A 57671-nucleotide genomic window follows, 5' to 3' on the forward strand; every position below is an offset into this window, starting at 1 on the left:
CACCCCGCCCCATGACGACCCCAACGAGCCCGCCCCACATAGGACACGGTCTAAGTGGGGGTGCAGGAAGGGCTGTTGCAAGGTTAGTTGATCTTGCATAGTTGCTGGTCGGGGGGTCGTGACCGGAATGGCCGAAGCTCCGTTGTGGATCGATGACCTCGCAAGTCCTCGATCCACAACGGAGCTTCGGTGATTGCCGAGTCTGCTAACTGAAGTGCCTGAAGGGTCGGTTGGGGGCGGTGTGTTACGACGACAGGGTGCGGGCCGCTGTCAGGAGGTGGGCTGCTTCTTGCGGGGGGATGAGGAGGGCCGGGCCCAGGAGGGAGAGGGTTTCGTGTTCTGCGGGGGTGTAGGGGCCGTCCGCCAGGGCGATCGCCGCGGCCTGGAGGAGGATGCGGCCCCGGCCGGGGGGTGTGAGGAGGGGGGCCAGGGGGGTGAGGGTGGCGTGGAGTTCCGTCGCCAGGGGGGCCGTCGGGGAGGCTGCCGGGGGGTGGGGCGTTCCGGGCCGGGCGGGGAGGCGGCCGGTGTCCAGGTCCAGCGCCGCCAGCAGGGTCAGCAGCTGCTCCTCCGAGCAGCTCTCGTACCCGGCGCCGCGCACCGCCGACAGCGCGGTCTCGCGGACCGCGGGGGAGGCGGCGCCGCCCGCGTGGAGCACGGCCAGGGCGACCGTGTGCACGGCCTCGCGCAGGAGGGCGGAGAGGCGGGCGGTGGTGGGGGTGTCCAGGCACTCCGGGGCGAAGTGCCGCTCGCAGGCGGCGCATTCGACCACCGGGCCCGCGCCGCCGCGCGCCGGCAGCGGCACGCCCAGCACCGTCAGGCGCCGGCTTCCCGCCCGCAGCCGGTAGTCGCGGTCGCCGCCGCAGCCGGGGCAGTGGAACTCCCCGGTGCGCAGCGTGCTCCAGACGGTGCGCACGCCCACGGCGCGACGCAGCCCGCGCACCGGGCGCACTCGGTGTCCCCAGGAGTGCCTCACGTCGCCACCTCCGTAACGCTGCCGCAACACTGCCGCATTGAGACGTGATGTTAGCCACATCGGGCGCAAACGTCAGCCCTCCCGCGGACCGGCCGCAAACACCGGTGGGGGTACGGGCGTCGGACCCGTACCCCCACCTGCGGTGTTCAACTCCCGGGCGGGAGTTACCGCTTGGCCCGGTTCACCGCCGAGACGACCGCCTTCAGCGACGCCCGCGTGGTGTTCGCGTCGATGCCGATGCCCCACAGCACCCGCCCGTCGACCGCCACCTCGATGTACGAGGCCGCCTGCGCCCGCGCGCCCTCGCTGAGGGTGTGCTCCTGGTAGTCCAGCAGCCGCGCGTCGATGCCGACGCCCGCCAGCGCGTCGAAGAACGCCGAGATGGGGCCGTTGCCCGTACCGGTCAGCACCGTGTCCGCGCCGTCCACGACCGCCGCCACGGTGAGCGCGTCACCCCCGTCGCGGGTGGTCTCCGACTGCGCGGAGCGCAGCGCGATACGGCCCCAGGGCCTGGCCGCGTCCGGCAGGTACTCGTCGCGGAAGACGTCCCAGATCTCCGCCGGGGTGACCTCGCCGCCCTCGTGGTCGGTGCGCGCCTGGATGATCTTCGAGAACTCGATCTGCATCCGGCGCGGCAGGTCCAGGCTGTGCTCGTTCTTCAGCACGTAGGCGATACCGCCCTTGCCGGACTGGGAGTTGACCCGGATGACCGCCTCGTAGGAGCGGCCCACGTCCCTGGGGTCGATGGGCAGGTAGGGCACCGCCCACTCCAGCTCGTCGACCGTGACACCGCGCTCCCGGGCCCGTACCGCCATCGCCTCGAAGCCCTTCTTGACGGCGTCCTGGTGGGAGCCGGAGAAGGCGGTGTAGACGAGGTCGCCGGCGTAGGGGTGGCGGGGGTGGACCTCCATGCGCGTGCAGTACTCGTAGGCGCGGCGCACCTCGTCGATCTGCGAGAAGTCGATCTGCGGGTCGACGCCCTGGGAGAAGAGGTTCATCCCCAGCGTCACCAGGTCCACGTTGCCCGTACGCTCGCCCTGCCCGAACAGGCAGCCCTCCACCCGGTCCGCCCCCGCCATCACGGCCAGCTCGGCGGCCGCCACCGCCGTGCCCCGGTCGTTGTGCGGGTGCGCGGACAGGCAGACGAACTCCCGGCGGGAGAGGTTGCGCGACATCCACTCGAAGCGGTCGGCGTGCGTGGAGGGCGTGGAGCGCTCCACCGTGGCCGGCAGGTTGAGGATGATCTCGCGGCCCGCCTCGGGCTGCCAGACGTCCATCACGCCCTCGCAGACCTCCAGCGCGAAGTCCAGCTCGGTGTCCGTGAAGATCTCCGGGCTGTACTGGTAGCCGAAGACCGTCTCCGGGCCCAGGATCTTCTCCGCGTACTCCACGACCAGCCGGGTGCCGTCCACCGCGATCTGCCGCACCGCCTCGCGCGAGCCGCGGAAGACCACCTCGCGCCAGACCGGCGCGGTCGCGTTGTACAGGTGCACCGTCGCGCGGTGCGCGCCCTTCAGCGACTGCACGGTGCGCTCGATCAGCTCCTCGCGCGCCTGCGTCAGCACCGAGATCGTCACGTCCTCGGGGACCGCGCCCTCCTCGATGATCGAGCGCACGAAGTCGAAGTCGGTCTGCCCGGAGGAGGGGAAGCCGACCTCGATCTCCTTGTAGCCCATCCGCACCAGCAGGTCGAACATCTCGCGCTTGCGGGCCGGCGACATGGGGTCGATCAGCGCCTGGTTGCCGTCGCGCAGATCGGTGGACAGCCAGCGCGGCGCCCGGGTGATACGGGCCTCGGGCCAGGTGCGGTCGGGGATCGACACCGCCTCGTAGGGGCGGTACTTGTGGATCGGCATCGCCGAGGGCCGCTGGCGGACGGAGGCGGCCGTGACGGGAGTGGGCTTGCTCATGGGCTTTCCTCTGCGGGTGGCTTCATGAGACCGACGAACAGCAGCACTCGACTCCGCGGGGAGGGGGTCGGTCTTACGACAGCGGACCCTCGCCGCGGCGGCTAAGGAGGAGCAGCGCCACGCACATGGTGCCGCCAGCCTAGCTGAGGGTGCCGGGTTGCGGTCATCCGTATCAGTATGCGAAATGGCACAGGCGGGGTACGGGACGCAAGTCCCGACCACTCGAATTCGGGAACCTCCGGGCTTTTCCGTGACACGCCGCACGCCGGATGCCAGATTGCGGCCTATGGATATGACGACCTCCGACCCCGTACGCCCCGTTTTCTGCGGCATCGTTCCCCCGCACATCCTGGACCGGGTGGCACGCAGCGACGACCCCGCCCTGGCCGGCCCGGCCCGCCGCACCCTGGAGCGCGACGCGCTGGAGCGCACCCGCCGCCGCCTCACCACCGTGCGCACCCTCGCCGCGCCCAAAGCCCCGCCGCGCCCCGACACCAAGCCCCACCGCACCGTCCACGACGCCGGACACGCCACCGAACTGCCCGGCCGCGAGGTCCGCACCGAGGGCGCCGAGGCTGTCCGCGACGCCACCGCCAACCGCGCCTACGACGGCCTCGGCGCCACCTTCGAGCTGCTCCTGAGCGCCTTCGGCCACGTCTCCGTCGACGGCGCCGGACTGCCCCTGCACGCCACCGTCCACTACGGCCGCGACTACAACAACGCCTTCTGGGACGGCGGCCAGATGGTCTTCGGCGACGGGGACGGCGAGCTGTTCCTCGACTTCACCACCTCCGTCGAGATCATCGGCCACGAACTCGCCCACGGCCTCACCCAGTTCACCGCCAACCTGGAGTACTTCGGCCAGTCCGGCGCGCTCAACGAGTCCGTCTCCGACGTCTTCGGCTCCCTCGTCAAGCAGTACACCCTCGGCCAGACCGCCCAGGACGCCGACTGGCTGATCGGCTCCGGCCTCCTCGCCCCCCGCGTCCAGGGCACCGCCCTGCGCTCCATGAAGGCGCCCGGCAGCGCCTACGACGACGACGTCCTGGGCAGCGACCCGCAGCCCGCCACGATGGACGGCTACGTCCGCACCTCCGAGGACAACGGCGGCGTCCACATCAACTCCGGCATCCCCAACCACGCCTTCCACCTCCTCGCCGTCGAGCTGGGCGGCCACGCCTGGGAGCGCGCCGGGCAGCTCTGGTACGACGTGCTCACCGGCGGCGAACTGCGCCCCTCCGCCGACTTCACCGAGTTCGCCCGCCTCACCGCCGCCGCCGCACTGGCGCGCTACGGGGAGGGCGAGGAGCACACCGCCGTCCGCGAGGCGTGGTCGCGGGTGGGCGTCGCGGTGGACGAGGAGACGGGGGCCGAGGTGCCCAAGCAGGGCGGCGGAGCCGAGCAGGAGGTACGGGCCGCCGCCACGGGTGAGACCGGGCGCGGCAAGGGGTAGACGGACGCCATGCGGATATCCGTCACCCGTACCGGAGGATTCGGCGGCATCCGCCGCCACGCCAGCCTGGACACGGCCGGCCGCCCCGACGCGGCCGGCCTCCAGGCACTCGCCCGCCGGGCGCTCGACGCCGGCGATGCCCGCCCGGCCCCGGGCGTGCCCGACGGCTTCCACTACGAACTGACCGTGGACGGCCGCACCGTCCACTGCGCCGACCCCGGCCTCACCGACGAGCAGCGGGCACTCATCACGGCCGTACTGCGGGAGGGAGCGTGAGGCCGGGGGCGGGCAACGCCCCTACCCCCGGCCGACGTTGATGCGTAGACGCGCTCAGAAACCCAGCTTGCGCAACTGCTTGGGGTCGCGCTGCCAGTCCTTGGCCACCTTCACGTGCAGGTCGAGATAGACCGGGGTACCGAGCAGCGCCTCGATCTGCTTGCGCGCCTTGGTGCCGATCTCACGCAGCCGCGCGCCCTTCGGGCCGATGATGATGCCCTTCTGGCTGGGCCGTTCGATGTACAGGAACGCGTGGATGTCCAGCAGCGGCCGGTCCGCGGGACGGTCCGCGCGCGGCTCCATCTCCTCCACCACCACCGCGATGGAGTGCGGCAGCTCGTCGCGTACGCCCTCCAGCGCGGCCTCCCGGATCAGCTCGGCGACCATCACCTGCTCCGGCTCGTCCGTCAGATCGCCGTCCGGATACAGCTCCGGGCCCTCCGGAAGCATCGGGATCAGCAGATCCGCCAGCAGGGAGACCTGGCGGTCCTCCACCGCGGAGACCGGCACGATCTCGTCCCACTCGAAGCCCAGGTCCTTGGCCATCCGGTCCACGGCCAGCAACTGCTGGGAGATCGTCTTCGGGTCCGCCAGGTCCGTCTTGGTGACGACGGCGACCTTCGGAGTGCGCTTGAGGGAGGCCAGCTCATTGGCGATGAAACGGTCGCCCGGCCCCACCTTCTCGTTCGCCGGAAGGCAGAAGCCGATCACGTCCACCTCGGCCCAGGTGGAGCGGACCACGTCGTTGAGCCGCTCGCCCAGGAGAGTGCGGGGCTTGTGGTAGCCGGGGGTGTCCACGAGGATCAGCTGCGCCTCGGGGCGGTGGACGATACCGCGGACCGTGTGGCGGGTCGTCTGGGGGCGGTTGGAGGTGATGGCCACCTTCTGGCCCACGAGAGCGTTCGTCAGGGTGGACTTGCCGGCGTTGGGGCGACCCACGAAGCAGGCGAAGCCCGCGCGGTGGGGGTCGTGGTTCTTCTCTGGGGTGCGGACGCTCATGCGGCTCATTGTCCCCGATCGCGGCCCGCGCGCGTATCGGGGGCCGGATTCCACCAGCGCCCGCAAGCCGTCAGCCCGCCGTCAGACGCTCCCGCAGAGTGCCGTCCGGGGCCGCCAGGAGAAGCGGGGTGGCGGCGTCGCCCAGGTCCCGTACCGCCGCGTGGTCCGCCGGGGCGGGGGAGGGCGCCACCGTGACCAGGGCCGCCGCCTCCAGAGACGTGGCACCCGAGGCCGCCGCCATCGCCACCGCCGTCTGCAGCGCCGTCAGGCGCAGAGAGGGAAGGACGACCGGAACCGCCACGTAGGTGCGGCCCGTCTCGTCGCGGACCGCCGCACCCTCGGAGGCGCCGCTGCGGGCACGGGCACTGCGGGCCAACGTGATGATCTTCTGGTCCTCGGGAGCCGACGGGGCACTCTCACTCATGGGCGCGAGCATACGGCGCGCCCCGCCAGGCAGCCGGAGCGGGTCGGGACTACACCGCACACGGCCCGCCCCGCCCCTCAGTCCTCCCCGTCCGCCTCCCGCGGCACCCGCACCGGCTCCACCAGCACCGTGACGATCTTGTTGCGCCGCCCCGCCGCCGACTCCGCCGTCAGCCGCAGCGCCGTCAGACCCGGATCAGAACCGTCATGGGACACATCCACCTCCGCCGTCGCACCCGCGATCGGCACCCGCCCCAGGGACTTCGCCAGCAGACCGCCGACCGTCTCCACGTCCTCGTCGTCCAGCTCCAGGTCGTACAACTCACCCAGATCACCGATATCCAGCCGCGCCGTCACCCGGTAGCGCTCCTCGCCCAACGGCTCCACCGGAGGCAGCTCCCGGTCGTACTCGTCGGTGATCTCACCGACGATCTCCTCCAGGATGTCCTCGATCGTCACGATGCCCGCCGTCGAGCCGTACTCGTCGATCACCACCGCCACATGGTTGCGCCGCACCTGCATCTCACGCAGCATGTCGCCCGCGTTCTTGGTGTCCGGCACGAAGAACGCCGGACGCATCACCGTCGACACCGGCTCCGACTCCGAATCGCGGTTGACGTGCGTACGACGCGCCAGATCCTTCACGTACACCACACCCACCACATCGTCCTCACTCTCCCCCGTGACGGGGATCCGCGAGAAACCCGAACGCAGCGCCAGCGTCAGCGCCTGCCGGATCGTCTTGTAACGCTCGATGGCCACCACGTCCGTACGCGGCACCATCACCTCCCGCACCAGCGTGTCGCCCAACTCGAAGACGGAATGCACCATCCGCGCCTCCTCGTCCTCGATCAGCGACTCCTTCTCCGCGAAGTCCACCATCGCCCGCAGCTCCTGCTCCGAGGCGAAGGGACCCATCCGGTAGCCCTTCCCCGGCGTGAGCGCGTTACCGACAAGGATCAGCAACCGCGGAATCGGCCCCATGACCCGCGCCAGCGGCAGCAGCACGTACGCCGCCGCCGTCGTCACCCCCACCGGACGCTGCCGCCCGATCGTCCGCGGCGAGACACCGATCGCCACGAAGGAGACCAGCACCATCACCCCGATCGCCAGCGCCAACGCCTGCGCCGTACCACTCACATGGTCCAGGCAGAGGTACGTCACCAGCGCCGCCGCCCCCATCTCGCAGCCGATCCGCACCAGCAGCGCCACGTTGAGATAACGCACCGGATCCTCGGCGAGCGCCGTCAGCTTCGCACTGCCCCGCCGCCCGGCCCGCACCGCCTCCTCCGCCGAGACCCGCGTGGTACGCACCAGACCCGCCTCCGCACAGGCGGCCAGCCACGCGATCACGGTCAACAGCACCGCCAACGCGATGAGTTCCCCGGTCATCGCGGCGTCAGTGCGTGGTCGGGGCCGGGGAGGGCCCCGCCACGCCGCGCTCCTCGCGCCAGCCGTCGACGATCGCCTTCTGCAGGCCGAACATCTCGACCTTCTCCTCCGGCTCCTCATGGTCGTAACCCAGCAGGTGCAACACCCCGTGCACCGTGAGGAGTTGCAGCTCCTCGTCCATGGAGTGCGCCGTCTGCGCCTCCTCCCCCTGCCGCTTGGCGACCTCCGGACACAGCACGATGTCACCGAGAAGACCCTGCGGGGAGTCGTCCTCGTCCTTGGCCGGCGGACGCAACTCGTCCATGGGGAAGGACATCACGTCAGTGGGACCGGGCAGGTCCATCCACTGCACGTGCAACTGCTCCATCGCCGCCGCGTCGACCACGATGACACTCAGCTCGGAAAGAGGGTGGATACGCATCCAGGACAGCGCGTAGCGGGCGATGTCGAGAATCGCCTGCTCGTCGACATCCGTGCCGGACTCGTTGTTCACGTCGATGGACATGGTGCTACTTCTTGCCGTTCTGTCGCTGGACCTGCTGCTGCCCCTGCTGCCCCTGCTGGCCGTCGTGCGCCTCGTACGCCTCCACAATGCGCCCGACGAGATGGTGACGCACGACGTCCTTGCTGGTCAGCTGGGAGAAGTGGATATCCTCCACCCCCTCCAGAATGCCCTGCACCTGCCGCAGCCCGGACTTCGTCCCCCCAGGCAGATCGACCTGGGTGACATCACCGGTGACAACAATCTTGGAATTGAACCCGAGCCGGGTCAGGAACATCTTCATCTGCTCGGGATTGGTGTTCTGCGCCTCGTCGAGAATGATGAAGGCCTCGTTGAGGGTGTTGTGCGTCAGCAGGTAGTCCTGCGTGACGTACAGCGAGTCCTCAGCGGCCACCTGGATGCAGACGGCCTCCTCGCGCCCGGCGGGCTGGATGTCGTCGATGAAGCGCATCGGCCGACCACCGCCGCCCGCCGCGTGGTACGTCTCCCGCTTACGCGCGAGGCGGAAGGGCTCCATGCCCTCGGGGAGGCGGATGTCGAGTGTGAAGGCGTCGTGGCGGTGGTGCACCTCCCGCCCTCCCGCCAGGCCAGGTGCCCGTCCTTCCGCCGCACGGCGGCGACGGTACGCCACACCGCCCAGCGACTGGACCAGGGCCACCACGTCGTCCGCCAGGATCGTGGAGGTCGTTGTGTACTGGATGCGGCAGGTGCGGTCGGACTGGGTGACCGGGCCGCCGTCGGAGTCCAGCAGACCCTGGAGGAGCGCCAGGCGTACCGCAGGAGTGTTGTAGAGGTAGTCCTCCGGTACGAACTTGGAGTGCGATCGCGATCCGAGGAGATCCAAGCCGCGTAGTACGCGGGTGACGGGATTCTCCAGCGTGATGACGTCGCCGGGCTTCCGCACCCGGTTGAGGGTGTAGTCGGGCCCGTTCTTCTGACGGACCCGTACGCCGGGGAGAGCCGCCTCCAGAGCCTCGGCCAACTCGGGGTCCGCAGTGGAGAAACCGGGGGTCGTGCTGCCGGTGAGACAGCCGTCGCCCAGCAGGAGGCCCAGGGCGTACGCGTCCATGGGGACGGGTCGTTCGGGAAACTCCACCGGCGCCGTCAGCAACGGCAGTTCGTACCGCCGCGCGTGCGCCGCCCGCAGGTTCCCGATCATCTCCTGCGTCTCCATCACCCGCCACGGCTTCCCCCGCCGCTTGTCGGAGGCCGTGCGGACGGTCCACAGGTGCTCACCGCAGCACAGGGTCCAGGAGCCGTCCTGGGCGCTGACCCGGTAGATGTCCTTCTCGCCCTGCGGATAGACGCCCAGCACCGGGGTCGGCTCACCGTTGGAGCCGATGACCAGATCGCCCACCTGGAGGTCGCCGATGGGCCGCCAGCCCTCGGGGGTGAGGACCGTCATCCATACCGGTTGGCTCCGGCCCCTCATATAAGCCAGCGGCGCCACCTCGATCGTCCCCGCTGCCATCAGCCTCGGGATTGAGTCCGGGTCCAGCATGTCGTGCAGGGCGTCGTAGAGCGGGCGCAGGTAGGGGTCGATCTTGTCGAAGAGGGTGCCGGGGAGGAAGCCCAGGCGTTCGCCTGCTTCGACGGCGGGGCGGGTCAGGATGATGCGGTTGACCTGTTTGGACTGCAGGGCCTGGACGGCCTTGGCCATCGCGAGGTAGGTCTTGCCGGTGCCGGCGGGGCCGATGCCGAAGACGATGGTGTTCTTGTCGATGGCGTCGACGTACTTCTTCTGGTTCAGCGTCTTGGGGCGGATCGTGCGGCCCCGGCTGGACAGGATGTTCTGGGTGAGGACCTCGGAGGGCGAGGAGTGGCCGCCGGCCTCGCCGTCGTCGCTCTTGCGCAGCATGGCGAGGGTGCGCTCCACGGCGTCCTCCGTCATGGGCTGGCCGGTGCGCAGCACCAGCAGGATCTCGTCGAAGAGGCGCTGGAGGAGGGCGACCTCGGCTTCCTCGCCGACGGCGGTGACCTGGTTGCCCCGGACGTGGATGTCGGTGTGGGGGAAGGCCTTCTCGATGGCGGTCAGCAGTGAGTCGCCGGAGCCGAGCACGGTGACCATCGGGTGCTTCGCCGGGATGGTGATCTGTGCGCGGGCCGCGCCCTGCTGTTCGGGGTGCCCGCTGGTGGGTGTCTGTGTCATGGGCGGGCCGCAGGGCCTCGGAGTCCCTTTTCCTCGACGGTGGGTGGACGACTGCTGGTGAGGGACATCGTAGTGGGCGGGGGGCGGGCGGGCGCGAGCGAGTTTCGGGGTCCGGCAGGTGCGGGGGTACGGGTGTACGCGGCGCGGGTGGCCGGGCGCGGGCCCGTACTCCTCCGGGAGTAGCGGGCGGTGCGCACCCCCGGTGGGAGTAGTGCGTACCTCGGTCCGGGGGGCGACGAGAAGGCGCTCGGGGGGCGGGAGTCTGGGTGACGAGAGCCCGAGAAGGACGAGGAGAGGGGTGGCCCATGGCGGCCGTGGAGAGCAGCAGCAGGCGGCGGGGGAGGTTCGTGCCCTGGACGCTGCTGGCGATGTGGGTGGCGGTGATCGCGCTTGCGGGGCCGTTCGCCGGGAAGCTGGCGGGTGCGGAGCAGGACCGGGCGGTGGACTATCTGCCGGCGAGTGCGGACTCCACTCAGGTGGCGAAGGTCCAGGACCGGTTGCCGGGGGGTGAGGCGACGGAGCTGGTGGTGGTCTACCACCGTGACGGGGGTCTGACGGCGGCGGACAGGGAGCGGGCGGCGGCGCAGATGGAGGAGGTCGCCGCCGCGTACGAGCTGACCGCGAAGCCGCGGGCGGTGCCGTCGAAGGCGGGGGACACGCTCATGTACCCGCTGGCCTCCACGGAGCCCGGTCAGGACGAGGAGGCCCGCGACAAGCTGGTGGAGGACGTGCGTGCGACCGTCGAAGGGGGCGGGGGGCTGGAGGCGGAGGTCGGTGGGAGCGGCGGGCTGCAGGCCGATATGAGCGAGGTCTTCGCCTCCTTGGACGGTCCGCTGCTCTACACCACCGTCGCGGTGGTCGCGGTGCTGCTCATCGTCATCTACCGCAGTCCGGTGCTCTGGCTGGTCCCGCTGGTGACCGCGGGTGTCGCCAACGCCCTTGCGATGGCGGTCACGTACGGGCTGCACGAGTGGTTCGGGACCACGGTCACCGGTCAGAGCACGGGTGTGATGAACATCCTCGTCTTCGGCGCGGGTACGGACTACGCGCTGCTGCTCGTCTCGCGCTACCGCGAGGAGTTGCGCCGTATCGAGCGCCCGCAGGAGGCGATGCGGGCGGCGCTGCGCGGCTGCGGGCCGGCGGTGGTGGCCTCCTCGCTCACGGTGGCGGCCGGGCTGCTGTGCCTGCTCGCGGCCGATCTCAACTCCACTCGCGGGATGGGTCCGCAGGGCACGGTGGGGGTGCTGAGTGCGCTGCTGGCGATGATGACGCTGCTGCCGGCGCTGCTGGTGCTGCTGGGGCGGCGGGTGTTCTGGCCGCTGGTTCCTGCCTTCGGCTCGGAGCCGAAGCAGGGGCGTTCGCTCTTCTCGGCGATGGGTGCCTCGGCCGGGCGCCGGCCGCTGACCGTGCTGGTGGTGGGGGCGCTGGTGCTGGGTGCGCTGGCGCTGGGGGCCACCCAGTTGAAGGGCGATCTCAAGAACGAGGACTCCTTCACGGCGAAGCCCGAGTCGATCGTGGCGAGCGAGACCCTGGCCGCGGCCTTCCCCGACCGGGGCAGCCGTCCGGTGGAGGTGGTCGTGCCCAGTGGGCAGGCCGGGCAGGTGCTGGAGCGGGTGCGGGCCGTGGGCGGCGTCGCGGAGGCCGGGCGCGGGCGCAGTGGCGGTGGCTGGACGGAGTTGGCGGTGACGGTGGAGGCGCTGCCCGGCAGTGCGGGGGAGACGGCCGTGATCGAGGAGCTGCGCGGGGTGGTCGCCGACGGCTATGTGGGTGGGGCGAGCGCCCAGCAGCTGGATCTGGCGGACACCAGTTCCCGTGACCGGCTGCTGGTGATCCCGCTGGTGCTGGTGTCGGTGCTGCTGATCCTGGTGGTGCTGCTGCGCAGCCTGGTGGCGCCGTTGATCCTGGTGGCGGCGGTGGTGGCGGTCTGGGGTGCTGCGCTGGGTATCGGCGGGCTGGTCTTCGGTCCGGTCTTCGGTTTCGCGGGTGACGATCCGACGTTGCCGCTGCTGTCGTTCGTCTTCCTGGTGGCGCTGGGTGTGGACTACGGCATCTTCCTGATGCACCGGATGCGGGAGGAGTGCCTGGCCGGTCAGGAGCCGGCTCAGGCGGCGCTGACCGCGTTGCGGACGACGGGCGGGGTGATTGCCTCGGCGGGGGTGGTGCTGGCGGCGACCTTCTCGGTGCTGATCAACATGCCGCTGGTGTCGCTGGTGGCGATGGGCTTCGTGATCGCGGTCGGGGTGCTGCTGGACACCTTCCTGGTCCGTACGTACCTGGTCACCTCGGCGAGTGTGGCCCTGGGCCGCAGGATGTGGTGGCCGGGGGCGCTGTCGAAGGCGCCGGCGCCGGTCCCGGCCGCGGGCGAGCGCGATCCCGTGGGGGTGTGAGTCCTTCGCGGTGAACTGCCGCCGCTTCCCCGGGTGTTCGGGGGAGTGGCGGCGGAGCCCGTGGGCCGGGGGCTTGCGCGGTCGTGGACGATGGAGGGCGTGTTGACTGTCAGAGTGCGTCCCGGGCGCCGCCGCGCGCGGCCGTCGCGCCGGGACTGGATGTTCTCCGCGCTGGTCGGTGCGGTGACGGGTGGGCTGGCCTTCGTACCCGACGGGCAGGCCCACTTCCCCGGGGTGTTCGGTTGGACGCTGCTGGTGGTGATGGCGGCGGCGACGGCCTGGCGCCGGTGCTTCCCGTTCGGTGTGCTGGCGGTGGTCCTCGTCTGCGAGGCGCCGTACCACGCGATGGACAACGTCCACACGGCTCCGACGGCCGTGACGATCGTGTCCATGTACTCCCTCGCGGTCGCGGGCCCCCGTAGGCGCACTCTGATCGTGATCCCCACGGTGCTGGCCGCGACGGTGGTGCTGATGCTGACCGTCAACCCCGACCGGGGTGTGGACCTGATCCGCACCTCGGGCTGGATCCTGGCCTGCGCCCTCACCGGCGAGGCGGTACGGGCCCACCGCGGCTACATCGGCGCCATCGTGGAGCGGGCCGAGCGCGCGGAGCGCACCCGCGAGGAGACCGCCGCGCGCCGGGTGGCGGAGGAGCGGCTGCGCATCGCCCGCGATCTGCACGACCTCCTCGCCCACAGCATCACCCTCATCGGCGTGCAGACCTCCGCCGCCGCGCACGTGCTGACCGCCGATCCCGGGCACCTCAACCGGGAGGTGCTGGCCGAGGCCCTCGACGGTATCGCGGACACCTGCCGGGAGGCGCGCGGGGAGCTGAAGCGCACTTTGCAGGTGCTGCGCGCCGACGAGGGCAGCGGGCCGCCGCCCGGCATCGCGGGCCTGGACGACCTGGGCCGCGCGGCCCGCAGCGCCGGGGCGCGGGTGGAGCTGACGGTCGACGCCGCCGGGCCGGTCCCGCCGGCGGTGGGCGCGGCCGCGTACCGGATCGTGCAGCAGGCGCTGACCAACGCGGTGCAGCACGGGGGGAGTTGTGTCGGAGTCGCGGTCACGGTGCGGCTGGAGAAGGCGGCCGGGACGCTGGCCGAGGGACCGGCCGAGGGACCGGCCGAGGGACCGGTCGAGGCGCCGGAGGCGGCGGTGCGGGCGCTGCGGGTGGAGGTCGTGGACGACGGCGCGGCCGCCCCGCCCGACCCCGCGCACACCCCCGGCTTCGGCCTGGTCGGCATGCGTGAGCGGGCCCGCAGTGTGGGCGGCACGCTGGACGCCGGCCCGCGCCCCGACGCCCCCGGTTTCGCGGTACGGGCCCTCCTGCCCTGCCAGGCGGCTCCCGGCTGAGCACCCCGCCCGCCCTCCTGCCCGTACGACTACCCCTCCCGGAAGGCCCCCCGATGACGACCCCGCCCACGCCGCAGCCCCCCATCCGCGTGGTCCTGGCCGACGACCAGACCCTCGTGCGCTCCGCCTTCGCGATGCTCATCGGCGCCACCCCCGGCATGGACGTCGTCGGGGAGGCGGCCAACGGCCGCGAGGCGGTCGAGCTGGCCCGCAGCGCGCGGGCGGACCTGGTGGTGATGGATGTGCGCATGCCCGTCCTGGACGGCATCGAGGCCACCCGGCTGATCGCCGCCGACGAGGACCTGGCGGGCGTGAAGGTGCTGGTCCTGACCACCTACGACACCGACGAGCACATCATCGAGGCACTGCGCGCCGGCGCTTCGGGCTTCCTGGTGAAGGACACCCGCCCCGCCGAGCTGCTGGAGGCGATCCGCATCGTCGCCGCCGGGGAGGCGCTCTTGTCGCCGGGGCCGACCGCGCGGCTGATCGAGCGGGTGGTGAAGCTGCCGGGCAGCCGCGCGGTGGAGAGCGCCCCGGAGGCGCTGGGCGGGCTGTCGCCGCGCGAGGGCGAGGTGCTGGGGCTGGTCGCGCGGGGGCTGAACAACACCGAGATCGCCGAGGCGCTGGGCCTCTCGCCGCTCACGGCCAAGACCCATGTGAGCCGGATCATGGGCAAGTTGAACCTGCGCGACCGCGCCCAGCTGGTCGTCGTCGCCTACGAGTCGGGGCTGATCACGCCGGGTACGGGCCGCCCTGACCCGCACTGACCAGTGAGGCAGACCACGCGGGGGCGGTCCGCGGATGGGGGACAATGGGGCCATGACCCTGTTCCGCGACGACGCCATCGTGCTGCGTACCCAGAAGCTGGGTGAGGCGGACCGGATCATCACCCTCCTCACCCGCGGCCACGGCCGGGTGCGGGCGGTGGCGCGCGGGGTGCGGCGCACCAAGTCGAAGTTCGGCGCCCGCCTGGAGCCCTTCTCCCACGTCGACGTGCAGTTCTTCGCGCGGGGCGCGGAGCTGGTCGGCCGGGGACTGCCGATGTGCACGCAGACGGAGATCATCGCCCCGTACGGCAGCGCGATAGTCGCCGACTACGCCCGCTACACCGCCGGCACCGCGATCCTGGAGACCGCCGAGCGCTTCACCGACCACGAGGGCGAGCCGGCCGTCCAGCAGTACCTCCTCGCCGTCGGCGCCCTGCGCACCCTGGCCGCCGGTGAGCACGCCCCCGGCCTGGTCCTGGACGCCTTCCTGCTGCGCTCCCTCGCCGTCAACGGCTACGCCGCCTCCTTCGCCGACTGCGCCAGGTGCGGCCTGGGCGGGCCCAACCGCTTCTTCTCCGTCGCCGCCGGAGGAGTGGTGTGCGTCGACTGCCGGGTGCCCGGTAGCGTCGTACCCTCTCCGGAGGCCGTCGCCCTGCTGGGCGCGCTGCTCACCGGCGACTGGGCGCGCGCGGACGCCGCCGAGCCGCGGCACGTGCGGGAGGGCAGCGGCCTCGTCGCGGCGTACCTGCACTGGCACCTGGAGCGCGGACTGCGCTCGCTGCGGTACGTGGAGAAGTGACCGCGCCCCGTCACCGGCGAGCGGTGCGGTAGCAACAACCAGTAAGGATCGGAGAGTTACACACATGGCACGACGAGGGATTCTGGGACGCCCCCGCCGCGAGTACCGGGCGCCGGAGCCGCACCCCTCGGGCGCGCGGCCCCCCAAGCTCCCCGGCGAGCTGGTGCCCGGCCATGTGGCGATCGTGATGGACGGCAACGGCCGCTGGGCCAAGGAGCGCGGGCTGCCGCGCACGGAGGGCCACAAGGTCGGCGAGGGCGTCGTGCTGGACGTGGTCAAGGGCTGCCTGGAGCTGGGCGTGAAGGACCTCTCCCTCTACGCCTTCTCCACCGAGAACTGGAAGCGCTCCCCGGAGGAGGTCCGCTTCCTGATGAACTTCAACCGCGACGTCATCCACCGCCGCCGCGACGAGCTGGACGCGCTGGGCGTACGCATCCGCTGGTCGGGCCGGATGCCCAAGTTGTGGAAGAGCGTCGTCAAGGAGCTGCAGACCGCCGAGGAGCAGACGAAGGGCAACGACGCCCTCACCCTCTACATGTGCGTCAACTACGGCGGCCGCGCGGAGATCGCCGACGCGGCGGCGGCGCTGGCGGCCGACGTGGCGGCGGGCCGGCTGGACCCGGGGAAGGTCAACGAGAAGACCCTGACCCGCTACCTCTACCACCCCGACATGCCGGACGTGGACCTCTTCATCCGCCCCTCCGGCGAGCGCCGCACCTCCAACTTCCTGCTCTGGCAGTCGGCTTACGCGGAGCTGGTCTTCCAGGACATCCTCTGGCCGGACTTCGACCGCCGCGACCTGTGGAACGCGTGCACGGAGTACGCCTCCCGCGACCGCCGCTTCGGCGGGGCGCTGCCCAACGAGATGCCGGAGCAGCCCTCGCACCGGGCCTGACAGGGGCCGCGGGGCGCCGCCCGCGCGACCGGCCGGCGGTCACCCGGACGCACCGCTCGCCGCGCGGGCCCCGAGCGGCCCGCACGACACTGGCGGTGAGGCGTGCCCGTGCGCCCGTGCCGAGCAGAGGAACGAGCCCGTGTCCCACCACCTCAACACGCCCGAGGCCGCGAAGAACGGCCAGTTGTACATCGACGACTTCTTCGTCTTCGACGGCGAGCGCGGCACCACGCTTGTCATGACGGTCAACTCCAACGTCACCGGCGTGTACCAGAAGCCGGGCTTCCACCCCGAGGCCCGCTACGAGTTCAAGATCCACCTCGATGGCGCCGAGCAGGAGTCGCTGACCTACCGGATCGCGTTCGGCGAGGCGGACGCGGACGGCGGCCAATCGATGCGGCTGTCCGTCCTGACCGGCGCGGACGCCCGCGACGACGCCGCCGAGGGCACCCTCCTCCTGGAGGGGCGCACCGACGGGACCGCCACCTCCCCGGCGGGCAGCCGGCTGTGGGCGGGCCGCGTGCAGGACGTGTTCTACGCCGACGGGACGGTGCTGGGGCCGGTCGCCAAGGCGCTGGCCACCGGCACGGCCGTCGACCTGTCCGGCTGGGACCCGGCCAAGGCGAAGAACGGCTTCCAGGGCACCTCGGTGGAAGCGATCGTGCTGGAGCTGCCCCGGGAGGACGCCCTCGCCGAGGGCACCGCCATCGGCACCTGGTGCGCGACCAAGCTGGCCACCGACGAGGGCGGTTGGCGCCAGGTCAACCGGGGCGGCCATCCGATGATGTGGCCCCTGCTGTGGCCGACGGACCTGGACTTCACCAACCCGGCCAACACCCGCCGGCCCGCCGAGGACCTCCCGCAGGACGGTGGGCAGCTGGCCGCCCGGATCGCCGCCGTCGTGAAGGCCAACGGCAGCCAGCCCGACCCCGAGGCGTACGCGCAGCTGGTCGTGCACCGCCTCTACCCCGACATCCTCACCTACACCGTCGGCACCCCCGCGAGCTACGGCTTCGCCGCGTTCAACGGCCGCGCCCTCGCCGACAACGTGCCCGAGGCCATGGCCTGCCTGCTCACCGGCACGGCGATCAACACCGGACTCAGGCCCGAGGCCACCGCCGCCCAGCGCAGGGCGGACTTCCCGTACTTCGTACCGGCGTAGCGCCCCCGGCGGCACTGACACTGCCCCCCTGCTTCGGCAGGGGGGCAGTGTCAGTGCGCCAGGCCGGCCTTCCCGCGCGGACGGGCTACGCCGCCGCCGCGCACTCCGCGCAGGTGCCGAAGACCTCCACCGTGTGCGCCACGTCCACGAAGCCGTGCTGCGCCGCGATCGCGTCCGCCCAGGTCTCCACCGCCGGGCCGTCGACCTCCACCGCCTTGCCGCAGCGGCGGCAGACCAGGTGGTGGTGGTGCTCGCCCGTCGAGCAGCGGCGGTAGACCGACTCGCCCTCGCTGGTGCGCAGCACGTCCACCTCGCCGGACTCCGCCAGGGACTGCAGGGTGCGGTAGACCGTCGTCAGGCCCACGGACTCGCCGCGGTGCTTGAGCATGTCGTGCAGATCCTGCGCGCTGCGGAACTCGTCCACCTCGTCGAGCGCCGCCGCCACGGCGGTCCGCTGCCGGGTGGACCTGCCGCGTACCGGGGAATCTGCGGGGGTCACGCGCGCCTCCTGGCCGTTGCGGTCGATGCTGTGTCCGAACGGTCATTCTGCCAGGCGCCCCCCGGGCCGTCACCGCCCGCCACCCGCAGCCGCCGCCGGGCCAGTGGCGCCGCCAGCGCGGTGACCAGCGCGAAGAGCGCGATCGTGATCAGCACGATGGTCGCGCCGGGCGGCACGTTCACGTAGTACGAGGTGATCGTGCCGGAGAGCGTGGCGAGGACACCGAAGACCATCGCCAGCGCCAGCGTGGTGGCGAAACCGCGGGTGGCCTGCTGGGCCGCCGCCACCGGGATCACCATCAGCGCGCTCACCAGCAGCAGCCCCACGACCCGCATGGAGACCGTCACGGTCACCGCGGCGGTGACGGCCAGCAGCAGGTTCAGCGCCCGCACCGGCAGCCCGGTGACCTTGGCGAACTCCTCGTCCTGGCAGATCGCGAAGAGCTGCCGGCGCAGCCCCAGCGCCACCAGCAGCACCAGGGCGGAGAGCCAGACGACGGTCTGCACGTCGGCGGTGCTGACGGTGGTGAGCGAGCCGAAGAGGTACGACAGCAGGTTGGCGGTCGAGCCGCCCGGCGCCAGGTTGATGATCATGACGCCGCCGGCCATGCCGCCGTAGAAGAGCATGGCCAGCGCGATGTCGCCGCGCGTCTTGCCGTAGGAGCGGATCAGCTCCATCACCACCGCGCCGACGCAGGCGACGAGGACCGCCATCCACACCGGGCTGGTGTTGAGCAGGAAGCCCAGTGCCACACCCGTCATGGCGACGTGCCCCAGGCCGTCGCCCATGATCGCCTGGCGGCGGGCGACGAGGTAGATGCCCACCGCCGGCGCCGAGACGCCGATGAGGAGGGCGGCGAGCAGGGCGCGCTGCATGAACGCGGGCTCCAGGAAGTTCATCTCAGCAGTCCCGTGGTCCAGTCGGTGTCGGTGCCGCCCGGCTCGGCGGCGGGGTGGGGGTGGCAGGCGGGGTCGTGGACGAGGCCGGCGGAGTCCTCGCGGCCGTAGACCTGCGCGACGCGGCCGTCGGCCAGCTGCACCGAGCGGTCGATCAGCGGCGCCAGCGGGCCCAGCTCGTGCAGCACCAGCAGGACGGCCGTCCCCGCCGCGACCTGCTCGCGCAGCACCTCGGCCAGCACGCGCTGGCTGGCCAGGTCCACCCCGGCCAGCGGCTCGTCCATGATGAGCAGGTCGGGCTCGCCGGCCAGCGCGCGGGCGATGAGCACCCGCTGGTACTGCCCGCCCGAGAGCCCCTCGACGGAGTCGCCGGCCCGGTCGGCCATCCCGACCCGCTCCAGCGCCCCTTCGACGGCCCGGCGGTCCTGGGCGCCCAGCGGACGCAGCCCCGTACGCGAGAGGCGCCCGGCGGAGACGACCTCGCGGACGGTGGCCGGCACTCCGCCGGAGGCGGTCGAGCGCTGCGGTACGTAGCCGATGCGGCCCCAGTCGCGAAAGCGCCTGAGCGGGGTGCCGAACAGCTCCACCGAGCCGCCGGTGAGCGGGACCTGTCCGACGATGGCGCGGATCGCGGTGGACTTGCCGGAGCCGTTGGCGCCGAGCAGCGCCACGACCTCGCCGGGCGCCACGGTCAGGTCGACGCCGCGCAGCACCGGGCGCGCGCCGAGGGAGGCACGGGCGTCGTGGAGGCGCACGGCGGGCGGGGCGTCGCCGGCGTCGGGCTGCGCGGTGTTCTTGCCGCGGGCCGCGGTGGCGGGCTCGGCGGGCTCGGTGGGGTCGTCGGGGTTCTCGGGCTGGTGCTGAGGCATGGTCGGCGGCCCCTCTGTCTTCGCTGTCCTCGTGCCCGCGGCTCGCTCCGCGGGTCTGTCGCTCACTTGGCGCCGAGCGCCTTCTGCAGCGTCTTCAGGTTGGCCTCCTGGACCTGGAAGTAGTCGCTGCCCGGGGACGTGTCGCTGATGCCCTCGATCGGGTCCAGTACGGCGGTGCGCAGGCCCAGGTCGCCGGCGAGGGTCTCGGCGGTCTTGGGGCTGACCAGGGTCTCGAAGAAGACCGTGGTCACGTCGTCGTGCTCGGCGATCTCGTGCAGTTCCCGCATCCGCTTGGCGCTGGGCTCGGACTCGGGGTCCAGGCCCTTGATGGACTCCTGGACCAGACCGTAGCGGTCGGCGAGGTAGCCGAAGGCGGCGTGGGTGGTGATGAAGGTGTCGGTGGTGCGGTTCTTCAGGCCGCCGGCGAAGCTCTTGTCGAGCTTGCCGAGCCGGTCGGCGAGGTCGGCGGCGTTCCTGCGGTAGTCCGCCGCGTGGTCGGGGTCGGCCTTCGCCATGGCCTCGCCCACGCCCTTGGCGGTCTGGGCGTAGCGGACGGGGTCGATCCAGATGTGCGGGTCGAGGCCGTGCTCGTCGCCGTGGTCGTGCCCCTCCTCTTCGGCGTGCTCCTCTTCGTGGGCGTGGCCGTCCTCGGTGGTGCCGGTCTTCTCCAGGGTGGTGAACTTCGCGATGTCGACGGCGTCCTTGACGCCGGACTCCTTGATCGCGTCGTCCACGGCGGGCTGGATGCCCTTGAGATAGATGATCATGCCGGTGTCGGCCAGCTCGCCGGTCTGCCGCGGGCTCAGCTCCAGGTCGTGCGGCTCGGTGCCGGGCTTGGTGAGGGTGGAGACCTGCACGTGGTCGCGGCCGATCTGCTCGACGAGGAACTGCGTGGGGTAGAAGGAGGCGGTCACCTTCAGCCGGCCGTCCTCGGTGGTCTTCGCGGAGGCGGAGTCGCCGCAGGCGGACAGGGCAAGCGGGGCGGCGACGGCGAGCGCGGCCACGGGTATCAGACGGCGGAAGTTCTTCATGACACTCATTTTCAACTTTATTGGAAACGGTTGTCAACATCGCGAACAGTGACCCCGGCGACACTCGCCCGATATCACCGTATTCGTCCGTACGGGGTCCCGCATGTCGCCCCCGCATGTCGCCCCCGCACCGGGGCCGGACGCGGGGTGTCCGCCGCTTGCGCGGACGGGGACGGCCGCTCCCGGGCCCCGATTTGTCGAGCTCCCCCCACGCGCCGGTAGGCTGAGGCACCGCTTTCGTCCCCGTCGTAAATGAAGAGAGCACCGTGGCCGCCGACAAGATCGAAACCATCGTCAGCCTGAGCAAGCGCCGTGGCTTCGTGTACCCGTGCAGTGAGATCTACGGCGGCCAGCGCGCCGCCTGGGACTACGGTCCGCTCGGCGTGGAGCTCAAGGAGAACATCCGGCGCCAGTGGTGGCGCAACATGGTCACCTCGCGCGAGGACGTGGTGGGCCTGGACTCCTCCGTGATCCTGGCACCCGAGGTCTGGGTGGCCTCCGGTCACGTCGCGACCTTCTCCGACCCGCTCACCGAGTGCACCTCCTGCCACAAGCGCTACCGCGCAGACCACCTGGAGGAGACGTACGAGGCCAAGCACGGCCGCCCCCCGGCCGGCGGCCTCGCGGACATCAACTGCCCGCACTGCGGCAACAAGGGCGGCTTCACCGAGCCCAAGCAGTTCTCCGGCCTGCTCTCCACCCACCTCGGCCCCACGCAGGACACCGCCTCGGTGGCCTACCTGCGTCCCGAGACCGCCCAGGGCATCTTCACCAACTTCGCCCAGGTGCAGGTCTCCTCGCGCAAGAAGCCGCCGTTCGGCATCGCCCAGACCGGCAAGTCCTTCCGCAACGAGATCACGCCCGGCAACTTCATCTTCCGCACGCGGGAGTTCGAGCAGATGGAGATGGAGTTCTTCGTCAAGCCGGGCGAGGACGAGGAGTGGCAGGAGTACTGGATGCAGGAGCGGTGGAACTGGTACCGCGACCTGGGCCTGCGCGAGGAGAACATGCGCTGGTACGACCACCCCAAGGAGAAGCTCTCCCACTACTCCAAGCGCACCGCCGACATCGAGTACCGCTTCAACTTCGGCGGCCAGGAGTTCTCGGAGCTGGAGGGCATCGCCAACCGCACCGACTACGACCTCAAGGCGCACTCCGCCGCCACCGGCCACGACCTGGTCTACTTCGACCAGGACGCCGGCGAGCGCTGGACCCCGTACGTCATCGAGCCCGCCGCCGGTCTCAACCGCGCGATGCTGGCCTTCCTCCTGGACGCCTACGTCGAGGACGAGGCGCCCAACGCCAAGGGCAAGCTGGAGAAGCGCAACCTGCTGCGCTTCGACCCGCGCCTGGCCCCCGTCAAGGCCGCCGTGCTGCCGCTCTCGCGCAACCCGGAGCTCTCGCCCAAGGCCAAGGGCCTGGCCGCCGACCTGCGCAAGCACTGGAACATCGAGTTCGACGACGCCGGCGCCATCGGCCGCCGCTACCGCCGCCAGGACGAGATCGGCACGCCGTTCTGCGTCACCGTCGACTTCGACACCCTGGAGGACAACGCGGTGACCGTGCGCGAGCGCGACACCATGAAGCAGGAGCGCGTCTCGCTGGACCAGGTCGAGTCCTACCTGGGCGGCCGCCTCATCGGCTGCTGACCCGGGCCGGGCCTCCCACCGGGGCCGCCGTCCCCGCCGATCGCCTCGTACGCGGTCGGGGGCGGCGGCCCTCGGCGTTCCCCGGGGCGCCCGCGACCGGGCGGCATGTGCCAATCGGCCGGGAGGGGCTGCGTGCGGTGCGGCGGGTGCTGCACACTGATGCCGATTCGCACGCGGCGTGCGGCGGGGAGGTTCACATGCGCGCGATGGCCATGAGCCGGGTGACCGGCACGGACGGGGAGGGCCGCGCCCACACGGTGCGGGTGGCCGGGGCGGGGAGCCGGCGGCGACTGGAGTGCGACAGCTGCGAGTGGCGCCGCCCGGCGCAGTTCCTGGCGTGGCTCAAGGCCCAGGAGCACCTGTCCGAGGCGCACGGCGCGGTGGTCCCGCTGGAGGGCGGGGGCTCGTAGCCGGGCGCGGGAGTACGTACGTACGGGCGGCCCTGACGGCCCTGACACCCCGGCGGGTACGGGGCCGCGGAACATCGCGCGCCCATCGGCCGTTGATCCCAGTGCCCTTCGCGCCCATCCCCCAGGAGCGGCTTCATGAGCACACTGCGCCCCGCGTCCTTCGGTGCCGAGCCCCGCGGTGAGCGGCTGGAGCGGATCCGGCGCTCGCCCCACTACGACCTGGCGGCGGGCGCCTTCCGCAACCCCGTGCCCGCGAGCACCTCGCCCACGCCGGGGGGTGCCTCCCGCTGGGAGATGGCCCGCCGGATCCTCGCCCGCGAGGGGCGCGCGCCCACCGGGCGGATCCCGCTGCGCCGCCCCGACCTGGCCGCCGCGCCCGCGAGCGGCCTGCGGGTCACCTGGCTCGGGCACTCCACCGCGCTGGCCGAGATCGACGGGCGCCGGGTGCTCTTCGACCCGGTGTGGGGGCGGCGCTGCTCGCCCTTCGCCTTCGCCGGGCCCAAGCGCCTCCACCCGGCGCCCGTACCCCTGGCGGAGCTGGGCCCGCTGGACGCGGTGGTCATCTCGCACGACCACTACGACCACCTGGACACGCCCACCATCCGCCGACTGGCCGCGCTGGACGTCCTGTTCGCCGTCCCGCTCGGGGTCGGCGCCCATCTGGAGCACTGGGGCGTGCCCACCGCCCGGATCGCCGAGCTGGACTGGCACGAGTCGGTCGAGGTCGCCGGCCTGACGCTGACCGCGACGCCGGCGCGGCACTTCTGCGGGCGCGGGCTGCGCAACAAGCAGCAGACGCTGTGGGCGAGTTGGGTGGCGGCCGGCCCGGAGCACACGGTCTTCCACAGCGGGGACACCGGCTACTTCCCGGGCTTCGCGCGGATCGGGGAGCAGTACGGGCCGTTCGACGTCTCGATGGTGCAGATCGGCGCGTACTCCGAGTTCTGGCCCGACATCCACATGACCCCGCAGGAGGGGGTGCGCGCCCATCTCGACCTGCGCGGCGGGGTGCTGCTGCCGATCCACTGGGGCACCTTCAACCTGGCCCCGCACGCGTGGGCCGAGCCGGCGGAGTGGACGCGGGACGCGGCGCGCGAGGCCGGCGTGCCGGCGGCCTTCCCGCGGCCGGGGGAGTCGTTCGAGCCGGCAGGGCAGCTGCCGGCCGAGCCCTGGTGGCGCGCGCTCTCCGCCCCGCTCGACCGCCCGTGGCGCAGCCCGCGACCGGCGCCGGACCTGCGGCCGAGCGAAGCCTAGGCTGCGCCCGGCCGCCGGTCCGCGCGGTTCACGCCCCGACGGGGCGCAGTGCCAGGGCGTCCTTGACCTGCTGGGCGACGCGGGCCGCGTCCTCGGGGTTGTTCACCACGTCCGTGGTGGTCATGTCGATGACCAGGACCTCGCTGGCGGAGTAGTGCCGGTGCACCCAGTCGTCGTAGCCGGACCACAGCGTGCGGTAGTACTCCACCAGGCTCTCGTCCTGCTCGAAGTCGCGCCCGCGCAGCCCGATGCGGTGCATCACCGTGGCGAAGTCCGCCTTCAGGTAGACCATGAGGTCGGGCGCCTTGCGGTAGGGCAGGCCGTCGATCTCGCGCATCATCTCGTCCAGCAGGCCCTCGTAGACCTGCATCTCCAGGGTGCTGATGCGGCCGAGGTCGTGGTTGACCTTGGCGAAGTACCAGTCCTCGTAGATGGAGCGGTCCAGGACGTTGTCGCCCGCCCGGTACGCCTCCTTGATCGCGGCGAACCGCGTCTTGAGGAAGTACAGCTGCAGGAGGAAGGGGTAGCGCTTGGCCTGGATCTCCTCGGGGCTCGCCGTGTAGAAGAGCGGCAGGATCGGGTTGTCCTCCACGCTCTCGTAGAAGACCTCGCTGCCCAGCTCCTTGGCCAGCAGTTCGGCCACGCTGGTCTTACCGATGCCGATCATGCCTCCGACGCAGATCACTGGCATTCCTCGCTTCTCCCTGAGGGTCAACTGTCCGTGGGGGCGCGGGAGTCGGGCACTCCGCGCCGTTGAGACGCGCACCCGTGGGCCCCCGGGGGGCCGGGAGCGTCGTGATCAGCGTCGGAGGTCGGGTCCGGCCCCGACCGCGGTCCTGGTGCGGACCGCCGTACTGGGGCCCTGACCGCTCCGCGGCCGTCGTGCGACGACACGTCGGGTGGACGACCGACGTGCATCTTAAAGGACGGGTGGGACCGGGTGGTGCGTCGGCTGCGCCCTCCCCGCGCAGACCCGGTTGGGGCAATCGGCGCGGCCCCCCTCGCGTAACCGGCATACCGTGCGTATCAGTCATGTGGTGTCGGTCGGTGAGGAGCTGCGGGATGAGCAACGGCGGGTCGCGGTCGGACGGCATAGGTCGGTGGGGGTGGCGGGCCGGGGCGCTCGGCATGGCGGGGATGGTGGGCGTGGCGGGCGCAGCGCTCAGCGGCTGCGGGAGCGGCGGGGAGCGCGAGCAGCGCGTCCAGCCGCTGGGGGCGGGGGAGATACGGACGGTCGCGGACGCCTTCCTCGCCGACTGGGCCGCCGGCCGCCCGGCGCGGGCCGCCGCGCTGACCGACGACCCGGTGGCCGCGAAGGCCGCGCTCGCCGGCTACGCCTCGGGCGCCGGGGTGTTGCGGGTGGCGATCGCGCCGGCGGCCCCCCGGGGGCGCGAGGTCCCGTACGCCGTGACCGCGCAGGTGCGCGGCGGGGACGCGAAGGCCCCGTGGACGTACGACTCCCGGCTGACCGTGGTGCGCGACGCGAAGAGCGGCAAGGCGCTCGTGCACTGGACGCCCTCCGTCCTGCACCCCAAGCTCCAGGCCGGGGAGCGGCTGCGCACCGGGGCCGCGCAGGGGCCGCCCGTGCGGCTGCTGGACCGCACCGGGGCCGAGCTGGACACCGCCGCGTTCCCGTCGCTGTCGACCATCGCGGTCAACGTGCGCAACCGCTACGGGCTGCGCGCGGGCGTCTCGGGGCCGGTGGAGATCTGGGTGGTGCCGGCGAAGGGCGCCAAGCGGGCCGCCACCGTACGGACCACCATCGACCCCGTGCTGCAGAGGGCCGCCGAGCAGCAGGTCGCCGGACGCTACGCCGCGCTGGTCGCGGTGCGGCCCAGCACCGGCGAGATCATGGCCGTCGCCAACTCCCCCCAGGGCGGCCAGGACCTGGCGCTGCGCGCCGAGCTGGCGCCCGGCTCCACGATGAAGGTGATCACCGCCTCGCTGCTGCTGGACAAGGGCCTGACGGCCAGCACCCGCGAGCACCCCTGCCCGCAGTTCGCCGCCTACGGGGGCTGGCGCTTCCACAACGTCGACAACTTCGCCCTCCCCGAGGGCTCCACCTTCACCCAGTCCTTCGCCCGCTCCTGCAACACCGCCTTCATCGGCATGGCGCCCAAGCTGAAGGAGGGCGACCTGCACCGCCAGGCCCACGACGTCTTCGGCATCGGGCTGCGCTGGGAGGCGGGCGTGCCCACCTTCGACGGCGACGTCCCCGCCGCCTCCTCCGACACCGCGCTGGCCTCCGAGCTGATCGGCCAGGGCGAGGTGCGGATGAACCCGATGACGATGGCGTCGGTCTCCGCGACCGTCAAGGCGGGCGTCTTCAGGCAGCCCTACCTCGTCGCCCCGGGCCTCGACGGCAGTACGCCCGCCAAGGCGCCCCGGGCGATGAAGCCCTCCACCGCCGCCCAGTTGCGGACCATGATGAAGGAGACGGCGACCTGGGGGACGGCCGCCGGCGTGATGGGCGGCCTGAAGGGCGACGTCGGCGCCAAGACCGGCACGGCGGAGGTCGGCGGCCCCGACGACAAGCCCAACGCCTGGTTCACCGCCTACCGCGACGACCTGGCGGCGGCGGCGCTGGTGCCCAGCTCCGGGCACGGGGGTACGTACGCGGGCCCGCTGGTCCGCGGCGTACTGGCGGCGGCCCCCGACGCGCCGGGCCCGAAGACCCCCGACAAGACCACCCCGGAGGAGCCGGCGTCGGGGGAGCCGGCGTCAGGGGAGGGCGGGGAAGGGGAGGCAGCCCCCGAAGAGGCCGCCGCGGACTGAGAGTTGGGCGGCTGAGCGTGCGGCGCGCCCCGCGCTCAGCCGCCCGAGGTGTCCAGCTCCGCGTCCGCGCCGATGCGCGCGCACTCGTACGGATCGTCCAGCCAGCCCTCGGGCAGCACCACCCGGTCGCGCCCGGCGGTGCGCCCGCGCGGGCCGTCCGCGCCGTGCTCCGGCCAGGGCTGGGCGAGGTCGAGCTGTGCGAGCAGTTCGTCCAGTTGCGCCAGCGTGGAGCTGGCCGCCAGCCCCTTGCGGACCTCGCCGCCGGCCGCGAAGCCCTTCAGGTACCAGGCCACGTGCTTGCGGAAGTCGACCACGCCGCGCGTCTCGTCGCCCATCCACTCGCCCAGCAGCTGTGCGTGGCGGCGCATGACGACCGCGACCTCGCCCATCGTGGGCCGCGCGAACCGCGTACGCCCCTCGAAGGCCGCCACCAGATCGCCGAACAGCCACGGCCGGCCCAGGCAGCCGCGGCCCACCACGATCCCGTCGCAGCCGGTCTCGGCCACCATCCGCAGCGCGTCGTCCGCGCACCAGATGTCGCCGTTGCCCAGCACCGGGATCTCCGGCACGTGCTCCTTCAGCCGCGCGATGGCCTCCCAGTCCGCCGTGCCGCCGTAGTGCTGGGCGGCGGTGCGCCCGTGCAGGGCGATGGCGGTGATGCCCTCCTCGACGGCGATGCGGCCGGCGTCGAGGTAGGTGAGGTGGTCGTCGTCGATGCCCTTGCGCATCTTCATCGTCACCGGCAGGCCGCCCGCGCCCGCGACGGCCTCGCGGAGGATCTCGCGCAGCAGGTGGCGCTTGTACGGCAGCGCGGAGCCGCCGCCCTTGCGGGTCACCTTGGGGACGGGGCAGCCGAAGTTCAGGTCGATGTGGTCGGCGAGGCCCTCCTCGGCGATCATCCGGGCCGCCTTGCCGGTGTACACCGGGTCCACGCCGTAGAGCTGGATGGAGCGCGGGGTCTCGGTGGGGTCGAAGTGGACGAGCTGCATGGTCTTCTCGTTGCGCTCGACCAGCGCCCGCGTCGTGATCATCTCGCTGACGAAGAGGCCCTTGCCGCCGGAGAACTCCCGGCACAGCGTGCGGAAGGGCGCGTTCGTGATGCCGGCCATGGGTGCGAGCACCACGGGCGGCGCCACGGTGTGCGGGCCGATCTGCAGCTGGGACGGCTGGGTCATCGGGGGCTTCCTCGGGTCGTACGACGGTGGGGGCGACCTCCTAGTGTCCCACGGCCGCAGAGGCGGGCGCCCGGTCGTCGCGACGCCTCCCCGCCGGCCGGGGAAGCGGACCGGATGCTGGGATGAACCGGCGGTGAACCGCGTGATTCTCGCCACGCCTGATGAGGTAGGCGCTCAGATGAGCATCGTCGGTGCGTAGTCACTTCTCGCATTCGTGGCACTCAGTGCCACCCCATTGCGTTCGCTTCTTGAAGCCAATGCCACCCTTTGCGTTCGAGGAAGCGCGGTGCGTCCGCATCCGGGCGATACTCGGGTGGATTGGATGCAAGATTCGAACGGTAGCTGCGGTACCAAGCCTGCCCGTGGCATCCCAGGAGAAGTGCTCAGATGAGCCAGCGATCGCTAAGTGGATGTACCCAGACACCTTCGATCTGGGTATGTTCCTCGCCGTCAGGGCAGAGAGCAGTCGCGTCGCGTCCATGAGAGTCCATGAGAATCCATGAGCGTCCGCGTGCAGACACGAGGAGACGATTCCCGTGCCGGAAGACCAGCAGGTAGAGCAGCAGAAGTTCGTCTACGACTTCCACGAGGGCAACAAGGACCTCAAGGACCTTCTCGGCGGCAAGGGAGCCAACCTCGCCGAGATGACCAACCTGGGCCTGCCGGTGCCGCCGGGCTTCACCATCACCACCGAGGCGTGCAAGGAGTACCTCGTCTCCGGCGAGGAGCCGGCGGCGCTGCGCGACGAGGTGAGTGCGCACCTCGACGCCCTTGAGGCGCGGATGGGCAAGAAGCTGGGCCAGGCGGACGACCCGCTGCTGGTCTCGGTGCGCTCCGGCGCCAAGTTCTCCATGCCCGGGATGATGGACACCGTCCTGAACATCGGCCTCTCCGACGAGTCCGTGCAGGGCCTCGCCGCGCAGGCCGGCGAGGAGCGCTTCGCCTGGGACTCCTACCGCCGCCTCATCCAGATGTTCGGCAAGACCGTGCTGGGCGTCGACGGCGACCTCTTCGAGGAGGCCCTGGAGGGCGCCAAGCACGCCAAGGGCGTCGCCTCGGACGTGGAGCTGGAGGCCAAGGACCTCAAGAGGCTGGTGCAGGTCTTCAAGGAGATCGTCGCCAAGGAGACCGGCCGCGACTTCCCGCAGGACCCGCGCGAGCAGATGGACCTCGCCGTCCACGCGGTCTTCGACTCCTGGAACACCGACCGCGCCAAGCTCTACCGCCGCCAGGAGCGCATCCCGCACGACCTGGGCACCGCGGTCAACGTCTGCTCCATGGTCTTCGGCAACCTGGGCCCCGACTCCGGTACGGGCGTCGCCTTCACCCGCGACCCGGCCTCCGGCCACGCGGGCGTCTACGGCGACTACCTGCAGAACGCCCAGGGCGAGGACGTCGTCGCCGGCATCCGCAACACGATGCAGCTAGCGGAGCTGGAGGGCCTGGACAAGAAGTCCTACGACGAGCTGATGCAGATCATGCAGAAGCTGGAGACGCACTACCTCGACCTGTGCGACATCGAGTTCACCATCGAGCGCGGCAAGCTGTGGATGCTGCAGACGCGGGTGGGCAAGCGCACCGCCGCCGCCGCGTTCCGCATCGCCACCCAGCTGGTCGACCAGGGGCTCATCGACGAGGCCGAGGCGCTGCAGCGCGTCACCGGGCACCAGCTGGCGCAGCTGATGTTCCCCCGCTTCGACTCCGACCACAAGGGCGAGCTGCTCGGCCGGGGTATCGCCGCCTCGCCCGGTGCGGCGGTCGGCAAGGCGGTCTTCGACTCGTACACGGCCGTGAAGTGGTCGCGCTCCGGCGAGAAGGTCATCCTCATCCGCCGCGAGACCAACCCCGACGACCTGGACGGCATGATCGCCGCCGAGGGCATCCTGACCTCGCGCGGCGGCAAGACCTCCCACGCGGCCGTCGTCGCGCGCGGCATGGGCAAGACGTGCGTGTGCGGCGCCGAGGAGCTGGAGGTCGACACCAAGCGGCGCCGGATGACCGCGCCCGGCGGCGTCGTCATCGACGAGGGCGACCTCGTCTCCATCGACGGCTCCACCGGCAAGGTCTACCTCGGCGACGTCCCCGTGGTGCCCTCCCCGGTCGTGGAGTACTTCGAGGGCCGCATGCACGCGGGCGCCGAGGACGCCGACGAGCTGGTCGCCGCCGTGCACCGGATCATGGCGTACGCCGACCGCGTCCGGCGGCTGCGGGTGCGCGCCAACGCCGACAACGCCGAGGACGCCTCCCGGGCGCGGCGCTTCGGGGCGCAGGGCATCGGCCTGTGCCGTACCGAGCACATGTTCCTGGGCGAGCGCCGGCAGTACGTCGAGCGCCTGATCCTCGCCGAGTCCGACGAGGAGCGCGAGGCGGCGCTGACGGCGCTGACCCCGCTGCAGAAGGACGACTTCGTCAGCCTCTTCGAGGCGATGGACGGACTGCCGGTCACCGTGCGGCTGCTGGACCCGCCGCTGCACGAGTTCCTGCCCGACATCACCGAGCTGTCCGTACGCGTCGCGCTCGCCGAGTCCCGCAAGGACCACAACGAGAACGACCTGCGCCTGCTGCAGGCCGTGCACCGCCTGCACGAGCAGAACCCGATGCTGGGCCTGCGCGGCGTGCGCCTGGGCCTGGTCATCCCGGGCCTGTTCGCCATGCAGGTCAAGGCCATCGCGGAGGCGGCGGCCGACCGGCTCGACGCCAAGGGCGACCCGCGCGCGGAGATCATGATCCCGCTGGTGGGCACCGTCCAGGAGCTGGAGCTGGTGCGCGACGAGGCCGAGCAGGTCATCGCCGAGGTCGAGGCCCGCCGGGGCGTGGAGCTGAAGCTGACCCTGGGCACCATGATCGAGCTGCCGCGCGCCGCGCTGACGGCCGGGCAGATCGCGGAGTCGGCGGACTTCTTCTCCTTCGGCACCAACGACCTCACCCAGACCGTCTGGGGCTTCTCCCGCGACGACGTGGAGGCCAGCTTCTTCACGGCCTACCTGGAGAAGGGCATCTTCGGCGTCAGCCCCTTCGAGACGATCGACCGCGACGGCGTCGGCGCCCTGGTGCGCTCGGCCGCCGAGGCCGGCCGGGCCACCCGCCCGGACCTGAAGCTGGGCGTCTGCGGCGAGCACGGCGGCGACCCGGAGTCGGTGCACTTCTTCCACGAGGTGGGCCTGGACTACGTCTCCTGCTCCCCCTTCCGCATCCCGGTCGCCCGGCTGGAGGCGGCCCGCGCCGCCGCCGCCACCGAGGGGGGCGGCAGCGACCACCGCTGACCGGCCGCCGCCGGCCGACCACCGCTGACCAACCACCCGAGCCGGACCGGGGGTTGCGGGACCACGAACCCGTACACACCCTCACCCCGGACGGCTCCACGGGGGCCGCGCCTTGTGCGGAGGCGCGGCCCCGTCGGTTTTCCTCCGGCGGGCGGCTCCCCTCCGTACGCCTGCCTCTGCGCCCCTCAGCGGCCGGAGACCGCGTCCGCGAGCCTGGCCAGTTTCGAGGTGCGGCCCAGGGTCTCCTCGCGGGCGTCCGCGCGGCGGTAGAGGCCGTACATCAGCTGCACGCCCAGCCAGCGCAGCGGCTCGGGCTCCCAGCGGCGCACGCGGCGGCCGACCCAGGGGAGCGTGGTGAGGTCCGTCGCCTCGCCCAGGACCAGGTCGCGCAGGGTGCGCCCGGCCAGGTTGGCGGTGGCGACGCCGTGGCCGGTGTAGCCGCCCGCGTACCCCAGGCCCGTGCCCTCGTCCAGCACCGCCGTCGCGCACCAGTCGCGCGGGACGCCCAGCACGCCCGACCAGGCGTGCGCGACGGGGACCCCGCGGGCCGCCGGGAACATGTCGGCGAGCATCCGGCGCAGCACGTCGACCGTCCACTGCGGGGTGCGGCCGCCGTCGTCCAGCCGGGAGCCGAAGCGGTAGGGTCTTCCCCGGCCGCCGAAGGCGATCCGGCCGTCGGCGGTGCGCTGGGCGTACATGTAGTAGTGCGCCATGTCGCCGAGCAGCTCCGCGCCGCGCCAGCCGATGTCGGCCCAGGCGTCGTCCGGGAGGGGCTCGGTGACGATCATCGAGCTGTTCATCGGCAGCCAGTCGCGGTGGCTGCCGGGGAAGGCCGCGGTGAAGCCCTCCGTGCAGCGGATCACCCACGGCGCCGACACCGTGCCGTGCGGCGTGACCGCGCGCGCCTCCGCGGCCCCGGCGCGGGGGAGGAGGTCGGTCACCGGCGTCCGCTCGTACACCTCGACGCCCAGCGCCCGCACCGCCGCCGCCAACCCCCGTACCAGCCTGGCGGGTTGGACGCGGGCGCAGTGCGGCGTGAACGCCGCGCCCAGTCCACCGGCGACGGCGATGTGCTCGCCGGGCTCCGTCAGGCGCAGGTCGTCCTCGGTCAGACCCCAGGAGCGGGACGCCTCGACGTCCGCGCGCAGGCGCGCGAGCTGCGCCGCGTTGCGGGCCACGGTGACCTGCCCGCCGTGGACGAGGTCAGCGTCGATCCCGGCCTTCGCCGCCTCCGTGACGACCTCGGTGACCGAGGCGTGCAGGGCGTGCTGGAAGCGGACCACCGCCTCGCGGCCGTGCGTACGGGCGAACGCGGCCCGGGTGCCGGGCAGTTCCCCGACCACCCAGCCGCCGTTGCGGCCGCTCGCCCCGTACCCGGCGAACTCCTTCTCCAGGACGACGATCCGCAGCTCGGGGCGGGCGCGCTTGAGGTAGTACGCCGTCCACAGCCCGGTGTACCCGGCGCCGACCACGCACACGTCGGCGTCGCGGCCGCCGGGCAGCGGGGGGCCGGGTGCGGGAAGGCCGGTCTCGCTGAACCAGTGGGAGACGGAGCCGTTGGCGGGGGTGGTGGTCCTCATGGGCGCAGATTCTGCTGGATCCGGGGCAGGAACGCACTAGGTGGACCGGAATCGTAACCAGAGGGGCTGGATGGCTGCGGATTTCGTCGCAGAGGGCCCAGGGAGCGGACCGGGCCGCGGCGGAGCCCCTTCGCACTCGCGTACCCGCCCTCGTGCGAAGGGGCTCCGCCGCCCGGGAGCGCTCGGGCCGGAGGGTCGGGGGCTCCGGCCGGCGGCTAGGAGCAGGTGCGGTAGTCGTAGCCGGCGATGCGATCGATGCCCGCGTCGCTGAAGTGGTAGCGGCCGTCATTGCCGCGCCATACCCGCACGACGCCCTGCTCGCCCTCGTACCAGTAGGGCGCCCCGGTCTTCCCGAAGGTCGAGTTGACCAGGTTGTCATCGGCCCTGCCGAAGGTCTCCTGGCCGACGATGCCGTTCGCGTAGTCGGCGCCCAGGTAGCGCATCTGCCACTCCTTCGTGGCCTGGTACGTGGCGACCTCGAACTCCCCGTCGATCTGTTCCGAGGCCAGGAGCCCCTCGGCGACGAGGATGAGCTGCCACATGCAGGTGGCGTTGGAGGACCCGTACGAGTTGACCGAGAGAACGCCCTCGTCGTCCCAGTCGTTGGTGAAGTCGCCGCCACCGCTGACGTACCCGTCGGTGGTGTTGGCCGAGGCGGGAGTCGTGCCCAGCACACCCAGTGCCGATGCCGCCGCGACGGCGGCGACGAGGGTGGAGCGGAGTACTGGCCTACGCATGTGTTCCTCCTGGAACGTCGCTGACCCGGGGCGGGCTTCGCACCCGGTCGGACGCTGCCGCGTCCCGGAGGAGACGCTAGGAAGCCGAGGCGCACCGGGCGTTAGCCCCGCCCGCCGATCCATTGGGTCTCGCGGTCCGGCCGGACTGGTGGATCAGCTGCGCTCAGGGGAAGTCGATGGCAGTGGTGCGAGTGGGGCGATCATTCTGCCGAAATGTCAACCCGTCGTGGTATGCGCGGATGCCGTGACTTTGTCTAGCGTTGTGGTTCGGCGCCGCGGGGTCGACCACCTCAGGTTGCTGCTGGTATCGCCAGCAGGTTCCCCATCAGGGAGCTGGGACGGGTCGACGAGCCGCGACGCGGCTGCCTGCGGCCCCGGCAGCGTTGTGCTGCCTGCTGCTCATGTGTCACTGACTCTGGAGGAGTTGGCATGCGGCACAAGGCTCGTGACCATTCCCGCAGCATCGGGGAGGGGGGTGCGGGACGCCGTCGAAAGCTGCTTGTCGCCGCTCTCGCCGCGCTCTCGATAGCCTCGCCCGCGCTGGCGGCCGGAACCTCGCAGGCGACCCCGGCGACGGAGCGTCCGGCTCCGGCGTCGCAGCACCGGTTGAAGGACGACAAGGGACGGGCGCCCGGTACGCACGGCCCGCTGCCCAAGGGCTTCTCCACGACGAAGCTGTCGGTGAAGTTCGAGTCCGAGCGCGAGCTGCGGGTACGGGGCGGGAAGCCGTCGGCCCGTGACGCGGGCGACGCCGCGCAGCTGCGGGCGCTGCTGGCCAAGCATCCGGGGGCGGAGATCGAGCCCCTGTGGAAGCGGCCGGTCCGCACGCTCGACGAGGAGCGGGCCACGTTGGAGCGCAGGACCGGTCGCGAACTGCCCGACATGACCTCGTGGTTCACGATCACGGCGCCGGAGGGCGTCGAGGAGCTGCTGGGCGAGCTGAACAAGCTGGACGCGGTGGAGTTCGCGCAGGCGGAAGCGGTTCCGCGGCCGACGAGCGCGCCGGGCAGTGCCACGGTGACGGCGGCGACAACGAGCGAGCCGCTGCAGGGCACGCAGACGTACCGCACGGCGGCCCCGGCGGGCTCGGACGCGGACTACGCGAACACCCTCCCCGGGGGGCGGGGGGAGGGGATCACGGTCACCGATATCGAAGTCACGCAGAATATGCGGCCGGCAGGTGGAGTGGGCTCGGTAGCGGCCGGCGCGCGGCACTCTCTGGCCGTCGGTGACAACTACTTCGCTGAACCCCAATACTGGGGAGTGTGGGCGTGGGGCGACAACGCGTCTGGCCAGTTGGGCAACGGGACTACGACCAGCAGCAAGGTCATGGTGCGGGTCGAGGGGCTGAAGCAGGCGAAAGCGGTCGCTGCCGGTAACGCGCACTCGGTGGCCTTGCTACCTGACGGAAGCGTGTGGGCGTGGGGCGGCAACGCCTACGGCCAGCTCGGTGACGGCACGACGGTGGACCGCACCAAGCCGGTGCGGGTCTCCGGTATCTCCAACGCGGTCGCCATCGCGGCGGGATCCCGTCACACCCTGGCAGTGCTCGCGGACGGCTCAGTGCTCGCCTGGGGCAGCAACAGTTCGGGTCAACTCGGTGACGGTACGACCACACGCCGTACCGCCCCCGTGACGGTCCTACCGGCGGGCTCTGTGACGGCGGCAGCCGGCGCGATCGCGGGCGGCGGCTCCCACTCCCTCGCCATCGCCGCCGACGGCCGCGTACTGGCCTGGGGCCACAACGGGCTCGGTCAGCTCGGTGACGGCACGTCCACCACGCGCACCACCCCGGTCGTCGTCGCCGACATCAACAGCGGTGCTACCCAGGCGACGCAGGTCAGCGCGGGAGCCTTCCACAGCATGGCCCTGCGCTCCGACGGGGCGGTGTACACGTGGGGTGCGAACGAGTCGGGGCAGCTCGGGGACGGCAGTTACGACGAGAGCCGAGTCACGCCGGCGGCTGTAACGTTCCCCAGCGGCTTCACCCCGAAGAGCATCGCCGCAGGTTCGTCCTTCAGCACGGCGATCGCAATGGAGGGCGGCGGCAAGCGGAGCATGTGGGCCTGGGGCAGCAACGCGCAGGGGCAGTTCGCTGTGGGATCCACGGGAGCGGCCATCGCGACGCCGACCCGCAGCGGTCTGTCCGTTGCGGGTACGGACGTGGTGGCAGCGGGCTCGGAGCATGTCATCAGCACCTCGGTTCGTGCGGCGGGCGACAACGCCTTCGGCCAGCTTGGTGACAACACGACCACGGACAGCCTCGTGCAAGTTGAGGCCAAGCGGCGGTTGAACATATGGAACACGTGCCATGAGGATCTGGTCGACCGGCCGGGGGGAAAGCCCGTCTACCTGACCGGCGACCTGGCCGGTGGATGCCACTCCGGCTACGCCTCGGATCATGGAACCGCCGCCATCGGCGTCTCCGGCGCCGACGACCGCAACGGTCGCGGCATGGCGGGTACAGCCGCGGCAGCCAAGCTCCAGCTGATCGATACCTTCGCCCCGGAGGGTGAGTGGGAAGCGTCGATCGCACATTCCGCCCCGGGTGATGTGATCTTCATCGAGTATGGCATTTCGCTCGGGCCGATCGAAGTGGACAGAGCCGACTATGATCAGATCGTCTACGCCACCGCCAAGGGGATCACCGTCGTCGAACCGGCCGGAAACTTCCCTGACCGGAGCCTGGACACCTCCCCCGGCATCGACGCGTGGCGGAGCTGGCCGGACTCCGGCGCTCTGATGGTCGGCGGGGGATGGCCCACACTCCCTGCGGGTTCCTGCACCGTCAGCTACGGACCGGCGCGTTCTCAGGCGAGCACCTATGGCTCACGCGTCAACGTCCAGGGCTACTACGGCTGTTCGTCCACTCCAGGCACGCCCGCCTCGCACAATGTTGGTTCGCAGGATCTCACCCTCAACGAGACAGACCCGGACAAGATGTACACCGGCAGCTTCAGTGGCACCTCGAACGCCTCCGCCATGACCGCCGGTACCGTCGCCTCCCTCCAGGGCGTGGCCAAGAAGCTCGGGCGGGTGCTGACGCCGTGGGAGGTGCGGCAGATCCTCGTGTCGACCGGGACGCCGCAGACCGGGGACCTCTCCAAGCACGTCGGTCCGCTGCCCGACCTGCGGAAGGCCATCGGGTTCCTGAAGAACAGCGTCGCCGCCTCCGACAGTCGCACGATGGCCGTCTCCTCCGACCCCGGCGGTTCGGTGAAGGCGTGGGGAGCCGACTGCGCCCCCGCCGCCAGCGACTGCACGAGCCCCGTCGCCGTCCCCGGCCTGACCGGCGTCAGCCGCCTGCCCGGGTCCCTCGCCTACGGCGAGCAGCACGCCCTCGCGGTCAAGGCCGACGGGACCGTGTGGGCATGGGGGGCCAACGGGAGCGGTCAGCTCGGGGACGGCACCACCACCGACCGCGAAGCCCCCGCCCAGGTGCCCGGTCTCAGCGGCATCACCGCCGTCGCGGCCTCCGGGTCGTACTCCCTCGCGCGGAAATCGGACGGCACCCTGTGGGCCTGGGGTGCCAACCAGGCCGGTCAGCTCGGGGACGGCACCACCGCGCAGCGGCTCACTCCGGTGCGGGTGGCCGGCCTGGAGGGGGTCGCCGCGATCGCCGCCGGGTACGACTTCGCGTTCGCGTCGAAGGCGGACGGGACCCTGTGGGCCTGGGGTTCCAACATCGCCGGCAAGCTCGGTGACGGCACCACCACCAACCGGTCGACGCCCGTGCAGGTCCTCACCGGGGTCTCCCCGCTCCCGGGCAGTGTGAGCGCCGGCCTCAGTCACGCCCTGGCCGTCAAGACCGACGGCACCGTGTACTCCTGGGGCAACAACAGCAACGGTAAACTCGGCGACGGCACCACCGTCGGCCACCGGGTCCCGGCTCCCGTACCAGGCCTGACCGGTGTCGCGGCGGTCAGCGCGGGCGCCTGGAACTCCCTCGCCCTGCGCGTCGACGGAACACTCGCCTCCTGGGGCGACAACGAGCAGGGCCAGATCGGCAACGGGACCACCGGACCCGACGCCCTCACGCCCGTCTCGCTGAGCGTCCCCACCGGTATCGGCGCCATCGCCGTCGGGAGCGCCCACGCCATCGCCGTACGCCCCGACGGCACCACCTACACCTGGGGCTACAACGGTGCCGGGGAGCTGGGCAACGGGACGACGACGTCCACCGCCACGCCGACGCCACTGGCCGCGACGCCGTGACGGGCTAGGTGCAAGAGCGGGGGTGTGCCTCGGTCGAGGCACACCCCCGCTCGCGGGGACGCCCGGGTGGCAGGGCTGGCGCCCCCGCAGTCGTGGGACCGCCGACGCCTATGGTGCGAGACGGGTCTCGTAGGCGGGGACGGCGACCTCGTCGTCGTCCAGGCAGGCACCGGTGGCCAGGTCGAAGCGCTGCTTCAGCAGCGGCGAGGCGACGTACGGGGCGCCGTCCACCGCGCCCAGCAGGCCGCGGGAGAGGACGTACGCGCCGGTGAACGGGTCGCGGTTGCCGACCGCGTACACAGTGCCCGTACGGTCCAGGAAGACCGCGACCTGCCGCCCGTCGGGGAGGAGCGCCGCCACCCCCCGGCCGGGGGTGAGCAGGGCCAGGTCGCAGACCGGGAACCATTCCTCGGCCGTGCGCAGTTCGATCCGTGCGGTGCGCTCGGGGGCGATCGTCATCAGGCCGGGGTTCCTTCCAGGGAGGGCTCCGCCACGGCTGCCGCCGAGGTGAGGGGGGTGATCGACAGCAGGGGGAGGTCCGGCTTCATCTGGTCGCGTTCGGGGACGAACCGCACCGAGGGGTCGGGAGTACCCGGCGCGTTGACGAAGGACACGAACCGGCCCAGGCGCTCGGGGTCGTTCAGGGTTTCGGCCCACTCATCGCGGTATCCGGCGACATGCGCCCTCATCAGCGCCTCCAGCTCGTCGCACAGGGCGAGCTTGTCGTGGACGACCACGTCGCGTACGTGGTCGAGGCCGCCCTCGATCCGCTCCAGCCACGTCGAGGTGCGCTCCAGACGGTCGGCGGTACGGATGTAGAACATCAGGAACCGGTCGATGAGGCGGACGAGTTCGGCGTCGGAGAGGTCCTGGGCGAGGAGGTCGGCGTGCCGGGGCTCCGCGCCGCCGTTCCCGCCGACGTACAGGTTCCAGCCGTTCGCGGTGGCGATCACCCCGAAGTCCTTGCCGCGCGCCTCCGCGCACTCCCGCGCGCAGCCGGAGACCGCCGACTTCAGCTTGTGCGGGGAGCGCAGCCCCCGGTAGCGCAGCTCCAGGTCGATCGCCATCCGCACCGAGTCCTGCACCCCGTAGCGGCACCAGGTCGAGCCGACGCAGGACTTCACCGTCCGCAGCGACTTCCCGTACGCGTGCCCCGACTCGAACCCGGCGTCCACCAACCGCGCCCAGATACCGGGCAGTTGGTCGACGCGGGCGCCGAAGAGGTCGATCCGCTGACCTCCGGTGATCTTGGTGTAGAGGCCGTAGTCACGGGCCACCTCACCGATCACGATCAGCTTCTCCGGGGTGATCTCCCCGCCGGGGATGCGCGGCACGATCGAGTACGAGCCGTTGCGCTGCATGTTGGCGAGGAAGTGGTCGTTGGTGTCCTGCAGCGCCGCCTGCTCACCGGCCAGTACGTACCCGTCGACGCCGATCGTCGGGGCGAGGGAGGCGAGGATGGAGGCCACCGTCGGCTTGCAGATCTCGCAGCCCTCACCGCCGCGCGCCGCCTCCCGGCCGTGCGTGTCGAGGAGTGTGGCGTACTCGGTGATCCCCCGGACGCGGACGATCTCGTACAGCTCGGCCCGGGTCTGCGAGAAGCAGCCGCACAGGCCGCCCTCGCCGCTGGCGGGCAGCAGCTGGCCGAGCAGTTTGACGCAACTCCCGCAGCCGGTACCGGCCTTGGTGCACTTCTTGACCTCCGGCACGGTGGCGCAGCCGTGCTCGGCGACGGCGTCCAGGATCGCGCCCTTGGTGACGTTGTGGCAGCTGCACACGACCGCCCCGGCCGGCAGCGCGTCCGCGCCCAGCGCCGCCGGGGCGCCCAGCCCGGCGGGCAGCACCAGCTGCTCCGGCGGGACCGGCGGGACGGTGCCGGTCAGCGGGCGCAGCATGCCGTAGGAGTCGGCGTCGCCGACCAGGACGCCGCCGAGGAGCTCGCCGGCGGGGGAGACGACGAGCTTCTTGTAGACCCCGGCGCGCGAGTCGGAGTACACCACGTCCAGGCAGCCCGCCGCCGCGCCGTGCGCGTCGCCGAAGGAGGCCACGTCCACGCCGAGGAGCTTGAGTTTGGTGGAGGTGTCGGCGCCGGTGAAGGAGCGCTCGGCGCCGGCGATCGTCTCGGCGGCGGCCTTGGCCATCTCGTAGCCCGGCGCGACCAGTCCGTAGACCCGGCCGTCCGCCGCCTGCGCGCACTCGCCGATCGCGAAGACGCGCGGGTCGCTGGTGCGGCAGGCACCGTCCACGACCACGCCGCCGCGCTCGCCGACCGCCAGCCCGGCCGCGCGGGCCAGCTCGTCGCGGGGGCGCACGCCGGCGGCGAACACCACCAGGTCCGTGGGGACTTCGGTGCCGTCGGTGAGCACCATCGCGCGCACCGCGCCGTCGCCGCCGGTACGGATCTCCTGGCCGCCGACCCCCGTGCGTACCTCCAGCCCCATCCCCGCCACCGTGCGCCGCAGCGCGTGCCCGCCGCCCTCGTCGACCTGCACGGCCATCAGCCGGGGGGCGAACTCCACGATGTGCGTGGCCAGTCCGAGCCCCTTCAGCGCCCCGGCCGCCTCCAGGCCGAGCAGTCCGCCGCCGACGACCAGGCCGGTGGCGGCGTCCTTGGCGTACTCCTCGATGGCGAGGAGGTCCTCGATGGTGCGGTAGACGAAGGCGCCCGCCGCACCGCTGCCGGGACAGGGGGGTACGAAGGCGTAGGAGCCGGTGGCCAGGACCAGGGTGTCGTAGCGGAAGGTCCGCCCGCTGCGGGCGGTGACCGTGCGCGCCGCGCGGTCCAGCGCGGTGGCCGGGTCGCCGACGTACAGCTCGATGCCGTGGCGCTCCATGAAGCCGTCCTCGACCATCGACAGCTCCTCGGGGGAGGTGCCGTCGAAGTACGAGCTGAGGTGGACCCGGTCGTAGGCGGGGCGCGGCTCCTCGCAGAGCACGACCACGCGGGCGGTCTCGGTCACCTTGCGCTCGGCCAGCGACTCCAGGAAGCGCTGGCCGACCATGCCGTGCCCGACCAGCACGATCGTGTCCCGGGGCTCGGGGGTGGCGGGGGTCTGCATCTCAGGAGCCTCCAGAGTGGGTGAGCAGGTGGAGCAGCGGGACGTCGTCGGGCAGCGGCTCGTCGGCCTCCCAGGCGCGGGCGAGGGCGCCTACGGCGGCGAGGTCGCCGAGCAGGATGCCGCCGACGAGCCGGCCGTCGCGGACGACGACCTTGCGGTAGGCGCGGCGGGTGGCGTCGGTGAGCTGGACGACGTCGTCGCCGGGGCCCGGGACGGGGTCGCCGAAGGCGGCGAGGTCGAGGGGGGCGGGGGTGCTCGGGGCGGTGCCGGGGGCCAGGGTGAGGCGGGTCAGGGCGCGGGTGCCCGCGTAGGCGCGCGTGCCGCCGGCCAGGACGCGGGCGAGCGCGTCGGCCTGCTCCAGCGCCGGGCCCGCCAGCCCGTACAGCGTGCCCCGGTGCTCGGCGCAGTCGCCGACGGCGTGGATGTACGGGTCGGAGGTGCGCAGTTCGTCGTCCACGACGATGCCGCGCGCGGTGGTCAGGCCCGCGGCGCGGGCGAGGTTGACGCGCGGGCGCACCCCGCAGGCGAGGACGACGAGCTCGGCGTCCAGCAGATAGCCGTCGCCCAACTCGACCGCGTCCACCCGGCGTTGGGCTCCCCGTCCGGTGCAGCGCAGGCCGCGCACCCGGCACTCGGTGTGGACCTCGACGCCCAGGCTCTCCAGGTGCGCCCGGAGCATCCGGGCGGCGGCGGGGTCGAGTTGGCGCTCCATCAGGTGCTCGCCCTGGTGCGCCAGCACGACCTGCGCCCCGCGCCGGGCCAGCGCGCGGGCGGCGGAGCTGCCCAGCAGGCCGCCGCCGATCACGACGACCCGGGCGGGGGCGCCGCTCGCGGCGATCCGGTCGGCGGCTGCGGCCAGCGCGGTGCAGTCGTCGAGGGTGCGGAAGGGGTGGACGCCGGCGGGGAGTTCGTACCCCTCGGGCTCGAAGAGGCCGCGCAGCGGCGGCAGTACGGGATTGGACCCGGTGGCCAGCACGAGGCGGTCGTAGTCCAGCGCGGCGCCGTCGTCGCACTGCACCCGCCGGGCGGCGCGGTCCACCCGTACCACGCGGGCGGCGCGGCGCTCGACCCCGGCGGCGGGTGCGGGCAGCCGGATCACGTCGGCCGGATAGTGCCCGGCGAGCACCTCGGCGAGCAGCACCCGGTTGTACGCCCCGTGCGCCTCCTCGGCGACGACGGTCACCTCGAACCCACCGCCGAGCCGCGCGGCGACCCGATGCCCGGCCATCCCGCCGCCGACCACGACGACCCGCTTGCCCTGTCCCATGCCAGCAGCGTGCGGCCGCGCGATTACCCCGCCGAATCCCCGGAGTTTCCGCGACGCAACGCTGCCCTCAGCAGGGCCGCGCCCCCTCGGTGAGGATTTCGCGATTCGTCCACACGCACGAGTGAAGCTCCGCGGCCGAAACGAATCTGCAGGTCAGCAGGTACCTACGGTTCACCGCATGGTCGGCTCATCCCACGAGGCGATGCACCGAGAGGGGCCTGGGCGGCGCCGCCGCGGCGGCGGAGATCTGGAGGAACTTGATGAGCATGGACGTCTCCGAGTACCGAGGAATCGTCGCCGAGCGGCTTCGGGCGGAGGGTGAGGCCAGAGGTGAGGCCCGGGCGAGGCCGCCATGCTTCTGTTCGCTCTTGACCGGCGCGGTATCGCCCTCACGGATGTCGATCGCCGCCGAGTGGCCGCCGCCTCCGCGGTGGAGGTCTTCGGGGAGGACTGAGCGGCCGGGCTCCGGCTGCGGCCCCGGCGTCCTCAGCGTCGCAGGGCCTCGTGGACGCCCTGTTCGCGGGGCCCCAGGAAGTGCGGGTCCGGGCGCAGGAGCGTGTCCAGGGTTGCTTTGGCCGCGCCGGGGATCTCGCGGAGGCCGCCGTAGTGCCAGGTGAGGTTGCGGGGTTCCTCGACGGCGACGCCGTGGGCGTCGATGCCCGCCGCGCGGCACAGCGCCAGGGCACGGGGGACGTGGAAGCGCTGGGTGACGACCAGGGCGCGGCTGACGCCGAAGACGCGGGCCGCGCGGGTGCAGGAGTCCCAGGTGTCGAAGCCGGCGTGGTCGCGGACGATCCGGGCGCGGGGGACGCCGCGGGCGGTGAGGTAGTCGCGCATCGCCGTGGGCTCGTCGTAGTCCCGCGTGCTGTTGTCGCCGCTGACCAGGATCGCCCGCACCCGGCCCAGGCGGTACAGCTCCACCGCCGCGTCCAGGCGGTGCGCCAGGTACGGGGAGGGCTCGCCGTCCCACAGCCCCGCGCCCAGCACCAGCGCCACCGGCGCCGGGGGTGCGGTGGCCACCGTGTGCACCCGGGCCGAGGTAGAGGCGTGCACCCAGGCCGGGGGCAGCAGCGCCAGCGCGCAGGCCAGCACCGCCGCCCGCAGCAGCCGGCGCCTGCCCCGCACGGTGCGCGGCAGCTGCGGGCGGGCCGCCGCGCGCCTCGCGGGCGCCGCTGCCCGCCGGGCCGCCGCCCGGGTTCGTACCAGAAGTGCTCTCATTACTTTGCACCGACGCCCACCAGGCGCGATCGGTTGCAGCGCGCCCCGGACGTCCCTTCCTCCCCATCGGCCTCGGTAGGCTCGGCGCCCATGAGCACCGACTGGCGCAATGACAGGATCGGCAGTGCGATACGCGGCGAGAACCCCACCGTGCTGCGCAGACTCGACGCGGGGTTCGCGGTGCTGGGGGACACCCAGTTCCTGCCGGGGTACACGCTGCTGCTGGCCGACCGGCCCGGCGTGGAGCGGCTCAGCGACCTGCCGCGTGCGCGGCGGCTGGCGTTCCTGGCGGACATGGAGCGGCTGGGGGAGGCGGTGGAGCGTGCCTGCAAGGCGCGCGACGACGCCTTCATCCGCATCAACATCGAGATCCTCGGCAACAGGGACCCCTACCTGCACGCCCACATCTGGCCGCGCTACGAGTGGGAGCGCGCCGACATCCGCATCGGCCCCGTGTGGTGGTATCCGCCGGTGAACTGGCGCAACCCGGAGCACGCCCTGGGCCCGCAGCACGACGGCCTGCGCGCCGCCCTCACCGCCGAACTGGACGCCCTGACCGCCGCGCCCGCGCAGTGACGGACCGCCGCGGACCGCACGGCAAGGCGCGCCCCCGTCACCGCCCCGTCAGCGCCCCCGGCCCCAGCCCCGCCACCGGTCCCAGCCGTACGGGCAGCGCCGCCGGGCTCGGCGCCCACGGCGAGGTGATCCAGCTCAGCTCCTCCTCGGCGACGGCCAGGCGCAGCTGCGGCAGCCGGTGCAGCAGCGTCTCCACCGCCGTCCGCGTGATCAGCCGCGCCAGGTCCTGCGCCGGGCAGGCGTGCGGGCCCGCGCCGAAGGCCAGGTGGGAGCGGTTGCCGGTGACGGGGCAGCCGCCGGGCGGGCGCACGGCCGGATCGGCGTTCGCCCCGGCGAGGCCCAGCAGCAGCATGTCCCCGGAGTGGATCTCCTGGCCGCCGAAGCGCAGTTCCCGCAGCGCGTAGCGCGCCGGGCAGTTGTGCACCGGCGGATGGCGCCACAGCGCCTGGTCCAGCGCGTCGTCCACGGTGAGCCGGCCGCCCGCCACGGAGGGGCCCAGCGCCGGGTCGGTGAGCAGGATCCGCAGCGTGGTGGCGATCCAGTCGACGGTCGGCTGGTTGGCGGAGACGAAGACGACGACCAGGTTGTGCAGGATCTCCTCGTCGGTGAGCGCGGCCGGGTGGCGTACCAGGATGGAGATGAAGTCCTCGCCGGGCGCCGCCCGCCGCGCGGCGATCAGCCCGGTCAGGATGCCCGAGAGCCGGTCGCTGGCGTTGGCGGAGTCCGCGTTGGCCGCCGCCGTGCCCAGCGCCGCCTGCACCAGCTGCTGGCCCGCCCGCTCGTCGAGGCCGAGCAGCTGCGTCACCACCCGCAGCGGCAGCCTGCGCGCGTAGTGCGGTACGAGGTCAGCGCGGCCCGAGTCGGCGAAGGAGCCGATGAGCTGCTCGGCCGTGGCGCGCACGGTGCGGCGCAGGGCGTGCCCGTTGACGCGCTCCAGCGCGGCCGAGACGCTGGAGCGCATCCGCCGGTGCTGGCGGCCGTCGGCGTAGAGCAGCGCGGGGCGCCAGTCGACCGTCGCCATGATGGGGGAGTCGGGCGGCACCCGGCCCTCGCGCAGCAGCCGCCAGTTGCGCGGGTCGTGGCTGAAGGAGTGCTCGTCGCGGGCCAGTTGGAGCAGCTCGGTGAAGCCCAGGACCAGCCAGGCGGGGATGCCCGGCGCGATCAGCACGGGGGCGACGGGGCCGTGGGCGGCGCGCAGCCTCTCGTAGAGCGCGGGCAGCGTCGAGCCGTCGAGGCCGGCCCCGTAGAGCGGGGTGGGCGTGAGGCGGGGGGAGCGCTGCTGCGCGGCGGCCATGCTCAACTCGTGCGTTCCGAGGCGGTGTCGATGAGGTGGGTGATCAGCGAGATCAGCGCCAGCACCGAGGAGCGGTGCTCGCGGGCGTCGCAGTTGACCAGCGGGGTGCGGGGCAGCAGGTCGAGGGCCTCGCGCAGCTCGGCCTCGCCGTGGCGGGGGCTGTCGGGGAAGTAGTTGACGGCCACCGTGAACGGCACGTCCAGATCCTCCAGATGGCCGATCGAGTCGAAGGACGCCTCCAGGTCCCGGGTGTCGACCAGCGCCAGTGCCCCCAGCGAGCCGCGCGCCAACTCCCGCCAGGCGGGCAGGAAGCGCTGCTGTCCGGGCGTGCCGAAGAGGTACAGCACCAGCTCGCTGTCGAGCGTGATGCGGCCGAAGTCCAGCGCCACGGTCGTGGTGGTCTTGCCCGGCGGGAGCGGGGTGTCCGACAGGGCGCCCGCGCGGGTCATCACGGCCTCGGTGGACAGCGGCTTGATCTCCGAGACGGTGCCGATCAGCGTGGTCTTGCCGACTCCCATCGGTCCGACGACGAGGATCTTGGCGGCTCCGGTCACACCCGGGGAGACGTACACTCCGTCAGATGCGGTCTTCGAGGCCATGCAGCACCTTTCTCAGCAGATCCTGTTCGCCGGGGGACCGCTGGGGCGGCCGCGGCTCGGTCGGATCCTGGGTCGGGGTACGGAGTCGGTGGCGGGCCTGTCCCGAGGCCCGGCCGGCGAGGTGGCCCAGGCCCACGGGGGCCCGGAAGTGCAGGTGACCCGACTCGATCAGATCCGCCAGCAGCACGCGCACGATGGTGGGGGGCTGGCCGAGGTGGGCGCCGACCTCGGCGACCGAGAGCAGCCCCCGGCACAGGTCGAGGATGCGCCCGTACTCCGGCTGGGTGGCGGGCGGCAGCCCCAGCCCGGAGGCGACGACCAGCGTCTCCAGCGGCAGCGGCTCGGCCCCGGGCGCGCCCGAGCGGCCCCCCGTGATGACGTAGGGGCGCACCGCGCGCGGTCCGTGGCCGCTCATGAGGGCGGGCCCTCCGGCGGGCGCAGGTAGCCGCTCAGCTCGGCGGCGATGTGCGCCACCACGATCTGCATCTGCTCCGCGACCTCGGCGACGTCCGCGCTGTGGTCGGTCGCCACCGCGAGCTGCGCGCCCAGCCCCGTGGAGGTGAACAGCACGAAGCCGTGGTCGGACTCGACCATCAGCTGGCGCACCCCGGCGCGCGGGCCCAGGAAGAGCCCGACCGCCGAGCGGGTGGTGATGGTCAGCGCCGCGCAGGCCGCCGAGAGCGACTCGGCCTCGGCGCGCTCCAGTTCGGGCACCACGCCGTGCAGCCGGGCGGCGGAGCCGTGGCCCAGGCGCAGTCCGTCGTCGGTGAGGACGACCGCGTGGCGCACTCCCGGGATGCCGGTCAGCGGGCGCAGCATCCAGCCCACGTCGGGCAGGCGGGATATGCCGGGGGGCATCACCGGGGGCCGTCCTCTCCGTGCCCGCGCGGGCGCTCGTAGGAGGGCGACTGCGGGGCCCGCTGTCCCGGCTGCTGTCCCGGCTGCGGTCTTGGCTGTGGTCTTGGCTGCTGTCCTGGCTGGGATCCCGGCTGCGGCCCCTGCTGCGCTCCGGGCCCGCCCTGGCGCAGGCGCGCCCGCCCGCGCTCCGTGCCGGCCAGCACCCCGGCGACGGAGGCCCGGGCGGCCTTGGGCGACCACTCGGGGCCGGGGACGGCGGGGGCCGTCTGCGAGGGGAGGGGCCTGCGGTGCTCGCCGGTGTCCTCGCCGCCCGGCCGGGCGCCGCGCCGACTGCGCCGCCGGGGCAGCGCCGTCTCGCCGTCCGCCCGCGCGGGGGCGGAGATCAGCTCGGCCGGCTCCTCATCGGGCTCCGGCTCGGGGGCGGCGGGCTGGGTGAGCAGTCCGTTGGGGACGAACACCGAGGCGCGCGTCCCCCCGTACGCCGAGGCGGCCGCCAGCTCGACGCTGAAGCCCAGCTCGCGCGACCAGCGCCCGACGCTGGCCAGCCCGAGCTTGGGCACCGCGCCCAGGTCCGCCAGACCCTGGCCGCCGCGCAGCCGGGCGAGCGCCTGCTCCAGCACGTCGAAGGGCATCCCGAGCCCGGCGTCGTCGATCTGCAGCACCGCGCCGGCGGCGACCTCGCGGACCGTGACGACGACCTGGGAGCTGGAGGGGGAGAAGTCGCTGGCGTTCTCCAGGAGTTCGGCCACCGCGTGCATCAGGCCCTCGGCGGCCGGCGCGGCCACGTACAGCTGCTGGCCGCCGACCACCTCGATGCGGCCGTACTCCAGGATCCGCGACTGGGCGCCGCGTACGCAGTCGAAGAGGGAGACCGGCTGCGTCTCGCGGCGCGCGGGCCAGATCCCGCACATCACCAGCAGCGTCTGCGCCTTGCGGATCATCTGCGCGGCCGCGTGGTCGGCGCGCATCACCTCGCCCATCAGCGCGGGGTCGGTGAGCTGCTGCTCGATGCCGTCGAGGAGCTGCAACTGGACGGTGGCCATCGCGTGGACGTTCCCGGCGACCGTCTCGAACGCGGCCAGCACCGCGTCGCGCTGGGCGCGCTCGTGCGCCGTGTCCGCCCGCGCCTCGGCGACGCGCGCCTCGGCGGCGACGGGGGCGGCGGTCCGCTCGCGCGCCACCGCGTGCTGGCGCGCGGCATCGGCGCGGGCGGCGCGCAGGCGGGTCCACAGGACCCGGACGGCGAACAGGCACAGGACGCAACTGACGACGGCGATGGCGGCTACGGCGGTGGCTGTGGCCATGGGGGGCGCCTCGCAGACCTCGCGGAGTGACCGGATGCGGCAGATCCTACTGATCAATCGCACAGTTCCGCTCCGGAGTTGGGCAATCCCCGCCACGTCAAGAGCGCACGATGGTTTTTCGGTGAGGAATTGAGGGAGATGCCGGGAATATCGGGCCGTACGGAAGGCGCCGCGGACCGTACGGCCCGCATCTCACCCCGCGTCGCCCGCCCCGGACGCCCCCGCCCCGGACGCCCCCGCCGCCTCCAGCCGCACCGCGCACACCTTGAACTCCGGCATCCGCGACACCGGGTCCAGCGCCGGATTGGTCAGCGTGTTGGCACGCCCCTCGCCGGCCCAGTGGAAGGGCATGAACACCGTGTCGGGGCGGATGTCGCGGCTGACCCGGGCGGGCGCGACGGCCCGGCCGCGGCGGGAGAGGACCGCGACCGGTTCGCCGTCGGCGACGCCCACCCGGGCCGCCAGTTCGGGGTGGAGCTGGACGTACGGGCCGGGCGCGGCCTCGTTCAGCTCGGCGATCCGGCGGGTCTGCGCACCGGACTGGTACTGGGCCAGCACCCGCCCGGTGGTCAGCCACACCGGGTAGCGCGCGTCGGTCTCCTCGGCCGCCGGGCGGTCGGTGACGGGGGCGAAGCGGGCGCGGCCGTCGGGGGTGGCGAAGCGGTCGAGGAAGAGGCGCGGGGTGCCCGCCGAGCCCTGCGGGCAGGGCCAGAAGACGCCGCCCTCGGCCGCGATCTGCCCGTAACTGATGCCCGAATAGTCGGCCTTGCCGCCTGCGGAGGCCCGGCGCAGCTCCTCGAAGACCTCCTCCGGCGCGGTGGGGAACCCCTTCTCCCGGCCGGGGGCCAGCCGCTGGGCCAGCCCGTGCAGCACGTCCAGGTCGCCGCGTACCCCCTCCGGCGGGTCGATGGCGCGGCGGCGCAGCAGCACCCGGCCCTCCAGGCTGGTCATCGTGCCGGTCTCCTCCGCCCACTGGGTCACCGGCAGCACCACGTCCGCCAGCGCGGCGGTCTCGGAGAGCACCACGTCGGCCACCGCGAGGAAGTCCAGCGAGCGCAGCCGCCCCTCGACGTGGGCGGCGCGCGGGGCGGAGACGACCGGGTTGGAGCCCATCAGCAGCAGGGCGCGCACCTCGGTGCCGAGGGCGTCGAGCAGCTCGTACGCACTGCGCCCCGGCCCCGGCAGCTCATCGGGCTCCACCCCCCACACCCCGGCGACGTGGCGGCGCGCCTCGGGGTCGGTGAGCAGCCGGTAGCCGGGCAACTGGTCGGCCTTCTGGCCGTGTTCGCGCCCGCCCTGCCCGTTGCCCTGCCCGGTCAGGCAGCCGTAGCCGCTGTACGGGCGGCCCATCCGCCCCGTCGCCAGGCACAGGTTGATCCACGCGCCCACCGTGTCCACCCCCTTGGCCTGCTGCTCGGGGCCGCGCGCGGTGAGCACCATCGACGACTGCGCCTCGCAGAACAGCCGCACCGTCTCGCGCAGTTGGGGCACGGGCACGCCCGTGGTGCGCTCGACGTGCTCCGGCCAGTGCGCCATCACCGCCGCCCGCGTCTCCTCCCAGCCGGTGGTGCGCGCCGCGATGAACTCCTCGTCGGTGCGCCCCTGCGCGACCACCAGGTGCAGCAGCCCCAGCGCCAGCGCCAGGTCGCTGCCCGGCCGGGGCGCCAGATGCAGGTCGGCCTGCTCGGCGGTGCGGGTGCGGCGCGGATCGATGACGATCAACTTCCCGCCGTTGGCCCGCAGTTCGGTGAAGTAGCGCAGGGCCGGCGGCATCGTATCGGCCGGGTTGGAGCCCACCAGGATCACGCAGCCGCTGCGCGGGATGTCCGCCAGCGGGAACGGCAGCCCCCGGTCCATGCCGAAGGCGCGGTTGCCGGCGGCGGCGGCCGAGGACATGCAGAAGCGGCCGTTGTAGTCGATCTGCGAGGTCCGCAGCACGATCCGGGCGAACTTCCCCAGCGCGTACGCCTTCTCGTTGGTCAGCCCGCCCCCGCCGAACACCCCCACCGCGTCGCGCCCGTACCCCTCCTGCGCGGCGGCCAGCCCGCGCGCGATCCGGTCCAGCGCCTCGTCCCAGCCCGCCGCGACCAGCCCGCCGCGCCCGTCGCGCACCAGCGGCGAGGTCAGCCGCCCGGCGCCCAGCAGCGCGGTCGCGGACTGCCCCTTGCCGCACAGGGCGCCCCGGTTGACCTCGAAGTCCTCGCGGGGGACCACGTCGAGCCCGGCGCCCGTACGGCGCAGGCCCATGCCGCATTGCAGGGAGCAGTACGGGCAGTGGGTGAGGGTGGGGGCGGCGTCCATGGGGTCCAGCGTGCTTCCGGGGTGTTACGCGCGGGTGGTGGTCCGTATGACAAGCCGGGTGCCCTCGACCGCACGGCCGCCCCTGGCCCGCTGTGAGGCGCGGTCAACAGACCGTGATACGGCCGCAACGGACCGGCAACCCCCGTCCCCGAGGATCGGGGGCATGCGCCCCCTCGACCAGGCAGCCGCCCCGTGGCCCACGGCAGACCCCCCGGCGGACCTCCCGGCCGGCTCCGCTGTCGGCCCGGACTCCTCCCTGGGGGACCTCCTGGGCGCGATATCCGCGCAGGCCAACTCCCGGCTGCGGCAGCTCGCCGGCCACCGCACCGCCGCCCCCGTCCTCCTGGCCGTCGCCCACGGCAGCCGCCACCCGGCCGCCGCCGCGACGGTGGCCGCGCTGCTGGACGCCGTACGGGCACAGCGGCCGACCCTGGACGTACGCCTGGCGCACATCGAGCTGAACGGGCCGCTGCTCACCGACGTACTGGCCGACCTGCGCAGGCCGGTGATCCTCGTCCCCCTCCTCTTCACCCGGGGCCACCACGTCACCCACGACCTCCCCGGCGCACTGGCCGCCGCGCCGCACCTGCGGGGCCGCGTCGCCGCACCGCTCGGTCCGCACCCGCTGCTCGCGGCGGCGCTGCACGCGCGGCTGGCGGAGGCGGGGTGGAGTACGGGCCGCCGGGCCGGCGTCGTCCTCGCGGCGGCCGGCTCGCGGGCGCCGGACTCGGCCGCCGACACGGCGCGTACGGCCGCACTGCTGGCCGAGCGCCTCGGCGGCGTGCCGGTCGAGGCGGCCTACGCCTCCGCCGCCTCCCCCCGCACGCATCCCGCCCTGGCCGAGGCGGTCGCCCGGCTGCGCGCCCGCGGCTGCCGCCGTATCGCGCTGGCCTCCTGCTTCGCCGCGCCCGGCCTCTTCGCCGCCCGCATGCGGGCCCAGGCCCCGGGCCTGGTGTCCGAGCCGCTGGGCGCGCATCCGGCGCTGGCCCGGCTGGTCGTACGGCGCTACGAGGAGGCGTGGGCGGGGTCGGGCGCCCAGCCGACGTCGGCGTCGGCTTAGGGGACAGACCACGAAGCAGGGGGTTGTCGGACTATCGGGCTACCGTGGGCCCATGCGATCTTCCGACGTCCCGGGCTATACGGCGGCCGACCTCCACCGCTACGTCGCGGAGCCGGACAAGCGCCCCGGCCGCACGGCCTTCCAGCGCGACCGCGCCCGCGTGCTGCACTCGGCGGCCCTGCGCCGCCTCGCGGGCAAGACGCAGGTCGTCACCCCCGGCTCGTACGCCCACGCCTGGGACGCCACCCCGCGCACCCGCCTGACCCACTCCCTGGAGTGCGCCCAGGTCGGCCGGGATCTGGGCGCGGCCCTGGGCTGCGACCCGGACCTGGTGGAGACGGCCTGCCTGGCCCACGACCTGGGCCACCCGCCCTTCGGCCACAACGGCGAGAAGGAGCTGGACGAGGTGGCGGCCGGCTGCGGCGGCTTCGAGGGCAACGCCCAGTCGCTGCGGCTGCTGGCCCGCCTGGAGCCCAAGGGCTTCACCCCCGACGGCCGCCCCGTCGGCCTCAACCTCACCCGCGCCGCCCTGGACGCGGCCACCAAGTACCCCTGGCCGCGCGGCGGCCACCCCGTCGACCCCGCCTCGCGCAAGTTCGGGGTGTACACGGACGACCTGCCCGTCTTCCACTGGCTGCGCCAGGGCGCGCCGCCCGGACGCCAGTGCTTCGAGGCGCAGGTGATGGACTGGGCCGACGACGTGGCGTACTCGGTGCACGACGTCGAGGACGGCCTGCACGCCGGCCACCTCGACCCCAACCTGCTGCACGCCCACCCCGAGCGCCGCGAGGTCTTCGCCCTGGCCGCCGCGCGCTACGCGCCCGGCGCGCAGGAGGACGAACTCGCCGAGGCGCTCGACCGGCTGCTCGACCAGGAGTGGTGGCCGCACGGCTACGACGGCAGCCCGCGCGCCCAGGCCGGCCTGAAGGACGCCACCAGCCAGCTCATCGGCCGCTTCTGCCTCGCGGCGGAGGGCGCGACGCGGGAGGCGTACGGCTCGGGCCGCCTGACCCGCTACGGCGCGGAGCTGATCGTGCCGCGCGCCCAGCGCCTGGAGTGCGCGGTCCTGAAGTCGGTCGCCGACCGCTACGTGATCCAGCGCCCCGACCAGGAGCGCATCCGCGCCGAACAGCGGGTGGTCCTGCGGGAGTTGGCATCCGCCCTGACAGCCCGCGCACCGGAGGGCCTGGACCCCCAGTTCCGCGCCCTGTTCACGGAGGCCGCCGACGACGCGGCCCGCCTGCGCGTGATCGTGGACCAGATCGCCTCCCTGACGGACGCGGCGGCGGTGGCCCTGCACGGGCGGCTGGTGCGGCGCGGGGCGTGACCGCGGCCCGCGCCGCGGACGCGGCCTCCGTGCTCGCCGGCCGCCCGCGTATCGTGATGCGGCTCGGCCCCCGCCGACCGGGGGCGTAGCACTGCCGCAGCCCTACCGCAGCCCTACGAGACGACGCCGGAGCCGCAGTGAAGCTGTCCGCCCGTGAGCTCAACCGCGCCACCCTCGCCCGCCAACTCCTCCTTGAGCGCGAGCACATGCCCGTGGAGGAGGCGGTACGACGTGTGGTCGCCCTGCAGGCGCAGCAGCCCGCCTCGCCCTACCTGGCGCTGTGGAACCGCCTCGCCGCCTTCGAACCGGCCGAGCTGGACGCCGCGTTCGCCGGCCGCCGCGTGGTCAAGGCGACCCTCATGCGGATCACGCTGCACGCCGTGCATGCCGACGACTACCCCGTCCTCCGCGCGGCGATGCAGCCCGTGCTGCACGCCTCCCGCCTCGGCTCCCGTTTCGCCGCCTCGGGCCTCACCCCCGCCGAGGGGCACCAACTCGCGCTCAGGATCGCGGACTTCGCCACCGAGGCCCGTACCACCGCCGAGCTGCGCGGCTGGCTCGGTGAGCAACTCGGCCCAAAGCGCGCGGACGCCGCCTGGTGGGGCATGTCGGGCTACGCGCCCCTGCACCGCGCCCCCGCCGAGGCCGCGCCCTGGTCCTTCGGCGCCCGGTCGCTCTTCCGCGCCGCGGCCCTGGACCCCGTACCCGTCGGCCGGGAGGTGGACGAGCCGGCGCTGCGAACGCTCCTCCTGCGCTACCTGGCCGGATTCGGCCCGGCCTCGGTGGCGGACATGGCGCAGTTCACGTTGCTGCCGAAGACCCCGATCAGGGCCGCCCTGCGCGCCCTCGCCGGAGAGCTGGCGGAACTCCAAGGTCCGGACAACGCCGCGTACTTCGACCTCCCCGACGCCCCGCGCCCGCCCGCCGACACCCCCGCCCCACCGCGCCTGATGGCGATGTGGGACAGCACCCTCCTCGCCTACGCGGATCGCCCCCAAGCTCATCGAGCAGGGGCTGCCCCAGGCCGCCTGATCCCGCCCGACTACCGCCGCGTGGTGATCCGCGCCAACGGCGACGTCCTGCCCACCCTCCTGGTGGACGGCCACGTAGCAGGCGTCTGGCGCCCCCTGCCCACCGGCATCGAGGCGACGGCCTTCCACCCCCTGCCCCCGGCCACCTGGCAGGCCCTGACGCAGGAGGCACAGTCCCTGGCCCCACTCCTGGCCGCCCGCGACCGCACCCCGTACAGCCGCTTCGACCACTGGTGGCCGAAACTCCCGAAGCTCCCGGAAGGGGAGACGCGGATGCTCTTCGACGGGAGGTGACGGGGACTGCGCTTCCCAATGCAGTTGCCTTAGAGCTGCGGGGATCGTTGCCCCGTCTGTGACGGAGTGGGGAGCCGGCCAGCGGGTCGGGCACGCTCCGTATCATCCATAGGTGATCAACCCGCTCTTCCACACACCCAGACGCCACTTCATCACCCTGGCCATGCTGGCTGCCATTGTCGCCTTCGGGTGGTACGCCGTTCAGCCGGTCTATCCGCGATGCACGATCCACTCAGCGGTCGGCTCGGGGTCCATCATGTCCCCTAGCCTCTCGGCGGAAGAGATGGAAGCCATAGCCAGGCAGGCTTACGAGGATGCCTTGGCCGACGGCGCCTGCGGACCATCACGTGCCCGATTCCGAGACTGGATTGGCTGACCTCGTTATCGCCACCAAGGTCGGCCCCGCCAGGGACGCCGACGGCGAGTGAACCACCCCCGCGCGCCCCGACCGACTGCGCGGCCAGGTCGAGGAGAACCTTCGCCAACTCGGCCGCGACCACCCCGAGCCCGAGGCGATCCACACCGTCGCCCGAGCCCACGCCGCCTCACCGGCCCAGATCCGCCTGGCCTGGCTCCTGCACCGGGGCCCGCACATCCTCCCCATCCCCGGCACGGGCGACCCCGACCACCTGACCGCCAACGTGGCAGCAGGAGCACTGGAGTTGACCCCCGATGACCTGACCCACCTCGACATGATCGCCGCCCCTACCCACACCAGGCGCCCCCATGGCATCGTGTCCGCATGACGATCGATGTCCGGCCCGCCACCGTCTACGAGGACGTGCGGGCGGTGATCGGGCCCAAGTCGCCCACCGCCAGTGTCTGTTTCTGCCTGGGTTACCGGCTTGGCGCCAAGCGCAACAACGAGCTTCGGGGGCCCGCCCGCGGGGAGTACGTCGCCGGGCTGTGCCGCGCCGACCCGCCGCCCGGCGTCCTGGCCTACGACGGGGACACCCCCGTCGGATGGGCCGCCGTCGCGCCCCGGGCCGAGACCTCCTACGCGCGCAGCCGGACCATCCCGCACGTCGACGACCTGCCCGTGTGGTCCCTGTGGTGCGTCCGCGTCCGCCCCGGCCACCGCAGGCAGGGCATCTCCCACGCCCTCATCGCCGGCGCGGTCGACTTCGCCCGCTCCCACGGCGCCCCGGCCGTCGAGGCGTACCCGCTGGACAACGGGGACGCCAGGGTCGACCTGACGATGGCCTACCCCGGACTGCGCAGGAACTTCGAGCGCGCGGGCTTCACACACGCCGCGGACACCACCTCCGTACTCGCCGGCCACCCGCGCATCGTGATGCGGCTGTCGACCTGAGGGCGTACAGGCGCACGGCAGCCCCCCGCGTCGTAACACAACCGCCCCCGCCCACCTGCCGGTTGTCATCCCCCGGAAACGCTCCGCCCGTACCGTCGCCTCATGGCGGACATATTCGACTCGTACACGCCTGCGGACGCCTGGGACGAGATGTTCGAGCGGCCCGGTACGGTGCGCGCGCCCTACGCCGGCGTCTTCGCCGGGCTGCAGCCGCTCGGCGCCGCGGACCTGCGCTACCGCGCGGAGCAGATGGCCCGCTCCTTCACCGACCGGGGCGTGACCTACGCCCACGAGGGCGAGGAGCGGCCCTTCCCTCTGGACCTGGTGCCCCGCATCCTCGACGCCCTGGAGTGGGACGCCCTGACCCGCGGGGTGCGCCAGCGCGTCCGCGCCCTGGAGGCGTACCTCGACGACGCCTACGGGCGCTGCCGCGTCTTCGAGGACGGCGTCGTCCCCTACCGGCTGCTGCTCTCCTCCCCGCACTACCACCGCGCCGCCCACGGCGTAGAGCCGCCCGCCGGGGTGCGCATCCACGTCTCCGGCATCGACCTGGTCCGCGACGAGGAGGGCGCCTTCCGGGTGCTGGAGGACAACGTCCGCGTCCCGTCCGGGGTCTCGTACGTCATCGAGAACCGCCGCGCGATGACGAGGGTCTTCCCCCACCTCTTCGCCGAAGCACCGGTACGCCCCGTCGACGAGTACCCCCAGCGCCTGCTGGCCGCCCTGCGCGCCTGCGCCCCCGACGGCGTCGCCGACCCGGAGGTCGTGGTCCTGACCCCCGGCGCCCGCAACGCCGCCTACTTCGAACACGCCCTGCTCGCCCGCCTGATGGGCGTCCAGCTGGTGGAGGGCCGCGACCTGGAGTGCGCCGGCAACCGGCTGTGGATGCGCACCACCCGGGGCCGCGCCCCCGTCCACGTGGTCTACCGGCGCCTGGACGACGACTACCTCGACCCGCTGCACTTCCGTCCCGACTCGGTGATCGGCTGCCCCGGCATCATGACCGCCGCCCGCGCCGGGAACGTCACCCTGGCCAACGCGGTGGGCAACGGCATCGCGGATGACAAGCTGCTCTACACCTACGTACCGGACCTGATCCGCTACTACCTGGCCGAGGAGCCCCTGCTGGCGAACGTGGAGTCCTACCGCCCCGAGGAGCCCGGCCAACTGGAAGCGATCCTCGATCAGTTGGACTCCCTGGTTCTCAAGCCCGTCGACGGCGCCGGCGGCACCGGCATCGTCATCGGCCCGCACGCCGACCGCCCCACCCTGGAGCGGCTGCGCGCCGCCATCGCCGCCGACCCGCGCGGCTGGATCGCCCAGCGCCCGGTCGCCCTGTCCACCTCGCCCACCCTCGCCGGCGACACCATCGCCCCGCGCCACATCGACCTGCGCCCCTTCGCCGTCAACGACGGCCGGGACGTCTGGCTGCTCCCCGGCGGCCTCACCCGCGTCGCCCTGGGGGAGGGCAACCTGGTGGTCAACTCCAGCCAGGGCGGCGGCTCCAAGGACACCTGGGTGCTGGGTGACGGCATCCCGCGCCCACCGGACCCCGCAGCCCTCGAACCGCAGCCCGTCCCAGCCCGCGAACTCCAGCCCGCCCCCCGCCAGTTCGGCCCCGCCGCCGCGCTCCAGCAGGCAGGGGCCCAGCAGTGAGCGGCGAGCGGATGCTCTCGCGGATAGCGGAGTCCCTCTTCTGGACCGGCCGCTACGTCGAGCGCGCCGACGACACCGCCCGCATCCTCGACGCGTACCTCCACCGCCTGCTGGAGGACCCGTGGAGCGACGAGGACGCCGCCTGCCGCTCCCTGCACGCCATCCTCGGCGCGCAGGTGGCCCAGGACACGCCCTGCGACGTCCAACAGGTCCTGGACCGACTGGCGTTCGACCGCCGCAGCGGCGGCTCCATCGCCGGCGCCCTCACCGCCGCGCGCGAGAACGCCCGCCTGGCCCGCGAGGTGGTCTCCACCGAGATGTGGGAGTGCCTCAACTCCACCTGGCACAGCCTGGACTCCTACGAGTCCACGGCGCGGCACGTGGGCCCGTACCGCTATCTGGAGCTGGTACGCCGCCGCGCCGCCCTCTTCTTCGGCCTGGTGGAGTCCACCCTCAGCCGCGACGACGGCTGGCGCTTCGTGGTGCTGGGCCGCAGCCTGGAGCGGGTGGACATGACGGCCCGGCTGCTGGCGGTACGGGTCCTGGCCGCCGTCCACGCCCCCGACTGGCCCACGCTGCTGGGGGCAGGCGGCGCCGACGAGTCGTTCCTGCGCCTGCGCCGCGGCTTCGGCGGCTCGGCGCAGGTGGCCGAGTTCCTGCTGCTGGAACGGGACTTCCCCCGCTCGGTGATGCACGCCCTGCTCACCGCCGAGCAGTGCCTG

Annotated in this window: 47 protein-coding genes and 1 pseudogene (1 of these 48 running past the window's edge); 23 read left to right on the forward strand and 25 right to left on the reverse strand. The window is 72.8% G+C overall.

The annotated features are described in order from the left end of the window. Positions 1-244 precede the first annotated feature (244 nt). Complete coding sequence (locus tag ACFQLX_RS11405; protein WP_386414217.1) at positions 245-973, reverse strand: TerB family tellurite resistance protein; 729 nt, start codon at positions 971-973, stop codon at positions 245-247. Positions 974-1137: 164 nt separating this feature from the next. Continuing rightward, positions 1138-2883 (reverse strand): 2-isopropylmalate synthase, encoded by a 1746-nt coding sequence (gene leuA, locus ACFQLX_RS11410; protein WP_386414218.1) that lies wholly within the window; start codon positions 2881-2883, stop codon positions 1138-1140. Positions 2884-3175: 292 nt separating this feature from the next. On the opposite strand from leuA, the gene ACFQLX_RS11415 reads away from it, so the two are divergent. Next, positions 3176-4336: a M4 family metallopeptidase gene (locus ACFQLX_RS11415; protein WP_386414352.1), complete on the forward strand. Its 1161-nt coding sequence runs from the start codon at positions 3176-3178 to the stop codon at positions 4334-4336. Positions 4337-4345: 9 nt separating this feature from the next. After that, complete coding sequence (locus tag ACFQLX_RS11420) at positions 4346-4612, forward strand: protealysin inhibitor emfourin (RefSeq protein ID WP_386414219.1); 267 nt, start codon at positions 4346-4348, stop codon at positions 4610-4612. Positions 4613-4666: 54 nt separating this feature from the next. On the opposite strand, the gene era is transcribed toward ACFQLX_RS11420, so the two are convergent. From era to ACFQLX_RS11445, 5 genes are all read right to left on the reverse strand, one after another. Further along, positions 4667-5620: a GTPase Era gene (gene era, locus ACFQLX_RS11425; protein ID WP_386414220.1), complete on the reverse strand. Its 954-nt coding sequence runs from the start codon at positions 5618-5620 to the stop codon at positions 4667-4669. Between the two features lie 61 nt (positions 5621-5681). After that, positions 5682-6047, reverse strand: coding sequence for a cytidine deaminase (locus tag ACFQLX_RS11430; RefSeq protein WP_386414221.1), 366 nt, complete (start codon positions 6045-6047; stop codon positions 5682-5684). A gap of 65 nt (positions 6048-6112) precedes the next feature. Beyond that, entirely contained in the window at positions 6113-7426 is a 1314-nt protein-coding gene (locus tag ACFQLX_RS11435) for a hemolysin family protein (protein ID WP_386414222.1), read from the reverse strand. Between the two features lie 7 nt (positions 7427-7433). After that, on the reverse strand, positions 7434-7931 hold the full coding sequence (ybeY, locus tag ACFQLX_RS11440) for an rRNA maturation RNase YbeY (RefSeq protein ID WP_386414223.1): 498 nt from the start codon (positions 7929-7931) through the stop codon (positions 7434-7436). Between the two features lie 4 nt (positions 7932-7935). Next, on the reverse strand, positions 7936-10077 hold the full coding sequence (locus ACFQLX_RS11445; protein WP_386414224.1) for a PhoH family protein: 2142 nt from the start codon (positions 10075-10077) through the stop codon (positions 7936-7938). 305 nt (positions 10078-10382) lie between these two features. On the opposite strand from ACFQLX_RS11445, the gene ACFQLX_RS11450 reads away from it, so the two are divergent. From ACFQLX_RS11450 to ACFQLX_RS11475, 6 genes are all read left to right on the forward strand, one after another. Next, a complete protein-coding gene (locus ACFQLX_RS11450) occupies positions 10383-12464 on the forward strand; it encodes an MMPL family transporter (protein WP_386414225.1) in 2082 nt (693 codons plus the stop codon). A gap of 90 nt (positions 12465-12554) precedes the next feature. Then, positions 12555-13817, forward strand: a complete 1263-nt coding sequence (locus tag ACFQLX_RS11455; protein WP_386414354.1) for a sensor histidine kinase — start codon at positions 12555-12557, stop codon at positions 13815-13817. Between the two features lie 53 nt (positions 13818-13870). After that, positions 13871-14584, forward strand: coding sequence for a response regulator (locus ACFQLX_RS11460; protein WP_386414227.1), 714 nt, complete (start codon positions 13871-13873; stop codon positions 14582-14584). A 52-nt stretch (positions 14585-14636) separates the two neighbouring features. Beyond that, complete coding sequence (recO, locus tag ACFQLX_RS11465; RefSeq protein WP_386414228.1) at positions 14637-15383, forward strand: DNA repair protein RecO; 747 nt, start codon at positions 14637-14639, stop codon at positions 15381-15383. A 64-nt stretch (positions 15384-15447) separates the two neighbouring features. Beyond that, positions 15448-16278 (forward strand): isoprenyl transferase, encoded by an 831-nt coding sequence (locus ACFQLX_RS11470; RefSeq protein WP_386414230.1) that lies wholly within the window; start codon positions 15448-15450, stop codon positions 16276-16278. Positions 16279-16417: 139 nt separating this feature from the next. After that, positions 16418-17440, forward strand: a complete 1023-nt coding sequence (locus ACFQLX_RS11475) for a DUF4331 family protein (RefSeq protein WP_386414231.1) — start codon at positions 16418-16420, stop codon at positions 17438-17440. A gap of 85 nt (positions 17441-17525) precedes the next feature. Here the strand turns inward: ACFQLX_RS11475 and ACFQLX_RS11480 are convergent, their stop codons facing one another. From ACFQLX_RS11480 to ACFQLX_RS11495, 4 genes are all read right to left on the reverse strand, one after another. After that, positions 17526-17939 (reverse strand): Fur family transcriptional regulator, encoded by a 414-nt coding sequence (locus ACFQLX_RS11480; protein WP_386414232.1) that lies wholly within the window; start codon positions 17937-17939, stop codon positions 17526-17528. Continuing rightward, positions 17936-18838, reverse strand: a complete 903-nt coding sequence (locus ACFQLX_RS11485; protein WP_386414234.1) for a metal ABC transporter permease — start codon at positions 18836-18838, stop codon at positions 17936-17938. The genes ACFQLX_RS11480 and ACFQLX_RS11485 overlap by 4 nt, the downstream gene beginning before the upstream one ends. After that, entirely contained in the window at positions 18835-19704 is an 870-nt protein-coding gene (locus tag ACFQLX_RS11490) for a metal ABC transporter ATP-binding protein (RefSeq protein WP_386414235.1), read from the reverse strand. The genes ACFQLX_RS11485 and ACFQLX_RS11490 overlap by 4 nt, the downstream gene beginning before the upstream one ends. A gap of 62 nt (positions 19705-19766) precedes the next feature. Further along, positions 19767-20744, reverse strand: a complete 978-nt coding sequence (locus ACFQLX_RS11495; RefSeq protein WP_386414237.1) for a metal ABC transporter substrate-binding protein — start codon at positions 20742-20744, stop codon at positions 19767-19769. A gap of 257 nt (positions 20745-21001) precedes the next feature. Between ACFQLX_RS11495 and ACFQLX_RS11500 the strand changes: the two genes are divergently transcribed. The 3 genes from ACFQLX_RS11500 to ACFQLX_RS11510 all read left to right on the forward strand — a co-directional run bounded on the left by ACFQLX_RS11500 (position 21002) and on the right by ACFQLX_RS11510 (position 24048). Next, positions 21002-22384 carry a glycine--tRNA ligase gene (locus ACFQLX_RS11500; RefSeq protein ID WP_386414238.1) on the forward strand — a complete coding sequence of 461 codons (1383 nt, stop codon included), beginning with the start codon at positions 21002-21004 and terminating at the stop codon, positions 22382-22384. A 197-nt stretch (positions 22385-22581) separates the two neighbouring features. Continuing rightward, positions 22582-22794, forward strand: a complete 213-nt coding sequence (locus ACFQLX_RS11505) for a hypothetical protein (RefSeq protein ID WP_386414240.1) — start codon at positions 22582-22584, stop codon at positions 22792-22794. Between the two features lie 135 nt (positions 22795-22929). Beyond that, positions 22930-24048, forward strand: a complete 1119-nt coding sequence (locus tag ACFQLX_RS11510) for an MBL fold metallo-hydrolase (protein ID WP_386414242.1) — start codon at positions 22930-22932, stop codon at positions 24046-24048. 28 nt (positions 24049-24076) lie between these two features. Here ACFQLX_RS11510 and ACFQLX_RS11515 read toward each other — a convergent pair whose 3' ends face one another. Further along, positions 24077-24739 carry a deoxynucleoside kinase gene (locus tag ACFQLX_RS11515; RefSeq protein ID WP_386414243.1) on the reverse strand — a complete coding sequence of 221 codons (663 nt, stop codon included), beginning with the start codon at positions 24737-24739 and terminating at the stop codon, positions 24077-24079. Positions 24740-25110: 371 nt separating this feature from the next. Here ACFQLX_RS11515 and ACFQLX_RS11520 point away from each other — a divergent pair, with 371 nt between their 5' ends. Then, the gene (locus ACFQLX_RS11520; RefSeq protein ID WP_386414245.1) at positions 25111-26823 is read left to right on the forward strand and encodes a penicillin-binding transpeptidase domain-containing protein; all 1713 of its coding nucleotides are present in this window, start codon (positions 25111-25113) and stop codon (positions 26821-26823) included. 35 nt (positions 26824-26858) lie between these two features. Here the strand turns inward: ACFQLX_RS11520 and dusB are convergent, their stop codons facing one another. Then, positions 26859-27998, reverse strand: coding sequence for a tRNA dihydrouridine synthase DusB (gene dusB / locus ACFQLX_RS11525; protein ID WP_386414247.1), 1140 nt, complete (start codon positions 27996-27998; stop codon positions 26859-26861). Between the two features lie 536 nt (positions 27999-28534). Here dusB and ppdK point away from each other — a divergent pair. Continuing rightward, positions 28535-31261, forward strand: coding sequence for a pyruvate, phosphate dikinase (gene ppdK, locus ACFQLX_RS11530; protein WP_386414248.1), 2727 nt, complete (start codon positions 28535-28537; stop codon positions 31259-31261). Between the two features lie 185 nt (positions 31262-31446). Here the strand turns inward: ppdK and ACFQLX_RS11535 are convergent, their stop codons facing one another. Together ACFQLX_RS11535 and ACFQLX_RS11540 are read right to left on the reverse strand one after the other, a co-directional pair. Further along, positions 31447-32841: an NAD(P)/FAD-dependent oxidoreductase gene (locus ACFQLX_RS11535; protein WP_386414250.1), complete on the reverse strand. Its 1395-nt coding sequence runs from the start codon at positions 32839-32841 to the stop codon at positions 31447-31449. A gap of 215 nt (positions 32842-33056) precedes the next feature. Then, positions 33057-33578, reverse strand: a complete 522-nt coding sequence (locus ACFQLX_RS11540) for a peptidoglycan-binding protein (RefSeq protein ID WP_386414252.1) — start codon at positions 33576-33578, stop codon at positions 33057-33059. Between the two features lie 429 nt (positions 33579-34007). Here ACFQLX_RS11540 and ACFQLX_RS11545 point away from each other — a divergent pair, with 429 nt between their 5' ends. Then, complete coding sequence (locus tag ACFQLX_RS11545; RefSeq protein ID WP_386414253.1) at positions 34008-37793, forward strand: RCC1 domain-containing protein; 3786 nt, start codon at positions 34008-34010, stop codon at positions 37791-37793. 108 nt (positions 37794-37901) lie between these two features. Here ACFQLX_RS11545 and nirD read toward each other — a convergent pair whose 3' ends face one another. From nirD to ACFQLX_RS11565, 4 genes are all read right to left on the reverse strand, one after another. Then, positions 37902-38252 carry a nitrite reductase small subunit NirD gene (nirD, locus tag ACFQLX_RS11550; RefSeq protein ID WP_386414254.1) on the reverse strand — a complete coding sequence of 117 codons (351 nt, stop codon included), beginning with the start codon at positions 38250-38252 and terminating at the stop codon, positions 37902-37904. Next, positions 38252-40852, reverse strand: coding sequence for a nitrite reductase large subunit NirB (nirB, locus tag ACFQLX_RS11555; RefSeq protein ID WP_386414256.1), 2601 nt, complete (start codon positions 40850-40852; stop codon positions 38252-38254). The genes nirD and nirB overlap by 1 nt, the downstream gene beginning before the upstream one ends. 1 nt (position 40853) lies before the next feature. Beyond that, entirely contained in the window at positions 40854-42119 is a 1266-nt protein-coding gene (locus tag ACFQLX_RS11560) for an NAD(P)/FAD-dependent oxidoreductase (RefSeq protein WP_386414258.1), read from the reverse strand. 486 nt (positions 42120-42605) lie between these two features. Beyond that, the gene (locus ACFQLX_RS11565) at positions 42606-43337 is read right to left on the reverse strand and encodes a SanA/YdcF family protein (RefSeq protein ID WP_386414259.1); all 732 of its coding nucleotides are present in this window, start codon (positions 43335-43337) and stop codon (positions 42606-42608) included. A 90-nt stretch (positions 43338-43427) separates the two neighbouring features. Here ACFQLX_RS11565 and ACFQLX_RS11570 point away from each other — a divergent pair, with 90 nt between their 5' ends. Then, the gene (locus tag ACFQLX_RS11570; RefSeq protein WP_386414261.1) at positions 43428-43913 is read left to right on the forward strand and encodes an HIT family protein; all 486 of its coding nucleotides are present in this window, start codon (positions 43428-43430) and stop codon (positions 43911-43913) included. A 37-nt stretch (positions 43914-43950) separates the two neighbouring features. Here ACFQLX_RS11570 and ACFQLX_RS11575 read toward each other — a convergent pair whose 3' ends face one another. The 6 genes from ACFQLX_RS11575 to ACFQLX_RS11600 all read right to left on the reverse strand — a co-directional run bounded on the left by ACFQLX_RS11575 (position 43951) and on the right by ACFQLX_RS11600 (position 50269). Then, on the reverse strand, positions 43951-45207 hold the full coding sequence (locus tag ACFQLX_RS11575; RefSeq protein ID WP_386414262.1) for a cytochrome P450 family protein: 1257 nt from the start codon (positions 45205-45207) through the stop codon (positions 43951-43953). Between the two features lie 2 nt (positions 45208-45209). After that, complete coding sequence (locus ACFQLX_RS11580; RefSeq protein WP_386414264.1) at positions 45210-45806, reverse strand: GTP-binding protein; 597 nt, start codon at positions 45804-45806, stop codon at positions 45210-45212. Then, positions 45784-46221, reverse strand: coding sequence for a DUF742 domain-containing protein (locus tag ACFQLX_RS11585; RefSeq protein WP_386414265.1), 438 nt, complete (start codon positions 46219-46221; stop codon positions 45784-45786). Before ACFQLX_RS11585 ends, ACFQLX_RS11580 begins: the two co-directional genes overlap by 23 nt. Then, complete coding sequence (locus tag ACFQLX_RS11590) at positions 46218-46664, reverse strand: roadblock/LC7 domain-containing protein (protein WP_386414267.1); 447 nt, start codon at positions 46662-46664, stop codon at positions 46218-46220. Before ACFQLX_RS11590 ends, ACFQLX_RS11585 begins: the two co-directional genes overlap by 4 nt. Beyond that, complete coding sequence (locus tag ACFQLX_RS11595) at positions 46664-47968, reverse strand: ATP-binding protein (protein ID WP_386414269.1); 1305 nt, start codon at positions 47966-47968, stop codon at positions 46664-46666. The genes ACFQLX_RS11590 and ACFQLX_RS11595 overlap by 1 nt, the downstream gene beginning before the upstream one ends. A gap of 192 nt (positions 47969-48160) precedes the next feature. Continuing rightward, positions 48161-50269 (reverse strand): molybdopterin oxidoreductase family protein, encoded by a 2109-nt coding sequence (locus ACFQLX_RS11600; protein WP_386414271.1) that lies wholly within the window; start codon positions 50267-50269, stop codon positions 48161-48163. A 163-nt stretch (positions 50270-50432) separates the two neighbouring features. Between ACFQLX_RS11600 and ACFQLX_RS11605 the strand changes: the two genes are divergently transcribed. From ACFQLX_RS11605 to ACFQLX_RS11640, 8 genes and pseudogenes are all read left to right on the forward strand, one after another. Further along, complete coding sequence (locus tag ACFQLX_RS11605) at positions 50433-51329, forward strand: sirohydrochlorin chelatase (RefSeq protein WP_386414273.1); 897 nt, start codon at positions 50433-50435, stop codon at positions 51327-51329. A 52-nt stretch (positions 51330-51381) separates the two neighbouring features. Next, positions 51382-52656 carry a deoxyguanosinetriphosphate triphosphohydrolase gene (locus ACFQLX_RS11610; protein WP_386414274.1) on the forward strand — a complete coding sequence of 425 codons (1275 nt, stop codon included), beginning with the start codon at positions 51382-51384 and terminating at the stop codon, positions 52654-52656. Positions 52657-52793: 137 nt separating this feature from the next. Continuing rightward, positions 52794-53981: a winged helix DNA-binding domain-containing protein gene (locus tag ACFQLX_RS11615; protein ID WP_386414275.1), complete on the forward strand. Its 1188-nt coding sequence runs from the start codon at positions 52794-52796 to the stop codon at positions 53979-53981. 112 nt (positions 53982-54093) lie between these two features. Next, positions 54094-54357, forward strand: a complete 264-nt coding sequence (locus ACFQLX_RS11620; protein ID WP_386414276.1) for a hypothetical protein — start codon at positions 54094-54096, stop codon at positions 54355-54357. Next, positions 54356-54727, forward strand: a pseudogene (locus ACFQLX_RS11625) (aldo/keto reductase); the annotation flags it as partial. The gene ACFQLX_RS11620 and the pseudogene ACFQLX_RS11625, both read left to right, overlap by 2 nt. Next, positions 54724-55293: a GNAT family N-acetyltransferase gene (locus ACFQLX_RS11630; RefSeq protein ID WP_386414277.1), complete on the forward strand. Its 570-nt coding sequence runs from the start codon at positions 54724-54726 to the stop codon at positions 55291-55293. The pseudogene ACFQLX_RS11625 and the gene ACFQLX_RS11630, both read left to right, overlap by 4 nt. 102 nt (positions 55294-55395) lie before the next feature. Next, positions 55396-56949, forward strand: a complete 1554-nt coding sequence (locus ACFQLX_RS11635; protein ID WP_386414278.1) for a circularly permuted type 2 ATP-grasp protein — start codon at positions 55396-55398, stop codon at positions 56947-56949. Positions 56950-56960: 11 nt separating this feature from the next. Beyond that, on the forward strand, positions 56961-57671 hold the 5' portion of the coding sequence (locus tag ACFQLX_RS11640; protein ID WP_386414356.1) for an alpha-E domain-containing protein. 240 nt of this gene lie beyond the right edge of the window; the window shows 711 of its 951 coding nt (coding positions 1-711); the start codon lies at positions 56961-56963; its stop codon lies off the right edge, out of view.

This window comes from Streptomyces polyrhachis (assembly GCF_042663125.1).
In the GTDB taxonomy this organism is placed as follows: Bacteria; Actinomycetota; Actinomycetes; order Streptomycetales; family Streptomycetaceae; genus Streptomyces; species Streptomyces polyrhachii.

Coding starts and splice junctions, on each gene's coding strand:
- leuA (WP_386414218.1), bottom strand. CDS start 2,883: ATGAGCAAGCCCACTCCCGTCACGGCCGCCTCCGTCCGCCAGCGGCCC.
- ACFQLX_RS11415 (WP_386414352.1), top strand. CDS start 3,176: ATGACGACCTCCGACCCCGTACGCCCCGTTTTCTGCGGCATCGTTCCC.
- ACFQLX_RS11420 (WP_386414219.1), top strand. CDS start 4,346: ATGCGGATATCCGTCACCCGTACCGGAGGATTCGGCGGCATCCGCCGC.
- era (WP_386414220.1), bottom strand. CDS start 5,620: ATGAGCCGCATGAGCGTCCGCACCCCAGAGAAGAACCACGACCCCCAC.
- ACFQLX_RS11430 (WP_386414221.1), bottom strand. CDS start 6,047: ATGCTCGCGCCCATGAGTGAGAGTGCCCCGTCGGCTCCCGAGGACCAG.
- ACFQLX_RS11435 (WP_386414222.1), bottom strand. CDS start 7,426: ATGACCGGGGAACTCATCGCGTTGGCGGTGCTGTTGACCGTGATCGCG.
- ybeY (WP_386414223.1), bottom strand. CDS start 7,931: ATGTCCATCGACGTGAACAACGAGTCCGGCACGGATGTCGACGAGCAG.
- ACFQLX_RS11445 (WP_386414224.1), bottom strand. CDS start 10,077: ATGACACAGACACCCACCAGCGGGCACCCCGAACAGCAGGGCGCGGCC.
- ACFQLX_RS11450 (WP_386414225.1), top strand. CDS start 10,383: ATGGCGGCCGTGGAGAGCAGCAGCAGGCGGCGGGGGAGGTTCGTGCCC.
- ACFQLX_RS11455 (WP_386414354.1), top strand. CDS start 12,555: ATGGAGGGCGTGTTGACTGTCAGAGTGCGTCCCGGGCGCCGCCGCGCG.
- ACFQLX_RS11460 (WP_386414227.1), top strand. CDS start 13,871: ATGACGACCCCGCCCACGCCGCAGCCCCCCATCCGCGTGGTCCTGGCC.
- recO (WP_386414228.1), top strand. CDS start 14,637: ATGACCCTGTTCCGCGACGACGCCATCGTGCTGCGTACCCAGAAGCTG.
- ACFQLX_RS11470 (WP_386414230.1), top strand. CDS start 15,448: ATGGCACGACGAGGGATTCTGGGACGCCCCCGCCGCGAGTACCGGGCG.
- ACFQLX_RS11485 (WP_386414234.1), bottom strand. CDS start 18,838: ATGAACTTCCTGGAGCCCGCGTTCATGCAGCGCGCCCTGCTCGCCGCC.
- ACFQLX_RS11490 (WP_386414235.1), bottom strand. CDS start 19,704: ATGCCTCAGCACCAGCCCGAGAACCCCGACGACCCCACCGAGCCCGCC.
- ACFQLX_RS11495 (WP_386414237.1), bottom strand. CDS start 20,744: ATGAGTGTCATGAAGAACTTCCGCCGTCTGATACCCGTGGCCGCGCTC.
- ACFQLX_RS11505 (WP_386414240.1), top strand. CDS start 22,582: ATGCGCGCGATGGCCATGAGCCGGGTGACCGGCACGGACGGGGAGGGC.
- ACFQLX_RS11510 (WP_386414242.1), top strand. CDS start 22,930: ATGAGCACACTGCGCCCCGCGTCCTTCGGTGCCGAGCCCCGCGGTGAG.
- ACFQLX_RS11515 (WP_386414243.1), bottom strand. CDS start 24,739: ATGCCAGTGATCTGCGTCGGAGGCATGATCGGCATCGGTAAGACCAGC.
- ACFQLX_RS11520 (WP_386414245.1), top strand. CDS start 25,111: ATGAGCAACGGCGGGTCGCGGTCGGACGGCATAGGTCGGTGGGGGTGG.
- dusB (WP_386414247.1), bottom strand. CDS start 27,998: ATGACCCAGCCGTCCCAGCTGCAGATCGGCCCGCACACCGTGGCGCCG.
- ACFQLX_RS11535 (WP_386414250.1), bottom strand. CDS start 32,841: ATGAGGACCACCACCCCCGCCAACGGCTCCGTCTCCCACTGGTTCAGC.
- ACFQLX_RS11540 (WP_386414252.1), bottom strand. CDS start 33,578: ATGCGTAGGCCAGTACTCCGCTCCACCCTCGTCGCCGCCGTCGCGGCG.
- ACFQLX_RS11545 (WP_386414253.1), top strand. CDS start 34,008: ATGCGGCACAAGGCTCGTGACCATTCCCGCAGCATCGGGGAGGGGGGT.
- nirD (WP_386414254.1), bottom strand. CDS start 38,252: ATGACGATCGCCCCCGAGCGCACCGCACGGATCGAACTGCGCACGGCC.
- nirB (WP_386414256.1), bottom strand. CDS start 40,852: ATGCAGACCCCCGCCACCCCCGAGCCCCGGGACACGATCGTGCTGGTC.
- ACFQLX_RS11560 (WP_386414258.1), bottom strand. CDS start 42,119: ATGGGACAGGGCAAGCGGGTCGTCGTGGTCGGCGGCGGGATGGCCGGG.
- ACFQLX_RS11565 (WP_386414259.1), bottom strand. CDS start 43,337: ATGAGAGCACTTCTGGTACGAACCCGGGCGGCGGCCCGGCGGGCAGCG.
- ACFQLX_RS11570 (WP_386414261.1), top strand. CDS start 43,428: ATGAGCACCGACTGGCGCAATGACAGGATCGGCAGTGCGATACGCGGC.
- ACFQLX_RS11575 (WP_386414262.1), bottom strand. CDS start 45,207: ATGGCCGCCGCGCAGCAGCGCTCCCCCCGCCTCACGCCCACCCCGCTC.
- ACFQLX_RS11580 (WP_386414264.1), bottom strand. CDS start 45,806: ATGGCCTCGAAGACCGCATCTGACGGAGTGTACGTCTCCCCGGGTGTG.
- ACFQLX_RS11585 (WP_386414265.1), bottom strand. CDS start 46,221: ATGAGCGGCCACGGACCGCGCGCGGTGCGCCCCTACGTCATCACGGGG.
- ACFQLX_RS11590 (WP_386414267.1), bottom strand. CDS start 46,664: ATGCCCCCCGGCATATCCCGCCTGCCCGACGTGGGCTGGATGCTGCGC.
- ACFQLX_RS11595 (WP_386414269.1), bottom strand. CDS start 47,968: ATGGCCACAGCCACCGCCGTAGCCGCCATCGCCGTCGTCAGTTGCGTC.
- ACFQLX_RS11600 (WP_386414271.1), bottom strand. CDS start 50,269: ATGGACGCCGCCCCCACCCTCACCCACTGCCCGTACTGCTCCCTGCAA.
- ACFQLX_RS11605 (WP_386414273.1), top strand. CDS start 50,433: ATGCGCCCCCTCGACCAGGCAGCCGCCCCGTGGCCCACGGCAGACCCC.
- ACFQLX_RS11610 (WP_386414274.1), top strand. CDS start 51,382: ATGCGATCTTCCGACGTCCCGGGCTATACGGCGGCCGACCTCCACCGC.
- ACFQLX_RS11630 (WP_386414277.1), top strand. CDS start 54,724: ATGACGATCGATGTCCGGCCCGCCACCGTCTACGAGGACGTGCGGGCG.
- ACFQLX_RS11635 (WP_386414278.1), top strand. CDS start 55,396: ATGGCGGACATATTCGACTCGTACACGCCTGCGGACGCCTGGGACGAG.